49 protein-coding genes, 1 tRNA gene, 5 pseudogenes and 1 riboswitch (1 of these 56 cut by a window edge) are annotated in these 56377 nt (G+C 61.2%); of the genes and pseudogenes, 37 read left to right on the plus strand and 18 right to left on the minus strand.

Annotated features, from left to right (window positions below; translation table 11 throughout):
- Positions 1-898: IS4 family transposase (locus JKV55_RS06835; RefSeq protein WP_202083552.1), on the plus strand; the 898-nt coding region annotated here is incomplete at its 5' end.
- A 15-nt stretch (positions 899-913) separates the two neighbouring features.
- On the opposite strand, the gene JKV55_RS06840 is transcribed toward JKV55_RS06835, so the two are convergent.
- Positions 914-1063 (minus strand): DUF2496 domain-containing protein, encoded by a 150-nt coding sequence (locus JKV55_RS06840; RefSeq protein WP_202083554.1) that lies wholly within the window; start codon positions 1061-1063, stop codon positions 914-916.
- Between the two features lie 240 nt (positions 1064-1303).
- Between JKV55_RS06840 and psrA the strand changes: the two genes are divergently transcribed.
- Positions 1304-1933 carry a TetR family transcriptional repressor PsrA gene (psrA, locus tag JKV55_RS06845; RefSeq protein WP_202083556.1) on the plus strand — a complete coding sequence of 210 codons (630 nt, stop codon included), beginning with the start codon at positions 1304-1306 and terminating at the stop codon, positions 1931-1933.
- A gap of 31 nt (positions 1934-1964) precedes the next feature.
- The gene (locus JKV55_RS06850) at positions 1965-4229 is read left to right on the plus strand and encodes an acyl-CoA dehydrogenase (protein ID WP_202083558.1); all 2265 of its coding nucleotides are present in this window, start codon (positions 1965-1967) and stop codon (positions 4227-4229) included.
- Between the two features lie 73 nt (positions 4230-4302).
- Here JKV55_RS06850 and pyk read toward each other — a convergent pair whose 3' ends face one another.
- The 4 genes from pyk to sodB all read right to left on the minus strand — a co-directional run bounded on the left by pyk (position 4303) and on the right by sodB (position 9166).
- The gene (pyk, locus tag JKV55_RS06855; RefSeq protein ID WP_202083560.1) at positions 4303-5742 is read right to left on the minus strand and encodes a pyruvate kinase; all 1440 of its coding nucleotides are present in this window, start codon (positions 5740-5742) and stop codon (positions 4303-4305) included.
- A gap of 285 nt (positions 5743-6027) precedes the next feature.
- Complete coding sequence (locus JKV55_RS06860; protein ID WP_202083562.1) at positions 6028-6879, minus strand: MurR/RpiR family transcriptional regulator; 852 nt, start codon at positions 6877-6879, stop codon at positions 6028-6030.
- A gap of 257 nt (positions 6880-7136) precedes the next feature.
- On the minus strand, positions 7137-8450 hold the full coding sequence (rimO, locus tag JKV55_RS06865; protein WP_202084238.1) for a 30S ribosomal protein S12 methylthiotransferase RimO: 1314 nt from the start codon (positions 8448-8450) through the stop codon (positions 7137-7139).
- A 134-nt stretch (positions 8451-8584) separates the two neighbouring features.
- A complete protein-coding gene (gene sodB, locus JKV55_RS06870; RefSeq protein ID WP_202083563.1) occupies positions 8585-9166 on the minus strand; it encodes a superoxide dismutase [Fe] in 582 nt (193 codons plus the stop codon).
- 295 nt (positions 9167-9461) lie between these two features.
- Between sodB and JKV55_RS06875 the strand changes: the two genes are divergently transcribed.
- Positions 9462-9800 (plus strand): Grx4 family monothiol glutaredoxin, encoded by a 339-nt coding sequence (locus JKV55_RS06875; protein WP_202083565.1) that lies wholly within the window; start codon positions 9462-9464, stop codon positions 9798-9800.
- 82 nt (positions 9801-9882) lie between these two features.
- On the opposite strand, the gene JKV55_RS06880 is transcribed toward JKV55_RS06875, so the two are convergent.
- The 4 genes from JKV55_RS06880 to JKV55_RS06895 form a co-directional block, all read right to left on the minus strand.
- On the minus strand, positions 9883-11583 hold the full coding sequence (locus JKV55_RS06880) for a histidine kinase (RefSeq protein WP_202083567.1): 1701 nt from the start codon (positions 11581-11583) through the stop codon (positions 9883-9885).
- A 67-nt stretch (positions 11584-11650) separates the two neighbouring features.
- Entirely contained in the window at positions 11651-11980 is a 330-nt protein-coding gene (locus tag JKV55_RS06885) for a TusE/DsrC/DsvC family sulfur relay protein (RefSeq protein WP_202083569.1), read from the minus strand.
- Between the two features lie 26 nt (positions 11981-12006).
- Positions 12007-14154 (minus strand): YccS family putative transporter, encoded by a 2148-nt coding sequence (gene yccS / locus JKV55_RS06890; RefSeq protein ID WP_202083571.1) that lies wholly within the window; start codon positions 14152-14154, stop codon positions 12007-12009.
- Between the two features lie 120 nt (positions 14155-14274).
- Entirely contained in the window at positions 14275-14934 is a 660-nt protein-coding gene (locus tag JKV55_RS06895; RefSeq protein ID WP_202083578.1) for a Bax inhibitor-1 family protein, read from the minus strand.
- A 218-nt stretch (positions 14935-15152) separates the two neighbouring features.
- Between JKV55_RS06895 and JKV55_RS06900 the strand changes: the two genes are divergently transcribed.
- Both JKV55_RS06900 and JKV55_RS06905 read left to right on the plus strand, forming a co-directional pair.
- Positions 15153-15243, plus strand: a tRNA-Ser gene (locus JKV55_RS06900).
- A gap of 65 nt (positions 15244-15308) precedes the next feature.
- Positions 15309-15971 carry a TIGR01621 family pseudouridine synthase gene (locus JKV55_RS06905; RefSeq protein ID WP_202083580.1) on the plus strand — a complete coding sequence of 221 codons (663 nt, stop codon included), beginning with the start codon at positions 15309-15311 and terminating at the stop codon, positions 15969-15971.
- Positions 15972-16091: 120 nt separating this feature from the next.
- On the opposite strand, the gene cra is transcribed toward JKV55_RS06905, so the two are convergent.
- Positions 16092-17069 carry a catabolite repressor/activator gene (cra, locus tag JKV55_RS06910; RefSeq protein ID WP_202083582.1) on the minus strand — a complete coding sequence of 326 codons (978 nt, stop codon included), beginning with the start codon at positions 17067-17069 and terminating at the stop codon, positions 16092-16094.
- A 173-nt stretch (positions 17070-17242) separates the two neighbouring features.
- Between cra and fruB the strand changes: the two are divergent.
- The 5 genes and pseudogenes from fruB to JKV55_RS06925 all read left to right on the plus strand — a co-directional run.
- Positions 17243-18343: pseudogene (gene fruB, locus JKV55_RS20270) on the plus strand (fused PTS fructose transporter subunit IIA/HPr protein); the annotation flags it as partial.
- Positions 18344-18376: 33 nt separating this feature from the next.
- Positions 18377-18658 (plus strand): annotated as a pseudogene (locus JKV55_RS20275) (HPr family phosphocarrier protein); the annotation flags it as partial.
- A 102-nt stretch (positions 18659-18760) separates the two neighbouring features.
- Positions 18761-20407 (plus strand): annotated as a pseudogene (ptsP, locus tag JKV55_RS20280) (phosphoenolpyruvate--protein phosphotransferase); the annotation flags it as partial.
- The gene (gene pfkB / locus JKV55_RS06920; RefSeq protein ID WP_202083583.1) at positions 20404-21348 is read left to right on the plus strand and encodes a 1-phosphofructokinase; all 945 of its coding nucleotides are present in this window, start codon (positions 20404-20406) and stop codon (positions 21346-21348) included. The pseudogene ptsP and the gene pfkB, both read left to right, overlap by 4 nt.
- Positions 21349-21351: 3 nt before the next feature.
- Positions 21352-23094, plus strand: a complete 1743-nt coding sequence (locus tag JKV55_RS06925) for a PTS fructose-like transporter subunit IIB (RefSeq protein WP_202083584.1) — start codon at positions 21352-21354, stop codon at positions 23092-23094.
- Between the two features lie 76 nt (positions 23095-23170).
- On the opposite strand, the pseudogene JKV55_RS06930 reads toward JKV55_RS06925, so the two are convergent.
- Positions 23171-23490: pseudogene (locus JKV55_RS06930) on the minus strand (GTP cyclohydrolase II); the annotation flags it as partial.
- Here JKV55_RS06930 and JKV55_RS06935 point away from each other — a divergent pair.
- From JKV55_RS06935 to JKV55_RS07010, 16 genes and pseudogenes are all read left to right on the plus strand, one after another.
- Positions 23476-23756, plus strand: a pseudogene (locus JKV55_RS06935) (dicarboxylate/amino acid:cation symporter). The pseudogenes JKV55_RS06930 and JKV55_RS06935 sit on opposite strands and share 15 nt — an antisense overlap.
- Positions 23757-23850: 94 nt before the next feature.
- Positions 23851-26661, plus strand: a complete 2811-nt coding sequence (hypF, locus tag JKV55_RS06940) for a carbamoyltransferase HypF (protein ID WP_202083586.1) — start codon at positions 23851-23853, stop codon at positions 26659-26661.
- Positions 26662-26710: 49 nt separating this feature from the next.
- Positions 26711-26968 (plus strand): HypC/HybG/HupF family hydrogenase formation chaperone, encoded by a 258-nt coding sequence (locus JKV55_RS06945; protein ID WP_202083587.1) that lies wholly within the window; start codon positions 26711-26713, stop codon positions 26966-26968.
- On the plus strand, positions 26958-28097 hold the full coding sequence (gene hypD / locus JKV55_RS06950; protein WP_202083589.1) for a hydrogenase formation protein HypD: 1140 nt from the start codon (positions 26958-26960) through the stop codon (positions 28095-28097). Before JKV55_RS06945 ends, hypD begins: the two co-directional genes overlap by 11 nt.
- Positions 28090-29124, plus strand: coding sequence for a hydrogenase expression/formation protein HypE (hypE, locus tag JKV55_RS06955; protein WP_202083591.1), 1035 nt, complete (start codon positions 28090-28092; stop codon positions 29122-29124). The genes hypD and hypE overlap by 8 nt, the downstream gene beginning before the upstream one ends.
- A 2-nt stretch (positions 29125-29126) precedes the next feature.
- The gene (locus JKV55_RS06960; protein ID WP_202083593.1) at positions 29127-29453 is read left to right on the plus strand and encodes a hydrogenase maturation nickel metallochaperone HypA/HybF; all 327 of its coding nucleotides are present in this window, start codon (positions 29127-29129) and stop codon (positions 29451-29453) included.
- A complete protein-coding gene (gene hypB, locus JKV55_RS06965) occupies positions 29453-30205 on the plus strand; it encodes a hydrogenase nickel incorporation protein HypB (RefSeq protein ID WP_202083595.1) in 753 nt (250 codons plus the stop codon). The genes JKV55_RS06960 and hypB overlap by 1 nt, the downstream gene beginning before the upstream one ends.
- A complete protein-coding gene (locus JKV55_RS06970; protein ID WP_202083597.1) occupies positions 30202-31314 on the plus strand; it encodes a 4Fe-4S dicluster domain-containing protein in 1113 nt (370 codons plus the stop codon). The genes hypB and JKV55_RS06970 overlap by 4 nt, the downstream gene beginning before the upstream one ends.
- Positions 31307-32125, plus strand: a complete 819-nt coding sequence (locus tag JKV55_RS06975) for an FAD/NAD(P)-binding protein (RefSeq protein WP_202083599.1) — start codon at positions 31307-31309, stop codon at positions 32123-32125. The genes JKV55_RS06970 and JKV55_RS06975 overlap by 8 nt, the downstream gene beginning before the upstream one ends.
- Complete coding sequence (locus tag JKV55_RS06980) at positions 32122-32919, plus strand: NADH-quinone oxidoreductase subunit B family protein (RefSeq protein WP_202083601.1); 798 nt, start codon at positions 32122-32124, stop codon at positions 32917-32919. The genes JKV55_RS06975 and JKV55_RS06980 overlap by 4 nt, the downstream gene beginning before the upstream one ends.
- Positions 32916-34220 carry a Ni/Fe hydrogenase subunit alpha gene (locus JKV55_RS06985; protein WP_202083603.1) on the plus strand — a complete coding sequence of 435 codons (1305 nt, stop codon included), beginning with the start codon at positions 32916-32918 and terminating at the stop codon, positions 34218-34220. The genes JKV55_RS06980 and JKV55_RS06985 overlap by 4 nt, the downstream gene beginning before the upstream one ends.
- 99 nt (positions 34221-34319) lie before the next feature.
- A complete protein-coding gene (gene acsA / locus JKV55_RS06990; RefSeq protein ID WP_202083605.1) occupies positions 34320-36104 on the plus strand; it encodes an acetate--CoA ligase in 1785 nt (594 codons plus the stop codon).
- Positions 36082-37080, plus strand: coding sequence for a pyruvate dehydrogenase (acetyl-transferring) E1 component subunit alpha (pdhA, locus tag JKV55_RS06995; RefSeq protein WP_202083607.1), 999 nt, complete (start codon positions 36082-36084; stop codon positions 37078-37080). The genes acsA and pdhA overlap by 23 nt, the downstream gene beginning before the upstream one ends.
- On the plus strand, positions 37077-38060 hold the full coding sequence (locus tag JKV55_RS07000; protein ID WP_202083609.1) for an alpha-ketoacid dehydrogenase subunit beta: 984 nt from the start codon (positions 37077-37079) through the stop codon (positions 38058-38060). The genes pdhA and JKV55_RS07000 overlap by 4 nt, the downstream gene beginning before the upstream one ends.
- Positions 38057-39196 carry a dihydrolipoamide acetyltransferase family protein gene (locus JKV55_RS07005; protein WP_202083611.1) on the plus strand — a complete coding sequence of 380 codons (1140 nt, stop codon included), beginning with the start codon at positions 38057-38059 and terminating at the stop codon, positions 39194-39196. Before JKV55_RS07000 ends, JKV55_RS07005 begins: the two co-directional genes overlap by 4 nt.
- A complete protein-coding gene (locus JKV55_RS07010) occupies positions 39193-39477 on the plus strand; it encodes an acyl carrier protein (RefSeq protein WP_202083613.1) in 285 nt (94 codons plus the stop codon). The genes JKV55_RS07005 and JKV55_RS07010 overlap by 4 nt, the downstream gene beginning before the upstream one ends.
- 25 nt (positions 39478-39502) lie before the next feature.
- On the opposite strand, the gene ribA is transcribed toward JKV55_RS07010, so the two are convergent.
- Positions 39503-40102 (minus strand): GTP cyclohydrolase II, encoded by a 600-nt coding sequence (gene ribA / locus JKV55_RS07015; RefSeq protein ID WP_202083614.1) that lies wholly within the window; start codon positions 40100-40102, stop codon positions 39503-39505.
- A 192-nt stretch (positions 40103-40294) separates the two neighbouring features.
- On the opposite strand from ribA, the gene cmk reads away from it, so the two are divergent.
- From cmk to JKV55_RS07050, 7 genes are all read left to right on the plus strand, one after another.
- Complete coding sequence (gene cmk / locus JKV55_RS07020; RefSeq protein WP_202083615.1) at positions 40295-40975, plus strand: (d)CMP kinase; 681 nt, start codon at positions 40295-40297, stop codon at positions 40973-40975.
- Between the two features lie 109 nt (positions 40976-41084).
- Positions 41085-42755, plus strand: a complete 1671-nt coding sequence (gene rpsA / locus JKV55_RS07025; protein ID WP_202083616.1) for a 30S ribosomal protein S1 — start codon at positions 41085-41087, stop codon at positions 42753-42755.
- 10 nt (positions 42756-42765) lie between these two features.
- Positions 42766-43104, plus strand: a complete 339-nt coding sequence (gene ihfB / locus JKV55_RS07030) for an integration host factor subunit beta (protein WP_500814672.1) — start codon at positions 42766-42768, stop codon at positions 43102-43104.
- Positions 43105-43211: 107 nt separating this feature from the next.
- Positions 43212-43499, plus strand: a complete 288-nt coding sequence (locus JKV55_RS07035) for a LapA family protein (protein WP_202083618.1) — start codon at positions 43212-43214, stop codon at positions 43497-43499.
- Positions 43500-43507: 8 nt separating this feature from the next.
- A complete protein-coding gene (gene lapB / locus JKV55_RS07040; protein WP_202083620.1) occupies positions 43508-44677 on the plus strand; it encodes a lipopolysaccharide assembly protein LapB in 1170 nt (389 codons plus the stop codon).
- A 99-nt stretch (positions 44678-44776) separates the two neighbouring features.
- Positions 44777-45496 (plus strand): orotidine-5'-phosphate decarboxylase, encoded by a 720-nt coding sequence (gene pyrF, locus JKV55_RS07045; RefSeq protein WP_237332727.1) that lies wholly within the window; start codon positions 44777-44779, stop codon positions 45494-45496.
- Between the two features lie 102 nt (positions 45497-45598).
- The gene (locus JKV55_RS07050; protein ID WP_202083622.1) at positions 45599-45820 is read left to right on the plus strand and encodes a putative quorum-sensing-regulated virulence factor; all 222 of its coding nucleotides are present in this window, start codon (positions 45599-45601) and stop codon (positions 45818-45820) included.
- Positions 45821-45983: 163 nt separating this feature from the next.
- Here the strand turns inward: JKV55_RS07050 and JKV55_RS07055 are convergent, their stop codons facing one another.
- The gene (locus JKV55_RS07055; RefSeq protein WP_202083624.1) at positions 45984-46391 is read right to left on the minus strand and encodes an H-NS family histone-like protein; all 408 of its coding nucleotides are present in this window, start codon (positions 46389-46391) and stop codon (positions 45984-45986) included.
- Between the two features lie 392 nt (positions 46392-46783).
- Positions 46784-46957: riboswitch (Lysine riboswitch) on the plus strand.
- 73 nt (positions 46958-47030) lie between these two features.
- Between JKV55_RS07055 and JKV55_RS07060 the strand changes: the two genes are divergently transcribed.
- Complete coding sequence (locus JKV55_RS07060; protein ID WP_202083626.1) at positions 47031-48584, plus strand: Na+/H+ antiporter NhaC family protein; 1554 nt, start codon at positions 47031-47033, stop codon at positions 48582-48584.
- Positions 48585-48589: 5 nt separating this feature from the next.
- Complete coding sequence (locus tag JKV55_RS07065; RefSeq protein WP_202083628.1) at positions 48590-49171, plus strand: thymidine kinase; 582 nt, start codon at positions 48590-48592, stop codon at positions 49169-49171.
- An 8-nt stretch (positions 49172-49179) separates the two neighbouring features.
- Here JKV55_RS07065 and JKV55_RS07070 read toward each other — a convergent pair whose 3' ends face one another.
- The 5 genes from JKV55_RS07070 to JKV55_RS07090 form a co-directional block, all read right to left on the minus strand.
- A complete protein-coding gene (locus tag JKV55_RS07070) occupies positions 49180-50406 on the minus strand; it encodes an EAL and HDOD domain-containing protein (protein ID WP_202083630.1) in 1227 nt (408 codons plus the stop codon).
- A 119-nt stretch (positions 50407-50525) separates the two neighbouring features.
- Complete coding sequence (locus JKV55_RS07075; protein ID WP_202083632.1) at positions 50526-51851, minus strand: outer membrane protein transport protein; 1326 nt, start codon at positions 51849-51851, stop codon at positions 50526-50528.
- A gap of 170 nt (positions 51852-52021) precedes the next feature.
- Positions 52022-53485 carry a sodium/proline symporter PutP gene (gene putP / locus JKV55_RS07080; protein WP_202083633.1) on the minus strand — a complete coding sequence of 488 codons (1464 nt, stop codon included), beginning with the start codon at positions 53483-53485 and terminating at the stop codon, positions 52022-52024.
- 130 nt (positions 53486-53615) lie between these two features.
- On the minus strand, positions 53616-54344 hold the full coding sequence (locus JKV55_RS07085) for a DUF3379 family protein (protein ID WP_202083634.1): 729 nt from the start codon (positions 54342-54344) through the stop codon (positions 53616-53618).
- The gene (locus JKV55_RS07090) at positions 54337-54906 is read right to left on the minus strand and encodes a sigma-70 family RNA polymerase sigma factor (protein WP_202083635.1); all 570 of its coding nucleotides are present in this window, start codon (positions 54904-54906) and stop codon (positions 54337-54339) included. The genes JKV55_RS07085 and JKV55_RS07090 overlap by 8 nt, the downstream gene beginning before the upstream one ends.
- Positions 54907-55085: 179 nt before the next feature.
- Between JKV55_RS07090 and fadI the strand changes: the two genes are divergently transcribed.
- A protein-coding gene (fadI, locus tag JKV55_RS07095; protein ID WP_202083636.1) for an acetyl-CoA C-acyltransferase FadI crosses the window boundary here: on the plus strand, positions 55086-56377 show its 5' portion. The gene runs 22 nt beyond the window's last position; the window shows 1292 of its 1314 coding nt (coding positions 1-1292); it begins with the start codon at positions 55086-55088; the stop codon falls past the right edge of the window.

Consider the following 56377-nt stretch of genomic DNA (forward strand, 5'->3'; position numbering starts at 1 on the left):
CAAGGAAAGCTATAAATGGCAACAGGGGGTGGCAACGCTGGCCAGCCGCCTCGGTGACATGAGCAACATCATCGACGTGTGTGATCGGGAAGCTGATATCTATGAATACCTGGCCTATCAGCTACAGCATCGGCATCGCTTTGTGGTCCGCGCCTCTGATAACCGGAAGGTGACGGATGAGACGTCGACGAAGTTGTGGGAGTTGTTGGATAGCCTCGAGCCCGCCAGCCATTACCAGGTGGAGATCCGGCAAAAAGGGGGCCGCCCGGCTCGCACGGCCGATGTTGCGCTCAGCTATACCCAGGTGACGGTGAACAAGCCGCAGCGGGCTCAGGCCGAGAAAACGCTGACGCTGAACGTGGTCTACTGCCAGGAGGTGGGCAGGGCGGAAAAAGACGCCCTTCGGTGGATACTGTATACGTCAGAGCCGTTGCCGGATGCCGAGGCGGCGCGGCGTATCGTCAGATATTACGAGCTTCGTTGGCGGATAGAGGAGTTTCATCGTATCTGGAAGACGGAGGGGGCGGACGTCGAGTCCTTGCGGATGCAGCGTAGGGAAAATCTGCGCCGGGTGGCCATCATCAAGGCCTTTGTGGCGGTGCGTCTGCTGCAACTGAAGGAACTCGCCCAGAACAGGGAGGAGGCGAAGGACATCAGCTGTGAATGTGTGCTGACGCCCCTATCGTGGAAGTTACTGTGGCGCAAGACAGAGAAACAGAAGCCCTTCCCGGCACAAGCTCCGTCGCTGTACTGGGCCTATTACGCCTTGGCTCGACTGGGTCGTTGGCACGACACGGCGAGAACGGGCCGAGTAGGTACTCAGGCGCTGTGGGACGGTTGGCTCACACTGATGCATTACGTCGAGTCCTATGAGTTGCTCAAAGGACTCGACTTGTGACTAAGAGTCAGGCTTCTAGCTTCCAGCTTCCAGTTTACGTTCGAAATCCCGGGTGACGATGGCCAGGGCGGCCAACGCCAGCGCGGGGTTCACTTCATTCAGTTCCAGCAATTCGATCAGATCCACCGCCAGTTGAACTTCTGCCGGGGCTTCGGCCAGGGTCATGATAGGCTCCTCGTCTGACAATACCGGACTCATCACCGGATTTTACCCAAAAAAATGCCCAGCAGGGCTGGGCAAAGACTTAGTGCTTAATTGCAGTGGCATTACATTGGAGCGGGGATAAAGAAGAAGGTTCCCGTAAAATATGCCAAATGACGTAAAATTTTTTTGACGCGTTTTTAACTTGACAGTAACCGGCTTTGAAACGTAAATTTTAAACACTTGTTTTATTTGAGGTGGCCAGTGAGCAAAAAAGATACCAAGCAGAAGATCCTCGATGCCGCCGAGGTGTTGTTTGCCGAGCAGGGATTCAGCGAGACCTCGCTCAGGCTCATCACCAGTGCGGCCGATGTCAACCTGGCTTCGGTCAATTACCACTTCGGCTCCAAGAAGGATCTGATCAAGGCGGTGATGGACCGCTACCTGGCCATCTTTATGCCCAGTACCGATGAGGCCTTGACCCGCCTGCTGGCGGAGCCCGAGATCACCCTGCACCAGGTGTTCGACTGCTTCGTGGCACCGCTGATGACGCTGACCAGGATCAAGCGCCGCGGGCCCGAAATTTTCCTGCAGCTGCTGGGGCGGGGTTATATCGATAACCAGGGCTTCCTGCGTTGGTTTATCGTCAATCACTACGGCGAGGTGCTGGAACATTTTACCCAGGCCATCCGCAAGGCCGCGCCCGAGCTGTCCTCCGCCGATGTGTTCTGGCGGCTGCACTTCACCCTGGGCACTGTGGTGTTCACCATGGCCTCCAGCGAGGCACTGCGGGACATCGCCCGTACCGATTTCAACGAAGAAATAGATGTGGAAGGGCTGGTACGTAAGGTGATCCCTTACCTGGCCAGTGGCGTCGGCGCCAAGCCCTGTTGATTTACCATCCCGGTTACTAAGGAGAGGGATCATGAGTTTACGCAAGAAATGGATCAGTGGGCCGGCTTTCGCCACCTTCAAGAAAATACTGCCGCCGTTGTCGGCCACCGAGCGCGAAGCGATGGAAGCCGGCTCGGTGTGGTGGGACGGCGAGCTGTTCTGCGGCAAGCCGGACTGGTCCAAGCTGGCGGCCTATGGTCCTTCCTCCCTCACCGATGAAGAGCAGCATTTCCTCGATAATCAGGTGGAAACCCTGCTCGCCATGCTGGACGATCATCATATAGTCAACGATGAGCGCGAACTGCCCGAGCCGGTATGGGACTATATCAAGAAAGAAGGCTTCTTCTCGCTGATCATCCCCAAGTCCTACGGTGGCCGGGACTTTTCCGCCTATGCCAACTCCACCATAGTGGCCAAGCTCGCCAGCCGCAGTATCAGTGCCGCCGTGACGGTCATGGTACCGAACTCCCTGGGGCCCGGTGAGCTGCTGATGCACTATGGCACCCAGGCGCAGAAGGATCGCTGGCTGCCGGGGCTGGCCAAGGGAACCGAGGTGCCCTGTTTTGCCCTGACCGGGCCGGAAGCCGGCTCCGATGCCGGCGCCATTCCCGACAGCGGCGTGCTGTGCAAGGGCGAGTACAACGGCGAAGAAATGCTGGGTATCCGCCTCAACTGGGACAAGCGCTACATCACCCTGGCGCCGCGCGCCACCGTGCTGGGGCTGGCGTTCAAACTTTATGATCCCGACGGCCTGATGGGCGACAACAGGGACATTGGCATTACCTGTGCCCTGATCCCCACCAGCCACAAAGGGGTGGAAATTGGTGATCGTCACTTCCCCATGGGGCTGGCCTTCCTCAATGGCACCACCCGGGGCAAGGATGTGTTCATCCCCCTCGACTGGATCATCGGCGGACCCGATTATGCCGGCCGCGGCTGGCGCATGCTGGTGGAATGCCTGTCCGCCGGCCGGGGGATTTCGTTACCGGCCCTGGGCACCGCCAGCGGTCACCTGGCGGCCCGTACCACCAGCGCCTATGCCTATGTACGCAAGCAGTTCGGCCTGTCCATCGGTAAGTTCGAAGGCGTGCAGGAAGCCCTGGCCCGTATCGGCGGCATGACCTATCAACTGGAGGCGACGCGCCGCCTGACCACCCGGGCGCTGGATCTGAATGAAAGCCCGGCCATCGTCACCGCCATCTCCAAGTACCATATGACCGAAATGGCCCGTACCGTGATGGACGACGCCATGGACGTGCATGCGGGCAAGGCTATCCAGATGGGGCCCAAAAACTACCTGGCCCACAACTACATGGGTATTCCGGTGGCCATCACCGTGGAAGGGGCCAACATTCTCACCCGCAACCTGATGATCTTCGGCCAGGGCGCCACCCGTTGCCATCCCTTCGTGCTGAAGGAGCTGGAAGCGGCGGCCAATCCGGACGCAAAGGCCGGCCTGGACCAGTTCGACCAACTGTTGTTCAAGCACATCGGTTTCGCCGCCGGCAACGTGTTCGGCGCCTTCTGGCAGGGGCTGACCGGCGGCCGCTTCAACGGTGCGCCGGTATCCGGCGAAACCGCCGGCTACTACAAGCAACTGGCCCGTATGAGCAAGGCCCTGGCCCTGTGCGCCGACATGTCGATGCTGATCATGGGCGGGGATCTCAAGCGCAAGGAAATGATCTCCGCCCGCCTGGGCGATGTGCTGAGCCACCTCTACCTGGCTTCCGCCACCCTCAAGTTCTATGAGGACAACGGTCGCTGCGCCGATGAGCTGCCCTTCGTGCACTATGCGCTCGGCCGCAACCTGTATCTGATCGGCGAAGCCCTGGACGGCTTCTTCCAGAACTTCCCCAGCCGGCCCGTGGCGGTGGCCCTGAAGACCCTGATCTTCCCGCTGGGCAACCGCTACGGCAAGCCCCTGGACAAGCACGCCCAGGCCATCTGCAAGCTGTTGATGACGCCGGGCGGGGTGCGTGATCGCCTGACCCAGCTATGCTATGTGCCCAAGGACAGCGAGCCCGGCCTGGGCGAGGTGGAGGCGGCCTTCCTGGCCATGGTATCGGTACAGGGCATCGAGAAGAAGCTGCTGGAGGCACAGCAGGCCGGCCGGCTTGCGCGCAAACTGCCCTTCGAGCAGATGCTGGCCCAGGCCAGGGCTCAGGAGATTATCAGCGATACCGAAGCCCAGCGCCTGCTCAAGGCGGAGGAGCTGCGCCGCCGCGCCATCGCGGTGGACAGCTTCGCTCCCGGGGTGTTGAGCCGGGAGATGCCAAAAAAGTCTGACGCGGCCTGAGCCGACGACCGCCATTAACAGAAAAGGCCGGGCAAATGCCCGGCCTTTTTATACTTCTTCTAGCTCGTCCCGCTTATTCCACGGTCAGGATCTTGCAGGTATTGGTGCTGCCGACCACTTCCATCATGTCGCCGTGGGTGAGCAGGACCAGATCGCCGGAGCTGACGTAACCGGCCTGTTTCAGGGTGGCCAGGGCTTCGCGGCAGATCTCGGCATGGCTCAGGCTGTCGTCGGGCTTGAAGTGAACCGGGGTCACGCCGCGATACAGGTTGGTCCAGGCCAGGGTCTTGGCTTCACGGGACAGGGAGAAGATCGGCAGGCCGGAGCTGATGCGGGACATCAGCAGCGGGGTGGTGCCGGACTGGGTCAGGGCCACGATGGCCTTGACGCCCTGCAGGTGGTTGGCCGCATACATGGTGGACATGGCCACGGTTTCCTCCACCGAGGTGAAGGTAAAGTTCATGCGGTGGTTGGAGACGTTGACGCTGGGATGCTTCTCGGCGCCCAGGCAAACCTCGGCCATGGCCTTCACGGTTTCGATCGGGAACTGGCCGGCGGCGGTTTCGGCGGACAGCATGACCGCATCGGTGCCGTCCAGCACGGCGTTGGCCACGTCCATCACCTCGGCGCGGGTGGGCAGGGGGGCGGTGATCATCGACTCCATCATCTGGGTGGCGGTGATCACTACCCGGTTCAGGCGGCGGGAGGTGCGGATCAGCTTCTTCTGTACACCCACCAGCTCGGGATCGCCGATTTCCACGCCCAGGTCGCCCCGGGCGACCATGACCACGTCGGAAGCCAGGATCACGTCTTCCATGGCGGCGTCGGTCGCCACCGCTTCGGCACGTTCCACCTTGGCCACCAGCTTGGCATTGCTGCCGGCGGCACGGGCCAGTTCACGGGCGATGCGCATGTCTTCGCCGGTGCGGGGGAAAGACACGGCCAGGTAGTCGACGCCGATTTTGGCGGCGGTCTTGATGTCTTCCTTGTCTTTCTCGGTCAGCGCCGGGGCGGACAGGCCACCGCCTTTCTTGTTGATGCCCTTGTTGTTGGACAGGGGGCCGGCCACGGTGACTTCGGTCAGTACCTTGTTGCCTTCCACGCCCTCGACCCGCAGTTGGACCCGACCGTCGTCGAGCAGCAGGATATCGCCGTTCTTCACGTCGCGCGGCAGCTCTTTATAGTCGATGCCGACCTGCTGCTGATCGCCGGCGCCTTTCGGCAGGTCCGCATCCAGCACGAACTTGTCGCCGATGTTCAGGTGGATCTTGCCGTCCTTGAAGGTGGAGACGCGGATTTTGGGTCCCTGCAGGTCGCCCAGGATGGCCACGTGCTTGCCCAGCTTCTTGGCAATCTCACGCACCTGGTTGGCGCGGGCCATATGATCTTCGGGAGTACCGTGGGAGAAGTTCATGCGCACCACGTTGGCGCCGGCGGCGATAATACCTTCCAGGTTATTGTCGCGATCGGTAGCCGGGCCCAGGGTGGTGACAATCTTGGTACGTCTTAACATAAGAGACTCCAATTGAGATGTAGATGAAAGAAAGAGGGGATGTTCAAATTGCTTGTTAAGCCTGGCAGGCTGCGAATAGGGGACGAACAACGGATGTCTGCAGACGGGAGTCTTGGGATGGCCAATCGAGCCGCCATGGGCTCTCGGTAGGTGATGAATGGCTGGCTCACGGTCTGACGCTGCATCCTTGGTTTTGTAAATTGTTACCGATAATAACCGAAGCCCGGGTCAAAGTGTAGACGCGGTCACAAAAATGGCCGGTATTTGCCGGCCATTTGATCAAAATCAAAGGTGAGGGTTATCAAACCGTGAATTTTTTATCCCTTCTTTAACCTTCTTCAGGTTTTCCCGAAACTTGCCGCCGCGGCGCAGGATAAAACCGGTGGCGAGCACATCGATCAGCACCATCTGGGCCAGGCGGGAGGCCATCGGCAGGTAGACATCGGTGTCTTCCGGCACGTCCATCGACAGCACCATGGTGCACTCCCGGGCCAGGGGCGAGTCCTTGGCGGTGAGGCCGATGACGATGGCGTCGTTCTGGCGGGCCAACTGGGCGATTTCCACCAGCGCCTTGGTGCGGCCGGTGTGGGAAATCAGCACCACCACGTCGCCCTCGGAGCTGGCGATGCAGCTCATGCGCATCATCACCACGTCATCGAAGCACAGCACCGGCACGTTGAAGCGGAAAAATTTGTTCATGGCGTCGTGGGCCACGGCGGAAGAGGCGCCCAGGCCGAAAAACGACAGCTTCTTGGCCTGGGTCAGGATATCGACGCAGCGGTTGACCGCCTGCGGGTCCAGGCTGTGCCGGGCCGAATCCAGGCAGGCCATGCTGGACTCGAAAATCTTGGCGGTATAGGACTCGGGGCCGTCGTCTTCTTCCACATGGCGGTTTACATAGGGGGTGCCGTTGGCCAGGCTCTGGGCCAGGTGCAGCTTGAAGTCCGGAAAGCCCTTGGTGTCGAGCCGGCGACAGAAGCGGTTGACGGTCGGCTCGCTCACGTCCGCCAGCTTGGCCAGGGCGGCGATGCTGGAATGGATGGCGGTTTGCGGCGAAGCCAGGATCACTTCCGCCACTTTCCTTTCAGACTTGCTGAAACTATCTATATTTTTTGTAATTTTTTCTAATGTATTCATCTGGACAACCGGGCTCGATGGGACGGGCCAGGAACAACCCTGGGCGGCGTAACAAAAGTGGATACACTATACAGGACAATCGATTGCGTTAAGAGTACCCCCATACCAAAGTATGACTGAACTCTAAAAAAATTACTCGCAAGGCGGAAAAAAAGCCAATAATGGTGTTGCTTAATAACAAATGAAATGGATGCTCCATCCTCTGGAGATGTAAAAAAGCCCCGCGTGCGGGGCTTTTTGCCGGGAACGGCCGGTCGTTAGAGCAGCTCGCCCCAGAGATCGTATTCGTCGGAATGGGTGACGGTCACCTTCACCAACTGGCCGGGCTCGAGGCCGGTTTCGCCGTTGAGGTAGACCAGGCCGTCGATCTCCGGAGCATCGGCGCTGGAACGGCCGATGGCGCCTTCCTCGTCCACCTCGTCGATCAGCACCTCGATGACCTTGCCCACCTTCTGGGCCAGCTTGCGGGTGGAGATCTCCTGCTGCAGCGCCATAAAGCGTTCGAAGCGCTCCTGCTTGACCTCTTCCGGCACCGGGTCCGCCAGTTCGTTGGCCCGGGCGCCTTCCACCGGGCTGTAGGTGAAGCAACCGACCCGATCCAGCTCGGCCTGCGCGATAAAGTCGAGCAGCAGCTGGAAGTCTTCCTCTGTTTCGCCGGGGAAGCCGACGATAAAGGTGGAGCGGATGGTGATCTCGGGGCAGATTTCGCGCCAGCTGCGGATCCGCTCCAGGGTGCGCTCCACCGCGCCCGGGCGCTTCATCAGCTTGAGGATACGGGGGCTGGCGTGCTGCAGGGGAATGTCCAGGTAGGGCAGTATCTTGCCGTCGCGCATCAGCGGGATCAGATCGTCCACGTGCGGGTAGGGGTAGACATAGTGCAACCGTACCCAGACCCCCATCTTGCCGAGCTCTTCGCACAGGGCCTGGATATGGGTCTTGACCGGCATGCCGTCGGCGAAACCGGTTTTGTGCTTGACGTCCACCCCGTAGGCGGAGGTGTCCTGGGAGATCACCAGCAGCTCCTTCACCCCGGCGTCCACCAGGCGGCGGGCTTCGCTCAGCACCTCACCGATGGGGCGGCTGTCCAGATCGCCGCGCATGGAGGGGATGATGCAGAAGGTGCACTTGTGGTTGCAGCCTTCGGAGATCTTCAGGTAGGCGAAATGCTTGGGGGTGAGCTTGACACCCTGTTCGGGCACCAGGTTGACGAAGGGATTGTATTCCGGACGCGGCACGTATTGGTGCACGTGGTTCAGTACCTGCTCGTAGGAATGGGGGCCGGTGATCTCCAGCACCTTGGGGTGCACTTCGCGAATTTGATCTTCCTTGGCGCCCAGGCAGCCGGTGACGATGACCTTGCCATTCTCGTTCAGGGCTTCGCCCACCGCTTCCAGGGATTCCTGTACGGCGCTGTCGATAAAGCCGCAAGTATTGACGATCACCAGATCGGCATCATCGTAGGAAGGCACCACCTCGTAACCTTCGATACGCAACTGGGTCAGGATACGCTCGGAGTCGACCAGATTTTTCGGGCAACCGAGAGACACGAAGCCGATACGGGGAACAGACATACTCACTTGGCTTAACTCACTTTAAAGAGGGTGGAAACGAAAGAGGGCGCATTTTACACCCAAGTCGGCTGACTAAAAAAGAGGCAGCAACAAAAACACCCCGGAAGGCCGGGGTGTTTTCAACTGACGAAAGCTTATTTGGCGAAGTTTTCTGCCACGAAGTCCCAGTTGACCAGGGCCCAGAAGGCTTTCACATAGTCGGGACGCACGTTGCGGTAGTCGATGTAGTAGGCGTGTTCCCACACATCACAGGTCAGCAGCGGGGCAACGCCGTCGGTCAGCGGGCAGCCGGCATTGGAGGTGTTGACGATGCCCACGGAGCCGTCGGCCTTCTTCACCAGCCAGGTCCAGCCGGAGCCGAAGTTGGTCACGCAGGATTTGGTGAACTCTTCTTTAAAGGCGTCGAAGGAGCCGAAAGCGGCCTTGATGGCGTCGGCCAGGGCGCCGGTCGGCTCGCCGCCGCCGTTGGGAGCCAGGCAGTGCCAGTAGAAGGTGTGGTTCCACACCTGGGCGGCATTGTTGAAGATGCCACCGGAAGAGGTCTTGATGATGTCTTCCAGGGATTTGCCTTCGAACTCGGTACCGGGAACCAGGTTGTTCAGGTTGACCACGTAGGTGTTGTGGTGCTTGCCGTAGTGATATTCCAGGGTTTCCTGGGAGATATGGGGTTCCAGAGCATTTTTGGCGTAAGGCAGTGCGGGAAGTTCAAATGCCATTGTTATTTTCTCCATTTTGATTGTGCCAGCCGGAGCTGGCCGAGACATTGCTGCTTGCTTTCCATGGCGGGCGCGACCCATGACAGAGCATAGTCGCAAACCGCTAAATTGCTGAAAGGATTGTAACAGTTTGCCTGATAACGAAACAACAACAGCTTTTGTAGGGGGATAATGGCCCTGTGCACAGGATGGGCTTTTATTGCCTTGCAGATACCGATTTATGTGTGCTCGCTCTTGTGACCGCAGAGGGATAAAGTAGAATAGACTTTTTTAACCACATGCGTCCGAGGTGGTCATGGACACCATTGAAAAAATCAAAACCCAGATCAGCGAAAACCCGATCCTGCTGTATATGAAAGGTTCACCCAAGTTTCCCAGCTGCGGCTTTTCCGCCCAGGCGTCCCAGGCGCTGATGAACTGCGGCGAGCCCTTCGCCTATGTGGATATCCTGCAAAATCCCGACATCCGCGCCGAGCTGCCCAAGTACGCCAACTGGCCGACCTTTCCCCAGCTGTGGGTGGAAGGGGAGCTGGTCGGCGGTTGCGACATCATCATCGAGATGTTCCAGCAGGGCGAACTGCAGAGCCTGATCAAGGACACCGCCGCCAAGCATCCCAAGCCCGAGCAGGCATAAACCGTCCGCGCTCGCATAAATTCGACCCTTCGGCTTCCGCAGGGTCGATTTCAATCGACCTCACCGTTCACGCTTCCACGCCTCAGGGCCTGAAACAGACTTCAAGCAGGGTGCCGCCTTGTTCCCCGGGGCCGATACGCAGGGCGCCGCCCAGGCTGGCGGCCCTGTCCTGCATGATCTTGAGCCCGTAGTGCTGCCCCTGATCCATGCCGGTGTCGATGCCGGTGCCGTTATCCGCCACCGACAGGTGAATCGCCTCGTCCTGCTGCCAGACCCGGACCGCCACCCGGCTGGCCTGGGCGTGCTTGAACACATTGTGCAGGGCCTCGCGGGTGATCTGCACCAGGTGGATGGTCTGGTTAGGGCTCAGCCGGTGGGGTGACAGCCGGTATTCGAAATCGATGGCAAAGCCCATGCGGCGGTTGAACTCGGCCAGGGTGTCGCTCAGGGCGGCATAGAGACCGGGCTTGTCCAGCTTGAGACGGAAAGTGGTGAGCAGCTCCCGCAACTGGCGGTAGGCGTTGTTCAGCCCTTCGCGCATCTCGTCCAGTCCCGAGGCCACTTCGGGACTGGGGTCGGGCAGCTGCAGCTGCACATAGCTGACCTGCAGCTTGAGGTAGGTCAAGGCCTGGGCCAGGGAGTCGTGCAGCTCGCGGGCTATGGTCGCCCGTTCTTCCATCAGTTGCAGCTGCTGGTGCTGGTGCTGACGCCGATCCAGGGCCAGGGCGGTGGTTATCTGATCGAAGATGCTGGCCAGCAGCTGTTGCTGTTCCTCCGCCAGCGCTTGCCCCGGCGGGCAGCAGGCGAGCACCTGACCGTAATGGCCGCTGCTGTCCTGCAGGGGCCAGCGGTAGTTGGGGGCGTCGCGGGGCCCGGCACCGTCCGAGCAGGCGGTGACTTCGTCGAAGGAGCTGTCATCGTCCCCTTCATAGAGGTGAATGCAGATCTGGCGCAAGGGGGTGAGTTGCTCCAGCCGGCTCAACAGCCCGGGCAGGCGCTGATACAGCGGCTCCACGCCCTGCAGTTCCCGCTGGGTATCATAGAGGGTGGTCAGGGTCTGGTTGGAGCGTACCAGGGCCCGGGTTTGTTGCTCCACCTTTTCTTCCAGCTGGCCGTAGAGTTCGGACAGCTGCTGGTTCATGGTGTCCACGGTGGCGGCCAGCACCGCCATTTCATCGTCGCCGGCAATACCGCTGCGGCAGGCGAAATCACCCTGGCCTACGGCCCGCGCCACCAGCAACAGCCGGCGCAACGGGGTGAGCAGCCGTTGGTGCAGGTAGATCACCGCCGCCACCAGGATCAGCAGCATGGCCAGCATCACCATGAACTGCAGCCAGCTCTGCCGCTGCAGACTGGCCTCGGTATTCTGCTCGATCTGGATCACCAGGGTATCGATGGCATCGACGAAGGCGGCCACCTGGGTACTCACCGGCCCGCGGTCCGAAGCTTGCAGCAGGCTGGCCTTGAGCTGCAGCCATTGCTGTTGCAACTGCCGGTGTTCCTGGCTGAGGCCGTCGTTATCCAGCACCCGCACCAGCACCGGATCCCGCAGATCCCGTTCCAGCATCAGCAGGTCAGCGTCGTCCTGCAAGGGAACCCGGCTGAGCAGTCGATAACTTTGCATCCGCAATGAGCCGGCCTTGTTGATCACATAGGCCCGCCCCCCGCTCTTGTCGGACAGCCAGGCCGAGGCCGCCAGGCTGACCAGGGCCAGCAGCACCAGGATCAGCATCAACAGGGTGATGCGGGTCAACAGGGAACGGGATAAGGGGATCGATGACATGGCGTCCTGTCCTTGGTAGCAATAACAGTCCCGCTGGCCCCTCCGGCCGTCGGAAGAGCCACGGGATTCAGATGCATTTCACTGGCTTGGGCAGTCCGGCCAGCTTGGTGGCCTGCTTGGCCGGCCCCTTGGGAAACAATCGGTACAGGTAACGGCTGTTGCCTTTTTCTTCGCCCAACTCCTTGGCCATGGCTTTCACCAGGGCGCGAATGGCGGGGGAGCTATTGTATTTGAGATAAAATGCCCGGACGAACCGGATCACTTCCCAGTGTTCGGGGGTGAGGCTGATGCCTTCCTGTTCCGCCAGCAGGGCAACCATGGCCGGTTGCCAGTCCTGATGGTCCTTGAGATAACCCTGGGCATCGGTTGCAATGACCCGCCCTTCAAATTCGAACATAGTGACTCCTCTGTAGCGCCGCCATCTTACCCAAGTCGGTCGGCCGCTGCATCTTCTGCCGGCGTCTGCTGTTGAAAGCCTCGGGCCAGCTGGTAGAGATCGTTGACCAGCAGGGTGATATGGCCGAGCAGCTGGTGCGTCAGGATCACCCATTCGTCGTCGCTGTCCGTGCGGGTGGTCGTCAAGGGGGAATAGGCCGGCAGCTCTTCGCCGCTGCGTAAAGCCTTGGCCGAGGCCTGCAGCCTGGCCACCAGTTGTGGCACCGGGGTGCCGGTCAACACCTCCGAATGGATGCGGTGCGCGCCCAGGGTCGACAGGTAGGACAGCAGGGCATGGTTGCGGTAGGCGATGTCGAAGCAGAGGTTCAGCCAGTGCCTGGGTACCGGCTCGACCCGGATATTCTGCCAGGCCAGAGCCAGCTGGTTGTCGGCCAGGTGGGCCTGCTTGCGTGGCAGCCGGTAGTCCAGTTCGTCGTTCCGCCCCCGTTCGAACTGGCGGGCGATGGCCGCCAGGTAATTGGCATTGGCCTCCATGGCATCGGCCATCAGCCGGGGCAGGTGGCGTCGTTGCCAGTCGGGCCAGATAAACCAGACCGCGACGAAGGCCATGGCGCAGCCGGCCAGGGTGTCGAACAGGCGCGGCAGGAAGATCGGGTCCTGGCCGCTGCCCTGCAGGTTGAAGGCCAGCAGTACGAACAGGGTAACGAAACCCACCGCCCAGCTGTAGTAGATCTTCACCTGGGTGAAAAAGATAAAGTTGCACAGCAGCAGCACGACAATCTGGGCACCGACCGAAGGGAAGAGGTACAGCAACGGAATCCCCGCCAGCAGGCCGCCCAGGGTACCCAGGGTCCGCTGTACCAGGCGTTTTCGGGTGGCGCTGAAGCTGGGCTGGCACACGAAGAGGATGGTCAGCAGTATCCAGTAGCCCCGTTCCAGCTCGAGGCTGGCTATCAGGGTATAGCCGAGGGCGAAGCACAGGCCCAGGCGCACGCCGTGGCGAAAGAGGATGGAATTGGGGTGCAGCAGCGCCTTGAGCTTGGGCCAGAACGGCTGCCGGGGCGGGCGGGCCAGTTCGACCTGGCTTGCCTCGGGCGGCGTCTGCCGCCGGGTCAGATCCTGGGCACGCAGCAGGGCCTGGTGCAGGTGCTCCATATTGCGGCTGAGAAACTTCATCGGGCTCAGCAGGGAACGCGGGTAATGGCGTTTGAGGTGGCTGTAGTCGAGCTGATCCTGCAGCGCGCTCAGCTCCCAGGCGATGCGTTTGCTATGTTGGTAGGCATTGTGGGTGAGGATGGCATAGCCCAGCCGGTAGCAGGCTTCGCCCAGCTCCACCAGCAGGGTCTGGTAACCGGCCAGCACATTGACCTGGTTGAGATCCTGGTTGAGCTGCCGGTAGGAGTAGTGGCTGGAGGCGGCCCGTTCATGCATGTCCTGCACCAGCAGGTAGAGCGCCAGCAGGCGGCCCAGCTCCGCGTCCTGTTTGCCGTGGTCCTGGATGCGGCGGTTAAGCATCTGCTTGGTACTTTCCAGTGCGTTCACCAGCTGGATATTGAGCTGGGCCAGCCCATGGCGCAGGTGCTGGTGTTCCTCCTCGGGGCTGTCGAAGAAGCGCGATTTCTCCAGCAGGTAGCGGGACAGGGCGAAGTAGCACTGGGCCAGTTGTTCATGCACCTGCTTGTAGGGCCAGGCCAGCAGCACCAGCCAGGACAGCAGGCCGTACCAGGCCGCCCCCAGGGTCAGCAGCAGCGGCTGGTACCAGAAATAGGGGCTGTCCGCATGCCCCTGCATGGCATAGAGGGACACCAGCAGGGTGCCGAAGCCGAGGCTGCCGGCGGTGGGCCCCCAGGCTCCCAGCAGCACCAGGACGAAGGTGGTGAACACCAGCAGGGGACCGAACAGCCAGGGCGAGTCGATCAGCCAACTGACACCGGTGATGGCGACGAAGAAGCACAGCAGGCTCAGCAGCAGGTGGCGCAACCGGCCTTTGAGGTCCTGATCCACCTCGCTCAGGGCGCCGGCCATGGCGCCGAGCGCCAGGGTGACGGCGGCGGGCACCTGTTCCAGCCACCATCCGGGCAGCAACAGGCTGGACATGGCCAGCAATACCTTGAGGGCGAAGAAGAAATGGCTGTCGGTGAAGACGCGTCTGAGCCAGATAATTCCGGGCGACATGATCCCTGTTAGCAGTTGGCCGGTCAGAGGACGATAATACCCAAGTCGGTGCCGATGCACAGCCGCCGGGGGCAATAAAAAAGCCCCGGACGGGGCTTTTTTGAAAAAAGGAGGGGGAGATTAATCCCGGCTCAGGCCCAGCAACTGCAGCAGGCTGAGGAAAATATTGAAAATCGACACATACAGGGTCACGGTGGCGGAGATGTAGTTCTGCTCGCCGCCGTGGATGATGGCGCTGGTCTGCATCAGGATGGCACCGGACGAGAACAGGATGAACAGCGCGCTCAGGGCCAGGCTCAGGGCCGGCAGGGCCAGGAACAGGTTGGCCACGAAGCCGACCAGTATCACCACGAAACCGGCCATCATCATGCCGCCGAGGAAGGACATATCCTTCTTGGTGGTCAGCACATAGGCGGACAGGGACAGGAAGGTCAGGGCGGTGCCGCCGAGGGCCAGCATCACGGTCTCGGTACCGGAGGAGGTGCTCAGGTAGTAATTGAGGATGGGGCCTATGGTGTAGCCGGTAAAGGCGGTAAAGGCGAAGATGCACAGCAATCCCAGGCTGCTGTTCTTGTTGCGTTCGGTCAGGAACATCAGGCCGTAGAAGCCGACCAGGGTGATGATCAGGCCCGGACGGGGCAGGGCGAGCATGGCGCTCACGGCGGCGGACAGGGCGGCGACCACCAGGGTCATGCCCAGCAGCATGTAGGTATTGCGCAGGACCTTGTTGGTCTCCAGCGCGCCCGCCTGGGTGCGGGACAGGGTATTGTTGTATCGCATTGTTCAGACTCCTTTAGTGTCTAAAACAGGGATGGAACCACCGAATAATGAAGTGTATTGTGGACATAATATGACCCGGTTGTCGAGCTTTCCGTGCCCGAATTCAAGGACTTGTCTCGCAAGGGTGGGTCTTTTTGTCCATTAAATATCCATTCGCACCGGGGCCGGCATTTATCAGTTTACAAGATGATGGGGCCTGAGTACTATTGTCGCCCGTCGGAGGGGTGGCAGAGTGGTTGAATGCACCGGTCTTGAAAACCGGCGTAGGTTAATAGCCTACCGTGGGTTCAAATCCCACCTCCTCCGCCAGACCTGAAAAGCCCGCTGCGTCACCCGCAGCGGGCTTTTTGCATTGTCCCGCCCGGAGTTTGCCCATGGACATACTGCTACGCCACGACCATTTCTACGTGATCAACAAGCCCGCCGGCATCGGCATGCACCAGGAAGGGGACAGCCCGGGTCTGGTGCGGCGACTGAGCGAGGAGCTGGGTGAACCGCTCTACCCGGTGCACCGACTCGACAAGATGACCACCGGTGCCCTGCTGCTGGCCCGCACCCCTGAAGCCAACCGCGAGCTCAGCCGCCAGTTTGCCGAGCGCAGTACCTGCAAGCTGTACCTGGCGTTGTCGGATCGCAAGCCCGGCAAGAAGCAGGGGTTGGTAAAGGGCGACATGGAAAAGGCCCGGGGCGGCAGCTGGAAACTGACCCGGGGCAGCGCCAATCCGGCCATTACCCGCTTTTACAGCAGCCTGCTCGATAACGGGTTGCGGGCTTTCCTGCTGCAACCCCACACCGGCAAGACCCACCAACTGCGGGTGGCGCTGAAAAGCCTGGGTAGCCCCATACTGGGAGATGAGCGTTACGGCGGCAGCCCGGCGGACCGGGGCTATCTGCATGCCTGGCAGCTGGAGTTTGGCTATGGCGGCGAACGACTGAGCGTCCGGGCCCCGCTGACGGAGGGAACATGCTTCCTCGAGCAGGCCGAGGCGCTCGAGCGCTGGGCGTGCGGGCTGTCGGGGGCCTGCGAGGCCGGTTAGGCCCGCCAGCTGGGGCGCCGAACGGAACAACATCGATCCCGACGTGGGCTGGAGTGGCTGATGTAGGGTCCATTTCAATGGACCATGCCACCCCGATGCTTCATCTGCGGTTGCCCCGGTTCAGCGCTTGTGCAGTATCCGTGGTACCGGGTAATGGCCGCTGCGGTAGTTGCCCCGCACCGCATCCAGCGTCAGGTTCAGTACCTGCTGGGTGACGATATGGTGATCCTGGGCGATGGTGTTGATCGGGCTCGACAGAAAATCGAGCAGCCGGTGATCACCGAAGGTGCCGAGCCGCAGGCGGGAGGGCAACTGGGCTTCGTGCTGGTAGAAATAATCCAGCACCCCTTCCAGCAGCACGAAGGCGGTGGTAACGATGGCCTGGGGGCGTTGCCAGTCCACCTGCTCCAGCTCGTTCAGCAGGCGAAAGGCGGTCTGGCGCTCGAACCGTTCGCCATAGAGCACCTGGTAAGGCACCCCGGTTTTCTCCAGGGCCTTGACGAAGCCCTGCTCCCGCTCCAGGCTGATGCCCAGATCCGGGGCGGCGGCAATCAGCCAGGCTTGCTCCAGCCCGGGGTCGGCCAGGGTCTGGGTCAGGCGGAAGGAAGAGGCCTTGTTCTCGCTGCTCACATAGATCAGGGGAGCGGGCAGGGATCTGTCCACCCCGATAACCGGCAGCTCCTGGTTGACCTTCAGGTAGAAGTCGTCGTCCAGCGGCAGGCAGGACGCCACTATCAGGGCATCCACCCGCCGTCCTTTCAGCATCAGGGCCAGATCCTTTTCGGTATCCGCTTCGTCATCGGAGCAGGTCACCAGCAACTGGAAACCGGCCTTGCGGGCGTGCCATTCCAGCAGTTTGGCCATGCGGGCATAACTGGGGTTCTCCAGGTCCGGCACTATCAGGCCGAAGGTATGGGACAGGGCTCCGCGCAGGGCGGCGGCCTGGCGGTCGGGCTGGTAGTTGTGGGCCCGTACTACCGCCATCACCTTATCCTGGGTGGCCTGGCTTATCCGGTGCTGTTCCGCCTTGCCGTTGATCACGTAGCTGGCGGTAGTGCGCGATACGCCGGCCAGGCGGGCGACTTCGTCAAGTTTCATTGTTCGTTAAATCCATCAAAATGTGCACCAGATCATATCATTGCAATCTGCCGGTGCAGATAGCTTGCTTGAATTGCTGAAACGATTCAGTATGAATTCAGTTACAAAATAACCCAAGTTCTTTCCATCTTGTTCTAGGGTGTAAATATCCTTGTAAATCAGCAGGTGATGTCATGCTTTCACTGTCTACACAAGACGTAAAAATCGGTGCCGCCTTGGCCGACAAGGCTTCCGTGATCAATGCGCTGGCCCAGTGGCTGGAGCAGGACGGCAATGTGGCCGCCGGATACGAGGCCGGCATGCTGGCACGCGAAGCCCAAACCGCCACTTACCTGGGGCAGGGCATCGCCATTCCCCATGGTACCCAGGATACCCGCCATCTGGTGAAAAAAACCGGTATCAAGGCCATTCATCTGCCCGCGGGCGTGGAGTGGGGTGACGGTGAAAAAGCCTACCTGGTGCTGGGCATCGCCGCCGGCTCCGACGAACACCTGGGGCTGCTCAAGCAACTGGCCCGGGCCCTGTCCCAGGACGACCTGGCCGAGCGGGTCAAGGCCGCCAGCGAGCCGCAGGATATTCTGCAGTTATTGCAGGGCGATAGCGAGCCCGAATTGGCCCTGGGTGTGGAAAGCATCGCCGTCAAGGCCAAGGCCAGCTCCCTGGGCCAGCTGGCCGAACAGGCCGCGGTGCTGATGCAGGCCAACGCCAGCGAGCAGTCCGCCCTGATCAAGGGCGAGGCCAGCCACCTGGGGCAAGGCTGGTGGCTGAGCCAGACCCCGACCAGCGGCCCTTCCCGGGCGGCGCTGGTGACAGTGGACTCCTTCGAGCACCGGCAGCAGCCGGTTTCGGCCCTGCTGGCGCTGGCGGTGAAGGGCGCGGCCCACAAGGGCCTGCTGACCCAGTTGGCCGACTGGCTGGCCGCCGGTAAGGGCAATGAGCTGGCCGGCCAGGCTTCCGCCGAGGCCCTGCTGGCTGCCCTGAGCCAGGGGCCGGCTGCCGTGGCCGTCGGCGAGGTGACGGTGGAAGTGCGCAACCCCCATGGCCTGCACGCCCGCCCCGGCGCCATGCTGGTACAGGCCGCCAAGCAGTTCCAGGCCGATATCAAGGTGCGTAACCTGAACTGCGACGGCAAGGCGGTGTCCGCCAAGAGCCTGATGAAGATCATGACCCTGGGTGTCAAACTCGGCCATACCCTGGCCTTCACCGCCGACGGCGAAGATGCCGATGCCGCCCTCAAGGGCATGGTGGAGGCGGTGCGCGCCGGCCTGGGTGAGGAAGTGGTACCGGCACCGCTCGAGAGCGAGGCGCCAGCCCTGGCCGCCAACGAACGGCTGGTGGTGGTGCGCAACCCCCATGGCCTGCATGCCCGCCCCGGCGCCATGCTGGTGCAGGCCGCCAAGAAATTCGAGGCCGATATCCAGGTGCGCAACCTGGACGGCGACGGCCACAGCGTGTCCGCCAAGAGCCTGATGAAGGTCATCAGCCTGGGCGTCAAGGCCGGACACCAGCTGGTGTTCAAGGCCGAAGGCAGCGACGCCGAGGCCGCCCTGGCCGGCCTGGTGGAGGCGGTGAACAGCGGCCTGGGTGAAGAACTCGTCCCGCTCGCCGCCGCCCCGGTGGCCGAGGCCGAGCAGCCCGAGATCCATCAGGTGCACGACATCGCCCCCAATACCGAAGTACAGGGTGTGGCCGCCTCGCCGGGCACCGCCATCGGGCCGGTGTTCGTGGAAGCCCCCATCCAGTTCGACTATCCGGAAAAGGCCGCCGATGCCGCCGCCGAACAGGGCAAGCTGAGCGCCGCCATCAAGCAGGCCCACAGCGACCTGGCCGACAGCGTGGTCAAGGCGACCCAGCCCCAGGCCCGCGAGATCATGGCCATGCACCAGGAGCTGCTGGACGATCCTTCCCTGGCCGAAGGCGCCGCCGAGCGCATGAGCAAGGGGCTGTCCGCCGCCGCGGCCTGGTGGAGCGAGATCGACTCCGCCGCCACCCTGCAGGCCGCCAGCCCCGATGCCCTGCTCGCCGAGCGGGCCGCCGACATCCGCGATATCGGCCGCCGGGTGATGGCCATTTTGTGCAACACCAGCCTGCCGCAAAAACCGGATACCCCCTACATCTGGGTGGCGGAAGACATAGGTCCTTCCGACGTGGTCAACATGGATCCGGCCAAGGTGCTGGGCATGGTTACCGCCGGCGGCGGCGCCTCTTCCCACAGCGCCATCCTGGCCCGCTCGCTGGGCATTCCGGCCCTGGTGGCCATGGGCGGCGCCGTCATGACCCTGAAGCAGGGCACCGAAGTAATACTGAACGGCGAGGCCGGCACCCTTTGGGTGGCGCCCGAGGCCGAGCAGCTGGCGCAGGCCAAGGTCCGCCAGCAGCAAGAGAAGGCGCTGGCGGAGAAAGCCTGGGCCAGCCGCGATCAGCATGCGACCACCCGCGACGGCCATCGCATGGAAATCTGTGCCAACCTGGGTGAGACCGCCAAGGCGGTGGAGGCGGTGGAGGCCGGTGCCGAGGGCGTGGGCCTGCTGCGTACCGAGTTCGTGTTCATGGCCCAGAGCAGTGCCCCCGGCCTGGAGGCCCAGATTGCCGAGTACAAGAAGGCCATCGACGCCCTCGACGGCCGTCCCCTGGTGGCCCGGACCCTGGACGTGGGCGGTGACAAGCCGCTGCCTTACTGGCCGGTGCCTAAAGAGGAAAACCCCTTCCTCGGGGTGCGCGGTATCCGCCTGTGCATGCAGAAGCCCGAACTGCTGGAAACCCAGTTGCGCGCCCTGCTGACCGCCGCCGGCGACCAGCCGATCCGCATCATGTTCCCCATGGTGGCGGACTGGTCCGAATGGCGCTGGGCCAAGGACATGTTCGACAAGGTCCAGGCCGAGGTGCAGGCCAAGGACGTGCAGGTGGGCATCATGGTGGAAGTGCCTTCCGCCGCCCTCAACGCCCAGGTGTTCGCCGAGGAGGCCGACTTCTTCAGCATCGGCACCAACGACCTGACCCAGTACACCCTGGCGGTGGACCGCGGCAACGGCGAGCTGGCCAGCCTGTCCGACGGCCTCAACCCGGCGGTGCTGCGCCTGATCAAGATGACCGTCGACGCCGCCCATGCCAAGGGCAAGTGGGTCGGGGTGTGCGGCGAGCTGGGCTCGGATCCCAAGGCGCTGCCGCTGCTGGTGGGCCTGGGGGTGGATGAGCTCTCGGTCAGCCTTAAACGGGTACCCATGGTCAAGGCCCAGGTCCGTGACTGGAGCCTGAGTGCCTGTCAACAACTGGCCGAACAGGCACTGCTGGCCTCCGATGCCAATGCGGTGCGCGCCCTGGTAGGAGAAGCCAAATGAGTATACTGACCCTGACCCTGAATCCGGCCCTGGACCTGACGGTCTCCCTGGATTCCCTCAAGCCCGGCGAGGTGAACCTCGCCAAATCCGGCCACCTGGGCGCGGCCGGCAAGGGCATCAACGTGGCACGGGTGCTGGCCGATCTGGGCCATACCCCCCGGGCCTGCGGCTTTCTCGGCCTGAACAACGATTCTTCGTTCCGGGCCCTGTTCAGCCAGCACGGCATCGAAGATGACTTCGTGCGCCTGGCAGGCGATACCCGGGTCAACGTCAAAGTCAGTGAGGGGGACGGCCGGGTCACAGACATCAACCTGCCCGGCCTCAAGGTGACCGACGTGGACTGGAACCGGCTGCTGGCGCGGCTGGAATCCCTGGCCAACAACTTCGACACCCTGGTGGTGGCGGGCAGCCTGCCGCCCGGGGTCCATCCCCAGCAGCTCGAAGGCATGATCGAGATGTGGCGCGAGCGGGGCAAGGCGGTGTTGCTGGATGCCAGCGGCGAGGCGCTGCGGGCCGGCATCAAGGGCCTGCCGGCGCTGATCAAGCCCAACATCGACGAGCTGGCCGGCCTGGTCGGCCGCCCCATCCAGGATGACGCGGACCTGGCCGCCTGTGCCCGCGAACTGCAGGCCCAGGGCATCGAGCACGTAGTGGTGTCGGCCGGCGCCGATGGTGTGCACTGGTTCAGCCCCAGGGGCTACTGGCGGGCCCAGGTGCCCCAGGTCAAGGTGGTCAGCACCGTCGGGGCAGGGGACAGCCTGGTGGCCGGCCTGTGTGCCGGCTTTGTGGAAGGACTGGAAGAAGCAGAGACCCTGCGCCGGGCCGTGGCACTGTCGTTGATGGCGGTGACCCAGATCGGGGTGGGAATTCGTAATCAAAAGGAAGTCAGTGACTATCAGAACGCGATCCTGATCACTCAGGTCGAGGCCAAGGAGATATAAATAATGAAGACATTGATCGTTACCGCCTGCCCCAGTGGCATGGCGAGCAGCTACATGGCCGCCCGCCTGTTGCGCCAGGCGGCGGAGGAGCTGGGTTGGCAGGCCACGGTGGAGTGCCACAGCCAGCTCGAGCCGGTGATCCCTTTCACCCAGGCCCAGCTGGACGAAGCCGAGCTGGTGGTGGTGGCCGCCGGCACCGAGCTGGACTTGTCCCGCTTTGCCGGCAAGCCGCTGTACAAGAGTGATATCCAGCAGGCCCTCAACAATCCCAAGGCCTGGCTGCAGCAGGCCGCCGGCCAGGCGGTCAAGCAACAGGGGAGCGCGCCAGCCGCCGCTGCCGGCGTCCGGCTGGTGGCCATTACCGCCTGCCCGACCGGGGTAGCCCACACTTTCATGTCCGCCGAGGCTTTGAATGAGACCGCCAAGGCCATGGGCCACCAGATCAAGGTGGAAACCCAGGGCTCGGTGGGCGCCCAGAACGCCCTCACCGCCGAGGACATCGCCGCCGCCGACTGCGTCATCGTGGCCGCCGACATCGAGGTCAACCTGAGCCGCTTCGACGGCAAGCGGGTCTACCGCACCAGCACCGGCCAGGCGCTGAAAAAGCCGAAGATCACCATCGAGACCGCCCTGGCCGAGGCCAAGATGTACCAGCATCAGGGGCAGAGCAGCGCCGCCCAGGACGGCCAGGACGACAAGAAACAGGCCGGGCCCTACCAGCACCTGCTGACCGGGGTGTCCTTTATGCTGCCCATGGTGGTGGCGGGCGGCCTTATCATCGCCTTGTCGTTCGTGTTCGGCATCGAGGCCTTCAAAGAAGAAGGCAGCCTGGCCGCCGCCCTGATGCAGATCGGCGGTGCCTCGGCCTTCGCCCTGATGATTCCGGTGCTGTCCGGCTATATCGCCTACTCCATCGCCGATCGTCCCGGCATCGCGCCCGGCATGATCGGCGGCATGCTGGCCAGCTCCCTGGGAGCCGGTTTCCTCGGCGGTATCATCAGCGGCTTCCTGGCCGGCTACGCGGCGCGTTACCTGGCGCGTAACATCCCCATGCCGAAAAGCCTGGAGTCGCTCAAGCCGATCCTGATCATCCCGCTGTTTGCCAGCCTCTTTACCGGCCTGGTGATGATCTACATCGTCGGCGGTCCGGTTGCGGGCATCATGAACACCATGACCGACTTCCTCAACAACATGGGCTCGGCCAACGCGGTGCTGCTCGGCATCATTATCGGGGCCATGATGTGCTTCGACATGGGCGGTCCGGTCAACAAGGCGGCCTACGCCTTCTCGGTCGGCCTGCTGGCGTCCGAGACCTACGGCCCCATGGCGGCGGCCATGGCGGCGGGCATGGTACCGGCGCTCGGCATGGGCATCGCCACCTTCCTGGCCCGGCGCAAGTTCAATACCAACGAGCAGGAAGCGGGCAAGGCCTCCTTCGTACTGGGGCTGTGCTTTATCTCCGAAGGGGCCATTCCCTTCGCCGCCCGGGATCCGCTGCGGGTGATCCCGAGCTGCATGATCGGCGGAGCCCTGGCCGGCGCCCTGTCCATGCTGTTCGGCGCCAAGCTGCTGGCACCCCACGGCGGTATCTTCGTGCTGTTCATCCCCAATGCCATCCAGCAGCTGCTGTGGTACGTGCTGGCCATCGCCGTCGGTTCCCTCGTTACCGGCGTGCTCTACTCGGTATTGAAGCGCAGCGACGCGGAAATGCTGGCCGCCGGTCAGCAGGCCGCCGCCAAGGCTTAAACTGCGAGTCGTGGATAATAAAGCCCCGGGCAGGTCCCGGGGTTTTTTTGATCGCGAGGACAGCCGGGGAGAGCGGCTATTCTTTCAGCATATGGCCGAGCTTGCCGGCCTTGGTGTCCAGATAATGCTCGTTGAAGGGGTTGCGGCCGGCACCCGCTCTACCACCTCGATGCCGAAATTTTCCATCGCCTTGACCTTGCGCGGGTTGTTGGTCATCAGCCTGAGCTGTTTGACACCCAGGCTGCGCAGCATATCGGCACAGATGGTGTAGTCGCGCATGTCGGCGTCAAACCCGAGTTCGACGTTGGCTTCCACCGTGTCCTTGCCCTGATCCTGCAGGTGGTAGGCGTGGATCTTGTTGTCGACCTTAATGAAGTGATCATGACCGCGACCCTGGCCTCCGTCGGCACCGCCGGGGTGCCCGGCGTGGGCCTGGTGATGCTGGCCATGGTGCTGAACCAGGTTGGTCTGCCGGTGGAAGGATTGCGTTGATCATCGGTGTGGATCGCCTGCTCGACATGATCCGCACCGCCGTCAACATTACCGGTGACGCCGTGCTCAGCTGCATTGTGGGCAAGAGCGAGGGGGCCATGAACCTGGTGCGTTTTCACGATCCCCACGCCGGCGAAAAGGAAGAAGACGTGCACTTTGGCAAGGAATGACGAATGCACCTTCTTCACTAAAAACGGGCGTTGCGGCGCCCGTTTTTAGTGGGTGAGCCATAGTTGAAAGACCAGGCATCGAAGAAGGACGGCAATGAAGGCGACGGCCGGGGTACGGATTGTGTTTCTGGGGAATCCTCTGCGGGGCGACGATGCCGCCGGTTTGCGCGCGCTGGCACTGTGCCGGCGCTTTTCCTGGCCCGACGGGGTCGAGCTGGTGGACGGGGGCACGGGGGGAGTGAGTCTGCTGCCGCTGTTTCGCCACTGCCGGCGCGTGATACTGGTGGACACTTTTTTGGCCGCCGGACGTGCGGGCGGAATTTGCTTGTTGCGCAATGTGACGGCGGACGCGCTGGCGGGCAGTGATGGGCCTGAACATGGCGGCGGCATCAAGGGGCTGCTGGCGCTGGTGCCGCAACTGGTATCACCGGCCCCGGTTGTCGATCTGATGGTGATTGGCGGGCACTGTTTTACGCCCTGTACCCTCGAGCTCAGCCATGAGCTGGCTTGTGCCCTGCCGGCATTGTGCCGGCGCCTGCATGGCTATGTAACGGAAGAGCTGATGCCGCCCGGCCTGGTGAGCGAAGCGCTGGCGGGTTATCGCCTGCACATTACCGGGTGTGTGCAGGGGGTGGGCTTTCGCCCCTTTGTTTACCGTCTGGCCACCGGGCTCGGTCTAGTGGGGGATGTCGGCAATATCGGCGCCGGAGTACAAATCCGGCTGGCCGCCGATGAGCCCAGGGTAGCGGCGTTTTGCCGGCGGTTGCGGGCCGAGTGCCCGCCTCATGCCCGCATTGAGCGTATCGATACCGAGCCCTTTGACTGGGTGTCCGTGCCCCGTGAGTTTGGGGTGGTGAACAGCCAGACAAAGGGACAGGGCGCCCGGATCCCGCCGGATCTGGCGCCTTGTCCGGTGTGTCTGGCGGAGCTGAACGACGCCACTGACCGGCGCCATGGTTACCCCTTTATCAACTGCACGAATTGTGGCCCCCGCTATTCCATTGTGCGGGTCCTGCCCTGGGACAGGGCCCATACCGCCATGGCGGATTTTGCCCTGTGCACTGCCTGTGATGAAGAGTATGGCGATCCCGGCAACCGGCGCTTTCATGCCGAGCCCGTGGCCTGTGCCGTTTGCGGTCCGCATTTGTGGCTGCAAGGTGCCGAAGGGCAGCATATCCGGGGGGCCGCGGCGAGCCTGCTGGCGCAATGTGCCACCTGGCTGAAGCAAGGTCGAGTGCTGGCGCTTAAGGGCATTGGCGGGTTTCAGCTGGCCTGCGATGCCGGCTCGGCAACGGCCATTGGGTTATTGCGCGAGCGCAAGCACAGACCCGCCAAGCCCTTTGCGGTCATGATGCGGGATCTGGCGCAAGTGGACGCCTGGTTTGAACTGAATGACGCTGAGCAGGCGCAACTGAGCAGCCCGGCGGCGCCCATTGTGCTGTTGCCCAGGGCGCGGCTGCGACAGCGGCTGGCGGGCATGGCGGCCGAAGCGCTGGCGCCGGGGCTGGCGCACCTCGGTGTGATGGTGGCGAGCTCGCCGCTGCACTGGCTGTTGCTGAACGAGCTGGACGGTCCGCTGGTGATGACCTCGGGCAATGCCGGGGGCGAGCCCATCTGTACCGGTAACCGGCAGGCCCTGTCGGCGCTGGCCCCACTGGCCGATGCTTTTCTGCTGCATAACCGACCCATAGTGAACCGCTGCGATGATTCGGTGCTGGCCGTGGTGGCTGGCCGGCCCAGGCTGATTCGCCGGGCCCGGGGTTTTGTCCCGGATCCCATCCCCCTGCCTGCCGGGCTGAACGGCACCGTGCTGGCGCTGGGCGCGGATTTGAAAAACAGTTGCTGCCTGGCAGGTTCAGGCCGGGCGGTGCTGTCTTCACACATGGGCGATCTGGCCAGTCCGGCCTGTCTGGATGCGTTAGGACAGGAGGTGGAGCGTCTGCCGGCGCTGCTGGGCCTCAAGCCCCGGGCCATTGCCGTCGATTTGCATGCCGACTATGCCGCCACCCGGCTGGGCGGGCGCTTGGCAAGGGAGCGCGGACTGCCGTTGTACCGGGTGCAGCATCATCATGCCCATCTGGTGTCCTGCCTGGTGGAAAACAGCCATGGGCCAAATGAGCCGGTGCTGGGCGTGGTGCTCGACGGCCTGGGCCTTGGCGATGACGGCAGCCTGTGGGGCGGGGAGTTCATGCTGGCCGATTATGCCGCTTACCACCGGCTGGGGCGGCTGCGGCCTTTCCCTTTACTGGGGGGCGATCAGGCCAGCCGCCAGCCCTGGCGCAACCTGCTGGCCCAGCGGGTATCGTTTTCTTTATGGCCGGAGCTGCAATCCCGCTGTCCGTTACTGTTCAGGGATGAGGCCGAGACGTTGCTGGCCATGGCGCCGCGCTTTCCGCTGACCTCATCGGCGGGGCGGTTGTTCGATGCGGTGGCGGCACTGCTGGGCGTGGCGCCTGCCGAGCAGAGTTTTGAAGGGGAAGCGGCCATGAAGCTTGAAAACCTGGCCGGCAGGGCGCAGGCCCGCGCCTGTTATGACTTTCGGGTAAGCCGCGAAGGCGGACTCTGGCAACTGGATCCGGCCCCGATGTGGCCCCTGATGATCAATGCCCTGCTGGCGGGAGCAAGCGAAGCGGTGCTGGCGGCCAATTTTCACCTAAGTTTAGTGAGTGGGCTGTGCCGAATGGTGCAGCAGTTGCAACGCCAAGCGCGCTTTGACGTCGTGGCCCTGAGCGGTGGTGTGATGCAAAACCGCCTGCTGCTGGCGGCCCTGATTGAGGCGCTGGAAGCCATGGGGCTGACGGTGCTGACCCAAAGCCAGGCGCCATGCAACGACGGGGGCATTGCCCTGGGTCAGGCCGCCATCGCCCTTGCCCGGGGCAGGCGCAGGGGGAAGGCGCCGCGTTAGCCGGCGCGAGCAGGTTGTTTCGACCTGCGCCGAGGGGAAGGGGGTGTTTATGTGCCTGGGAATACCGGCCCGAATCGTGAGCATTGTGGATGCCGACGCCGGCCTGGCGCTGGCAGAGACCGCCGGGGTACGCCGGCAAATCAATATCGCGCTGCTGGCTGCCGATGGGCGAGCACTCTCGACGCTGGTGGGGAAGTGGGTGTTGCTGCATGTGGGTTTTGCCATGGCGCTGATTGACCAGCAGGAAGCCGACCGCACCCTGGCCTTGCTGGCGCAAATGGAGCAGAGGGAATGTGATGAGCCTTAACACAGACTTTCGTGATGCCGACCGGGTACGGGCCCTGCTGGCCGCCATGACCCCGGTGGCCGGGCGGGTGGCGGCGCGCCTTGGCCGGCCGTTGCAGATCATGGAAGTGTGTGGCGGCCATACCCATGCCATTTTTCGTTTCGGGCTGCACCAGCTCATCCCTGACGCCATCGAGTTTATTCACGGCCCCGGCTGCCCGGTATGCGTGCTGCCGGTGGCGGCGGTGGATCAGGCGGTCGCTCTGGCCCGGCAGCCCAATGTGATCCTGGCAAGCTTTGGTGATCCGCTGCGGGTGCCGGGCAGCCGGGGCAGTTTGCTGCAGGCCAAAGCCGAGGGCGCCGGGGTGAGGGTGCTTTATTCCCCCTATGACGCCCTGGCGCTGGCAAAGGCACATCCCCGCAAACAGGTGGTGTTTTTTGCCATCGGTTTCGATACCACCATGCCGGGCACCGCCCATTCGATTCTGGCCGCCGACCGTGCCGGCATCGGTAACCTGCGTTTTCTCTGTCACCACATTCGGCTGATGCCGACCCTGACCGGCCTGCTTGAGGCGGGCGAGGTAAAGCTGGATGGCTTTGTGGGGCCGGGGCATGTCAGCATGGTGATCGGCAGCCGGGTGTATGCCCCCATTGCTCAGCAGTACCACAAGCCGCTGGTGATTGCCGGCTTTGAGCCGGTGGACTTTCTGCAGGCCCTGTATCAACTGGTGTTGCAGCTGGATCAGGGGCGTTGTGACATCGAAAACGCCTATGCCCGGGTGGTGGCGGAGACAGGCAATCCGGCCGCCCTGCAAGCAATCGATCAGGCGTTTGAATCGGGCGTTGACGGCCACTGGCGCGGCCTTGGCCGGGTGCCGGGCTCGGGGGTGCGGATACGCGCACCATACCGGCATCTGGATGCGACCGGGCTGCTGGCCGTGGCAGTGCCGGTCAAGGCCGCCGATGATCCCGCCTGGTGCCATGGCGTGCTCACCGGCCGGATCAAGCCGGATCAGTGCCCGCTGTTTCGCCGCGGGTGCACCCCCGAGCACCCGGAGGGAGCCCTGATGGTATCGAGCGAGGGCGCCTGTGCCGCCTACTACCAATACCGGCCCGAGCAAGACCACCCCGAGGAGGCCCGCCGTGACTAGCGCCGAAAAGACCATCACCCTGGCTCACGGGGCCGGGGGTGGGGCCATGCATGGGTTGATCGACGGCCTGTTTTTGTCCGCCTTTGGCGATATGCCCTTGCTGCAAAAGGAGGATCAGGCCCGCTTGCCATTGGCCGGCCTGCAGGCCCGGGGGGACCGGTTGGCGCTGACCACCGACAGCTTTGTGGTCAGCCCGCTGGAATTTCCCGGGGGCGACATCGGCAAGCTGGCGGTGTGTGGCACCTTGAACGATCTGGCCGTGGGCGGGGCCGTGCCGCTTTATCTGAGTGCCGCCTTTATCATCGAGGAAGGACTGCCGCTGGCGCTGCTTGAACGCCTGGTCGGCTCCATGGCCGAGGCTGCCCGCCAGGCCGGGGTTACCATCGTCACCGGGGATACCAAGGTGGTGGAACGGGGCATGGCCGACAAACTCTTTATCAACACCACCGGCGTGGGAGTGATCCCGGCGGGGTTGAGCCTGTCCGTTGCCGCGGCCCGGCCCGGTGACAGAGTGCTGATCAACGGTCATGTAGGCGATCACGGCGCCGCCGTCATGCTGGCCCGGGAAGAGCTGGGACTGGAGGGGAAGCTTGCCAGCGACTGTGCCGCCCTGCACACGCTTATTCAGCCGGTGCTGGCGCAATGCGCAGGCGTGCGCTGCCTGCGCGACGCCACCCGCGGCGGCCTGGGAGGGGTGCTGAACGAAATGGCCGAGGCGTCGTCGGTGGAGATTCGGCTGAACGAACAGGATCTGCCCATTCGCCCGCAGACCCAGGCGTTGTGCGAACTGCTGGGGCTGGAGCCGCTGCTGCTTGCCAATGAAGGGCTGGCCGCCATGGTGATCGCCCCCGAGCAGGCCGAGCAGGCCCTGGCGTTGTGGCATGCTCACCCCCTGGGCCGCCATGCCCGCATTATCGGCGAGGTACGGGCGCCGGCTTCGCCGGGACGGCTCAGCCTGCTCGGTCCCTACGGTGGCGCGCGGCTGCTGGAGGTGCCTCATGGCCTGCAATTGCCACGGATCTGCTGAGCATGCATGAGCTCTCGGTGGTGCGGGCCCTGCTGACCCAGCTCAAGCCTTATCAACACCGGGAGATCCGCCGCATTACCGTCGAGGTGGGCGCCATGAGCTGCGTGGATGGTGAGCGGCTGCAGTTCTGTTTTGACATGGTCAAGGAAGAGGCCGGGTTAAGCGGTGCCGAGCTGGTCATCCAGATGGTGCCGGCCCGGGCCGAATGCCGGCACTGCGGCCGGCATTTCACCCCGGACAAGCCGGGGGACGCCTGTCCCTGCAGCAGCCACGACTATACTTTGATGTCAGGAAGGCAACTGCTGTTAACGGAAATAGGATTCGGCTGATGTGTGGTCACTGCGGATGTTCTGGCGACAAGGCCCGGTTGTCGACACCGGGCAGCGAAATCCATCGTCACCTTCGCCATGAAGGTGACAGCCTGCAACTGCAGCAGGCGCTGCTGGCCGGCAACGACGAACTGGCCCGGCAAAACCGCGACTGGTTGACCGCCCATGGTATTACCTGCATCAACCTGATGGGCACCCCGGGCGCCGGCAAGACCCGGCTGCTGGAAGCCACGTTTACCCATGTCAATGCCTCCAGACAGACCGGCGCCGGCTGGCCGCCGATGGCGGTGCTGGAAGGGGATCAGCACACCCAGAACGATGCGCGGCGCATTCAGGCCTGTGGCGGCCGGGTGGTGCAGATCAACACCGGCACCGGCTGTCATCTGGACGCGCACATGATACAGGCGGGGCTGGCCACCCTGGCGGCGCCGGACGGCGCGCTGGTGCTGGTCGAAAACGTCGGCAACCTGGTGTGTCCGGCGCTGTTCGATCTGGGCGAGCAGCACCGCGTCGCCATGATGGCGGTGACCGACGGCGACGACAAACCGGAAAAATATCCTCATCTGTTTGCCGGCTGCGGGCTGGCCATTATCAACAAGGCCGATCTGCTGCCTTATCTGGAGGTTGATCTCGACAGCATAAAAAGCGCCCTGCGCCGGCTTAATCCTCATGTTCAGATCCTGGTGCTGTCGGCCCAGAGCGGCGAGGGGCTGAATGCCTGGTACGACTGGCTGTTGAGCACGCGGCCATGAGCCGGCGTTTTCTGCCGCGAAAGCACCTGCACCGGCTGCATCACGCGCTGGTGCAGGCCGGTTATGAGGTGATTGGCCCGCAAGTGAAAGACGACGCCATTGTGTTCGCGCCGCTGGCACATGTCGATCAACTTCCCTGGGGCTGGCAGGAGCAGGCCGACGCGGGCAGCTACCGCCTGCAGCGCACCGCCGGCGAGCGCGCCTTTGCCTGGAACACCGGCCCGCAGGGCCTCAAACCCTGGCTGTTTTTACCTGAGCAACCCCTTTGGCGGGCCGAGCACACCGGCGATGGCCTGCGTTTTCGCGCCGTGGAGCCGAAGCCCAGGCTGCTCGCGTTTATCGGCCTGCGGGGTTGCGATCTGGCGGCACTGCGCATTCAGGATCAGCATTTTATCAAAGGGCCTTATGCCGATGCCTTTTACCGGGCTCAGCGCGAGCACCTCTTTATCGTGGCGGTGAACTGCGGCCGCAGCGCCGACACCTGCTTTTGTGTGTCGACCGGCGACGGCCCCGAGGCCCGTTTCGGTTTTGATATTCTGCTCGACGAGCTGGCCGAGGGCTACCTGTTGCAGACCGGCAGCGACAAGGGCGAAACCATTGCGGCTCAATTGCCGCTGAACAAGGCGACGAATAAGCAACTGAGCGAGGCGAAAACCGCGCTGGCGGCAGCCCGCCGGCAACAGCGAGTCATGCCCGGTGAAGCCGAACTGGCGCAGCTGGTGGACCGGCTCGACCACCCGCGCTGGCAGCAGGTGGCCGAACGCTGCCTGGCCTGCGGCAACTGCACCTCGGTCTGCCCTACCTGTTTTTGCTCGAAACAGGACACCGAAGGCGACATTCGCCATCGGCAGGCCGAGCAGGTGCAGCGCTGGGACTCCTGTTTCAGCGAGCAGCACAGTTACATCACCGGCAAGGTGATCCGCCATGAACTCCGCCACCGCTACCGGCAATGGCTGGTGCACAAGCTGGCCACCTGGCAGCAGCAATTCGGCCGCAGTGGCTGTGTCGGCTGCGGTCGGTGCATTGCCTGGTGTCCGGTGGCCATCGATCTGGTGGAAGAGAGCCAGGCCCTGCTGGAGGAGCCATCACAGAAGGGCAAACATGGCTGACGGGGTGCCCATGGTCGCCACCCTGGCGGCCAAAACCATGGAGATGCCGGGAGTACATACCCTGAGTCTGGCGCTGGACACGCACTCACCGTTCGACTTCGATTACGGCCAGTTCAACATGCTTTACCTGTTTGGCGCCGGTGAGGTGGCCATTTCCATCATGGGCTGGCATCAGGGGCTGTTGCAGCACACCATTCGCGCCGTGGGCCGGGTCACGCGGCCGCTGGTGGCGCTGGAGGTCGGCCAGCAGCTGGGCCTGCGCGGCCCCTTTGGCCGGGGCTGGCCACTGGCGCAGCTGCGGGGGCGGGACCTGGTGTTTATTACCGCCGGGCTGGGCTGTGCCCCGGTGGTGGCGGCCATTCACCATGCGGTGGCCAACCGGGATCAATACGGTCGCATCGTGATCCTGCAAGGGGTCAAGCACCATGCCGATCTGCTGTGGCAGACGCAGTACCGGCGCTGGCAAACCCTGGGCGAATGCCAGGTATTGCTGGCCGCCAGCGAGGAACACCGGCACCGGCATCACTGGCGGCTGGGGCTGGTGACCGAATTGCTGGCGCTGGCGGAGTTTGCTGCTGATCACTGTGCGGTCATGATGTGCGGGCCTGAGATCATGATGCTGGCGGCCCTTAAACAGCTGGCGCGCTTAAAAGTGGCGGACGAGGCGGTTTACATGAGCCTGGAACGCAATTTTCAGTGCGGCCGGGGCCTATGTGGTCATTGTCAGCTGGGTCCGTATTTTGTCTGCAAGGATGGCCCGGTATTTCATTATCCGCAGGTCAAGCCCTGGCTGGGCAGGGAGGGCGTATGACGGCAAAGCTGACCCTGGCGGTGCACAAGCTGACCTCCTGCTCCGGCTGCCAGCTGGCCTTGCTCAATCAGGGGCCGGCGCTGCTGGATTTATTGGAGGAAGTGGAGTTTGTGCATTTCATCGAGGCGGGCATAACCGGGCCGGAAAAAACCGTGGATGTGGCCTTTGTCGAGGGCAGTGTGTCCACGCCGGACGATCTCGAACGCGCCCGGCGCCTTCGCCGCAACAGCAAGCTGGTGGTGACCATGGGTGCCTGTGCCACCAGCGGCGGCATTCAGGCCCTGCGCAATCTGGCGGATGGCCCGGGCTGGAAAGCGGCCGTTTATGCCCGGCCTGACTTTATCGCCACCCTGGCCACGTCCACCGGGGTAGCCGAGCACATTCAGGTGGACTTTGAACTCTGGGGCTGCCCCATTACCGTGGAGCAGATGCGCCATTTTCTGCGTCAGTTGCGCCTAGGCGTGTGGCCCCGGCCCGAGACTGAAAAGCTGTGCATGGAGTGCAAGCGCCGCCAGCAGGTGTGCGTCATGGTCACCAGGGGCGCCCCCTGTCTGGGGCCGGTGGTGCGCACCGGCTGCGGTGCCCTCTGTCCCGCCTTTGGCCGGGCCTGCTATGGCTGTTTTGGTCCGTCCGAGCAGCCCAACGGCGACAGCCTGGCCAACCGCTTTGCCGGCCTGGGGCTGCTGCCCGACGACATTGCCCGGCGGTTTGCCGCCATTCACAGCCACAGTCCGCCGTTTCGCGAGCAGTACCGGCGCTGGCAGCGCATCGATGTGCGGGAGGTCGACGAATGAAGAAAAAGGCCAGGCGTCGCATCGCTCTCAAGGTGCCTTTCGTGACCCGGCTGGAAGGGGAAGGCAGCCTGGAGCTGAACGCCAGAGGCGACCGCATCGACAGGTTGCATCTGGCCATTTTCGAGCCGCCCCGGTTGTTTGAGAAGTTTCTGGAAGGGCGGGGCTATCAGGAGGTGCCGGATCTCAACGCCCGCATCTGCGGCATCTGCCCCATGGCCTACCAGCTCACTTCCATTCAGGCGATGGAGCGGTTGTTCGGCATAGAGCTGCCCCCGTCGCTGGTGCAACTGAGACTGCTGATGAATCTGGGAGAGTGGGTGCAAAGCCATGCCCTGCATATTCACTTTCTGGCGGCACCCGACTTTCTCGGGTTTGATCATGCTCTCGACATGGCCAAGGTGTTCCCCGAGGTGCTGAAACGGGGCATGTTGCTGCAGGAAGCCGGAAATGCCCTGATGGCGCTGCTGGGCGGTCGCTCCGTACACCCGGTGGGGTTGCAGGTGGGGGGCTTTGGCCGTCTGCCCGATCACGAACGCTGGCATGAAGTGCGTGGGCTGGTGAAGCAGGCGCTGCCCGCCGCCGAGGCACTGGTGCGCTGGACCGCGGAGCTGACGTTGCCCGATTACAGCCACGACTTTATCTGGGTCAGCCTCACCGAGCCCGACGGTTATGCCATCAATGGTGGCTGTATCACCAGCAGCCATGGACTGAGCCTGGATTATTCCGACTACCCCCGACATTTTGCCGAGCATCAGGAGCCTCATTCCACCGCGCTCTATTCCCTGCTCGATGGCCAGGATTACCTGGTCGGCCCGCTGGCGCGGATGAACAACAGTTTTGAGCGGCTGCCTGCCGAGGTGCGCGCCCTGGCCCGGGAATGCGGCTTTGCGTTTCCCAGTCGCAACATGTTTACCAGCATTCGAGCCCGGGCACTGGAAATATACTGGGCTCTGTTCGAGGCCAATCGGTTGCTGGCGCAGCCATGCCCCAACGGCGAGGCCAGCCTGCCGGTCACTCCTACCGCGGGAGAATGCTGTTTCTGTACCGAGGCGCCGAGGGGCATGATTTATCATTATTACCGGCTGGATGAGCAGGGCCGGGTGCTGTCCTGCTCCATCATTCCGCCCACCAGTCAGAATCAGGCCCGTATCGAGCAGGATCTCAGGGCTTCGGTCACCCGCTTTGGCCTGCACCACAGCGATCAGGAGCTCAAACTGTTCTGCGAGCGGCTGATCCGCAACTACGACCCCTGCATTTCCTGCTCCACCCATTTTCTGCGGTTCAGGCTGCGGCGCGAATAGCCGGTTTATGGCTAAACTTGCCTCAAGAGCGTCAAAGGGCGGCATCATTCGGTCACCCGCTCTGCCACCCGTAAAGCCACCGGCAAGCAGGAGGCTCGCATGGGCTTTGAAATCATCACCAAGACACCGGGGCCGTCCGGCGTCAGACCCAATCTGCCGGACTACCGGCAAGGCTGTCGTCAGTTTCACTGGCAGCAGGCCCAAGCCAGGATCAAGGGCCATGAGGGGGGCATCAACATCGCCTTTGAGGCGCTGGATCGCCATGTGCTGGAGGGGCAGGGCGAGCAGACGTCGCTTGTCTGGCTGAGCAAACAGGGGGAGCGGCGCACCTTCAGTTACCGTGAATTGCAGGGGCTCAGCAACCGCTTTGCCAGCCTGCTGGCCAGCCTGGGAGTCGTCAAGGGAGAAACCGTGTTCAGCCTGTGCGGGCGCACGCCCCAGCTGTATGCCGCCTTGCTGGGCAGCCTGAAAGCCGGCGCTGTGTTTTGCCCGCTGTTTTCCGCCTTTGGCCCCGAGCCCATTCGTTCCCGTATGGAGATTGGCAATGCCAGGGTATTGATCAGCAGCGCCCGTCTCTACCTGAAAAAAGTCGCGCCCTGGCGCAGCGAGCTGCCCCAGCTTGGGCAGGTGTTGCTCTACGACTGCCACGGCGACTGCCCCGCCGGCTGCCTGGATCTGGACTCCGCTCTGGCGGGGGCCGCCGAAACCTTTCACATCTGCCCGACTCAGCCTGAAGACCCGGCCCTGCTGCATTTTACCAGCGGCACCACCGGCCTGCCCAAGGGCGCCCTGCATGTGCATGAGGCGGTGGTGTATCACAGTTATTCCGCCTGGTGCGCGCTGGATCTGCATCCCGGCGACATTTACTGGTGCACGGCGGATCCGGGCTGGGTTACCGGCACCAGTTATGGCGTCATTGCCCCCTTGTGCAACCGGGTCACCCTGGTCGTGGACGAGGCGGAGTTCGATCCCGAGCGCTGGTACCGGATCCTGGCCGACGAAAAGGTCAATGTCTGGTATACCGCACCCACCGCCATTCGCATGCTGATGAAAGCCGGTGACGAGCTGGTGGCCCGTTATGATCTGGGGGCACTGCGTTTTCTGGCCAGCGTCGGCGAGCCGCTCAATCCCGAGGCGGTGGTCTGGGGGACGCGGCTGTTTGGCATGCCCTTTCACGACAACTGGTGGCAGACCGAAACCGGCGGCATCATGCTGGCCAATTTTGCATCCGAGCCGGTGAAGCCGGGCTCCATGGGGCAGCCGCTGCCGGGCATCACGGCGGGCATAGTCCGGGTGGATGACCAAGGGCGGCTCACCGAGCTGAGCGCTCCCGGCCAGGTGGGCGAGCTGGCGCTGAGGCCGGGCTGGCCGTCCATGTTCAGGGGCTATCTGCATGATGAGCAACGTTACCGCAACTGCTTCAGGGACAACTGGTATCTGAGCGGCGATCTGGCCTGGCGGGATGAGGACGGTTATTACTGGTTTGTGGGGCGCAGCAAGGAGCTGATCAAGTCTTCCGGCCATCTGATCGGTCCCTTTGAGGTGGAAAGCGTGCTGCTCGAGCACCCGGCGGTGGCAGAAGCCGGGGTCATTGGTATTCCCGATGTGGTCGCCGGGGAAGTGGTGAAGGCCTTTGTGGCGCTCAAACCCGGTTATGAGGCCGGTGAGGACTTGCTGAAAAGCCTGATGGCTCATGCCAGAAAGCGCCTGGGCCCGGCGGTGGCGCCCCGGGAGATCGCCATCAAGGACAATCTGCCCAAGACCCGCAGCGGAAAGATCATGCGCCGCCTGCTGCGGGCCCGCGAGCTGGGCTTGCCACCGGGCGATATTTCCACCCTGGAAAGCGATGAGGGCAATGGTCATGAACACTCCCCCCGAAGCTGACGGCAGCGGGCCGGACAGCCGTCACTTGCTGCAGTTGCTGCAGGCGATGTTGCGCATTCGCCGTTTTGAAGAGCGCTGCGCCGAGCTGTATATGGAAGAAAAAATCCGCGGTTTTCTGCATCTTTATATTGGTGAAGAAGCAGTGGCGGTGGGCGTGATGCAGGCGCTGACGGCGGAAGATGCGGTGATCGCCACCTACCGGGAGCACGGCCATGCGCTGGCCCGGGGGCTGGACATGAAAGCGGTGATGGCCGAGATGTTCGGCAAAGTCGGGGGCAGCAGCCGGGGGCGGGGCGGCTCCATGCATATTTTCGACAAGAACAAACGTTTCTATGGTGGCAATGCCATTGTCGCCGGCGCCCTGCCGATGGCGGTGGGACTGGCATTGGCCGACAAGCTGCAGAACCGCCGCCGGGTAACCTGCTGCTTCTTCGGTGAAGGGGCGGCGGCGGAAGGCGAATTTCACGAAAGCCTCAATTTGGCCCAGCTGTGGCAACTGCCGGTGCTGTTCGTGTGTGAGAACAACCGCTACGCCATGGGCACGGCCCTGGCCATCTCCGAGTCGGAGCAGCACATTTACAGAAAGGCCGCCAGCTATGGCCTGGACGCCCGCGAGGTGGACGGCATGCAGGTGGCGGCGGTGGAAGCGGCAGCCAGGGAGTCTTGTGACGCCATTCGTCAGGGGGGCGGGCCCCGCTTTCTGGAATGCCTGACCTACCGTTTTCGCGGTCACTCCATGTTTGATACCCAGCTTTACCGTACCCCGGATGAAGTGGAGCAATGGCAGCAAAAGGGCCCCATTGTGCAGCTCAGGAAACTTCTTGAACAGCGCGGTGAGCTGGATGACGCCCGGTGGCAGCAACTGGAGCAGGCGGTCAGATTGGAGTTGAATGAGGCTGTTTCCTTTGCCGAGCAGTCGGTGTTTGAGCCCGAGTCGGAGCTGTGCCGTGGCGTCTATCAGGAGCCGGAAGCATGAATATGCCAGACATCAGCTACCGTGAGGCGGTGCGGGAAGCCATACGGGAAGCCATTCGGCAGGATCCCCGGGTATTCCTGATGGGCGAGGATGTGGGCCATTATGGCGGCTGCTATGCGGTAACCAAGGGGCTGCTGCAGGAATTTGGCGAGCAGCGGGTGCGGGATACGCCCTTGTCCGAGTCCGGGTTTGTCGGGGCGGGGATAGGCGCGGCGCTGGGTGGCATGCGGCCCATTGTGGAGGTGATGACGGTCAATTTCAGCCTGCTGGCGCTGGATCAGATCGTCAACAATGCCGCCACCCTGCGCCATATGTCCGGTGGCCAGCTGGGGGTGCCGTTGGTGATCCGCATGGCCTGCGGCGCCGGCCGGCAGCTGGCGGCCCAGCATTCCCACAGTCTGGAAAACTGGTATGCCCATGTGCCCGGTCTCAAGGTGCTGGCGCCGGCCACCCTGGCCGATGCTCGCTACATGCTGGCCATGGCCCTGGCGGATCCCGATCCTGTGCTGCTGTTTGAACATGTGTTGCTCTACAACATGACGGGGCCGTTGCCCACACCAGAGCAGTGCCCCGACATGCACCGGGCGCTGGTGCGCCGGCAAGGGACAGATCTCAGCCTGGTCAGTTACGGTGGCTCCATGCCTAAGGTACTGGACGCCGCCGAGTTGTTGCAAAGCCGGGACATCAGCGCCGAGGTGATCGATCTGCGCTGCCTGCGCCCACTGGATTTCGACACCCTGTTTGCCTCGGTCAACAAGACCCGGCGCCTGCTGGTAGTGGACGAAGGCTGGCGCACCGGCAGCCTGGCCGGCGAGATTTGCGCCCAGGTGGCGGAGCATTGCTTCTGGTCGCTGGATGCACCGCCCCAGCGGGTGTGTAGCAGAGAGGTACCGATTCCTTATCCTCGGCATCTGGAGCTGGCGGCCACCCCCCAGGTCGAGGGCATAATGGCTGCCGCCATCAGGGTGGTGGGAAAATGATCAAAATCATCAGGATGCCCTCTTTCGGATCCGACATGGCCAAGGGCACGGTGGCGGAATGGCGGGTGAAACCCGGGGATGCGGTGCACCGGGGCGATGTGATCGCCACCATCGACACCATGAAGGGGCTGATTGATCTGGAAGTCTTTGACGAAGGCGTAGTTGAGACACTATTGGTACCGATAGGTGAGCCGTTGCAGGTGGGTGAGCCCATCGCTCACTTGCGCCTGAGTGGTGATGCCGAACAGGAGGAAACGGTCAGAGAACCCCGGGTACCGAATATGCCTGCGCCGGAACCGACCAGGCCAGCGGCTGTCGGGAGATCCGTTCGCATTTCGCCGGCGGCCCGCCAGCGGGCCGGCCAGCTGGGCATCGACTGGCGTGGTCTGGGACCCGGCAGCGGACCCGATGGCGCCCTGGTGCTGGCGGATATCGAGGCGTTGGCGTCATCTTCAAAGCCGCAGGAAGCGGAGCCGCGGATGCGCCAGGCCATTGCCGCCGTGGTGAGTCGCTCCAAGCGGGAGATCCCCCATTACTATCTGGAGCAGGATATTGCCCTGGCGCGGGCCCAGGCCTGGTGCACGGCCTTTAATCATGGCAAGCCCGCCGAACAACTGGTGCTGGTCAATGCCCTTGTCTACTGTGCCCTGGCTCGAGCACTGGCCGAGTTTCCCCGCTTCAACGGTTTTTACCGGGACGGTCACTATTACAGCGAACCCCGGGTGCACCTGGGCAACGTCATCCACCTGCGCCGGGGCGGGCTGGTGGTGCCGGCCATCCATGACGCGCACCTACTGGGAGCGGCACAAATGATGGCGGCCCTTCGGGATCAGGTGATCCGGGCCCGGGAAGGGGGGCTGCGCAGCACTGAACTGCAGGAGGCGACGGTGACCGTGTCCAGTTTGGGGGAGCGGGGAGTGGATCGCATTCAGGGGGTTATCTTTCCGCCGCAAGTGGCCCTGCTGGGTATTGGTCGGGTACGTCTGGCTCCCTGGGTACAGCAGCAGAACATAGTGCCCATGCTCCAGGCCAGCTTCAGCCTGGCCGCCGACCACAGGGTGAGTGACGGTCACGAGGGCGCCCGTTTGCTTAACCGGATAGACAACTTATTGCAACAACCGGAGCAACTGGAATGAAAGACAAGCAAGCGCTGACCGAGCTGGTCTGTCGCCACATTCGGGATATAGCACCGGATGCCGATACCGCACAGCTGGATCCGGGAGAAGACATGAGAGACGCACTCGATCTGGACTCGATGGATTTTCTGCGGCTGGTTGAGGCGCTGGGCCGGGAGCTGGGGATACATATTCCGGAAGCCGACTTTGCCAGCATCACTCAGCTGTCGCAGATGGTGGATTACCTGAGCCGGCACGCCGGCGAGTCCGAGCAAGAAAATACCGGCCAGGGGCCGGTATGACTCATGGGGTGGGGGAGAGGAACCTTCAGTCCTGCTCTTTCAGCATATGGCCGAGCTTGCCGGCCTTGGTGTCCAGATAATGCTCGTTGAAGGGGTTGCGGCCTTCCTGCAACGGCACCCGCTCTACCACCTCGATGCCGAAATTTTCCATCGCCTTGACCTTGCGCGGGTTGTTGGTCATCAGCCTGAGCTGTTTGACACCCAGGCTGCGCAGCATGTCGGCACAGATGGTGTAGTCGCGCATGTCGGCGGCAAACCCGAGTTCGACGTTGGCTTCCACCGTGTCCTTGCCCTGATCCTGCAGGTGGTAGGCGTGGATCTTGTTGAGCAGGCCGATGCCGCGCCCTTCCTGGCGCACATAAAGCAGTATCCCGCGGCCCTCTTTGGCGATCCTTTCCATGGCGGCCTGCAATTGAAAGCCGCAGTCGCAGCGCAGGCTGAACAGGGCATCGCCGGTCAGGCATTCGGAATGAATGCGACCCAGTACCGGCAGGCCATCGTCGACATGGCCCATCACCAGGGCCGCATGATCCTTGCCCGTGCCTTTTTCTTCAAACCCGACCAGGGTAAAGGTGCCCCAGGGTGTCGGCAGTTTTGAGTTTGCCATCCGGGTAACACTGCTCATGGCGTTCCTCTTCGATTATCAAGCAACAAAAAATAGCGGCCATTGTAAAGCGGATGGGCGTACAGGTATAGGCGCATATCGGGTCATTCGGTGTTAATTAATTGTAAATTATGCCTTTGTTCGCCAACTCGGGTATAATGCCGGCCGCGCGGCACCCGAGGTGCCCAGACCCATGATTTTCTGGAGGATGCAATGTCTGAACTAGCTCCCGTCATCACCGTCGATGGCCCGGGCGGAGCCGGCAAAGGAACGCTTTGTCAGTTGCTGGCCGAAAAACTGGAATGGCATTTGCTGGACTCCGGCGCTATCTATCGCGTGCTGGCCCTGGCGGCACTGCATCACAATGTGGCGCTGGATGATGAGGCCGGGTTGATGCCGCTGGCAGCTCATCTGGATGTGCAGTTTCCGGTGGTGGAAGGCCAGATTAAAACCATCCTGGAAGGCGAAGACGTGTCCCGCTCCATTCGTACCGAACAGGTCGGCGAAGCCGCCAGTAAAGTGGCCGCTTTTCCGCGGGTGCGCGAAGCCTTGCTGCGACGCCAGCGGGCCTTTAGGAGCAAGCCCGGGCTGATTGCCGACGGCCGGGACATGGGCACCGTGGTGTTCCCCGACGCACAGGTAAAAATTTTCCTCGATGCCAGTGCCGAGGAAAGGGCGCAACGCCGGCTTAAACAGTTGCAAGATAAGGGTTTTGATGTTAGCTTTGACCGCCTTTTAAGCGAAATTCAGGCGCGTGACGAGCGGGATCGTAATCGCAGCGTGGCGCCCCTTAAAGCGGCCGATGACGCCCTTATTATCGACTCCACGTCGTTGTCCATCGCCGAGGTGCTGGACAAAGTGCTGAGTCATACTAAGGTTATGCTTGGTCGCTGATGCGTTTTGGCAATGCCCGCCTTATGGAAGAGGCAGGTCAGTGATAATCACCCCACCGGTGCCGGATTGCCCTGTGGATGTTCAACCTTAAACAGTGTATTCATTAAACATGATTGAATCTTTTGCTCAACTCTTTGAAGAGTCTCTGAAAGAACTCGAAACCCGCCCGGGCTCCATCGTTAAAGGTACTGTCGTTGCCATCGAGAACGGTATCGTTCTGGTTGACGCAGGTCTGAAGTCTGAATCCGCTATTCCCGCCGAGCAGTTCAAAAATGCCCAGGGCGAGCTGGAAATCAGCGTTGGCGATACCGTGGACGTCGCGCTGGACGCAGTAGAAGATGGTTTCGGTGAGACTCTGCTTTCCCGCGAAAAAGCCAAGCGTCACGAAGCCTGGCTGCAACTGGAAAAAGCCTACGAAGATCAGGAAACCGTTGTTGGTATTATCAACGGCAAGGTCAAAGGCGGCTTCACCGTAGAAGTGAACAGCATCCGTGCCTTCCTGCCCGGTTCTCTGGTTGACGTGCGCCCGGTACGCGACACCCTGCATCTGGAAGGCAAAGAGCTTGAGTTCAAAGTCATCAAGCTGGACCAGAAGCGCAATAACGTAGTGGTTTCACGCCGTGCCGTGATCGAAACCGAGAACAGCGTTGAGCGCGAGCAGCTGCTCGAAAACCTGCAGGAAGGCCAGGAAGTCAAGGGTATCGTCAAGAACCTGACCGACTACGGTGCCTTCGTCGATCTGGGTGGCGTAGACGGCCTGCTGCACATCACCGACATGGCCTGGAAGCGCGTCAAGCATCCGAGCGAAATCGTGAACGTGGGCGACGAAATCAACGTTAAAGTGCTGAAGTTCGACCGTGAGCGCACCCGTGTGTCTCTGGGCCTGAAGCAGCTGGGCGAAGATCCCTGGGTCGATATCGCCAACCGTTATCCGGAAGGCACCCGCCTGTCCGGCCGCGTGACCAACCTGACCGACTACGGCTGCTTCGTTGAAATCGAAGAAGGCGTTGAAGGCCTGGTACACGTGTCCGAAATGGACTGGACCAACAAAAACATCCACCCGTCCAAAGTGGTTTCCGTTGGCGACAGCGTAGACGTGATGGTACTGGATATCGACGAAGAGCGCCGTCGTATCTCCCTGGGCCTGAAACAGTGCAAGTCCAACCCTTGGCAGCTGTTTGCAGAAACCCACAACAAGGGCGACCGTGTTTCCGGCAAGATCAAGTCCATCACCGACTTCGGCATCTTCATCGGCCTGGACGGCGGTATCGATGGTCTGGTGCACCTGTCCGACATCTCCTGGAACGCCAATGGTGACGACGCCGTTCGCGAATTCAAGAAAGGTGACGAAATCGACGCCGTGGTACTGCAGGTCGATCCGGAGCGTGAGCGCATCAGCCTGGGCGTGAAGCAAATCGACGAAGATCCTTTCAATAAGTATCTGTCTGACAACAAGAAAGGTGCTATCGTTAAGGGTACCATCACCGCCGTTGACGCCAAGGGTGCCGTGGTTGAGCTGGAAGAAGGCGTGGAAGGTTACATCCGCGTTGCCGACATCTCCCGCGATCGCATCGAAGACGCTTCCACCGTACTGAATGTGGGTGAAGAAGTCGAAGCGCGTTACATGGGTGTTGATCGGAAGAACCGCACCGTCAGCCTGTCTATCCGCGCGAAAGACGAAGCTGAAGAGAAAGCCGTTATGGATAACCTGAACCAGCAGCAAGAAGAAGTTGGTTTGAGTGCCATGGCCGAAGCTTTCAAGGCGGCAAAAGGCGAATAAGCCTGTCCGAATTCAAAAGGGGGCCTTCGCGCCCCCTTTTTGTTTGGTGATCAGGAGAAGACACATCATGACCAAATCCGATTTGATTGAGCGCCTGGCTGAACAATACGGTCATCTTTCCGCCAAGGACGTTGAAAACGCCATCAAGGAAATTCTCGAACAGATGGCGTCTACCCTGCAGACCGGGGATCGTATCGAGATCCGTGGTTTCGGCAGTTTCTCTCTGCATTATCGCGCCCCGCGGCAGGGTCGCAATCCCAAAACCGGTGAGAAAGTGGAATTAACCGGTAAATATGTACCACATTTCAAACCCGGTAAAGAGTTGCGTGAGCGGGTGAATCCTGCCTGATCGCAGGCAAGCCGCCCGATATCACTTTTCATGATTACCCGGCTGGCGACGACGGTGCTTTTACGGGATAATGCCAACACTCAAAATCAGGAAGTTGAGAGGGTAAGGTGAAAATTATTTTTGGCCTGGTATTCCTGGCAATTCTGTTCGCGGTCGGTTTGACCCTGGGTTCGCAAAACGATCAGCTGGTGCATGTGAATTACCTGCTGGCACAGGGTGACTACCGCCTTTCCACATTGCTGGCCGTGGTGTTTGTTTCCGGCTTTGTTATCGGTTGGCTGGTATTTGGCCTGGTGATGTTACGTCTTAGGATGAACAACAGTGGCCTGCGCAAGAAGGTCGAGCGTCAACATAAGGAATTGGAAGAGCTCAGGGCCTTGCCTCTTAAGGATTGACGAGCCCCATGCTGGAATTGCTGTTTTTGCTGCTTCCGGTAGCGGCGGCCTATGGCTGGTATATGGGACGCAGGGGAGTCCGGCAGGATGCTCAGAAACAATCCAATCACTTCTCCCGGCAATACGTTGCCGGGCTGAATTTTCTGTTATCGGATGAACCTGACAAAGCGGTCGATCTTTTTATCCAGTTGCTGCAGGTCGACAGCGAAACCATTGAAACCCATCTGGCGCTCGGCAATCTGTTCCGCTCCCGGGGCGAAGTCGACCGGGCCATTCGTATCCATCAGAACCTGATAGCCCGCCCCAACCTGTTATTGGAACAGCGGCACCTGGCCATGCTTGAGCTGGCCCGGGATTTTCTGGCGGCCGGTCTGCTGGATCGGGCCGAGCATATCCTGGTCGAGCTGAAAGAAGATCCGGATTACGAAGAAGAGGCTCTGGGTCAACTGATGCTGATCTATCAGCAATTGCGTGATTGGGAAAAGGCGATTGTGGTTGCCGAGCGCCTCAAGAAACGTCAGGGCGGTAAAGCCATGACGCCGGTGGGGCACTTTTATTGTGAGCTGGCCGAGCAGAACTGGCGCCAGCAGGAGAGCAAGGCCGCGATCCAGCATTTCAAGAAAGCACTGAAAGTCGACCCCGGTTGTGTTCGGGCGAATATGCGCCTGGCGGCCATCTATATAGCTCAAGCCGAGTGGCACCAGGCCGTTACTTGCCTGAGGCAGGTCACCGAGCAGGATCCGGACTTTATCAGTGAGGTGCTGGACGATCTGCGGCATTGTTATCTTGAGCTGGGTAAAGAGCCGGACTTTGTCCGCCTGCTGGAACAGTGGGTTGCCAAAGACAGTGGTGCCAGTACAGTGCTGATGCTGGCCGACAAGGTCGGCGAACAGCAAGGGTTGCTCAGTGCCGAACAGCTGGTATTGTCGCAATTACAACGTCATCCGACCATGAAGGGTTTTTATCGGCTGATGTCCTACCATGCGGCCAATGCCGAGCAGGGGCGGGCGAGGGAGAGTCTGGAGATGCTCAAGTCGCTGGTGGCCGAGCAGATTAGAATCAAGCCCAGCCATCGTTGCGGCCAATGCGGCTTTTCCTCGCAGACTTTATTCTGGCAGTGCCCCTCTTGCAAGCAGTGGGGCAGCATAAAACCGGTACGTGGTCTCGATGGCGAATAAAGGGTGAGGCGTGAGGCGTGAGGTGTGAGGTGTGACGAGTGAAGGACGCCTTACTGCTCACCCCCCACTCCTTACGACCCGTGATAAAAAAGGTAACTCATGCAAGATTCAAACATTCATGATCCCAAGATCCTCATCGCGCTCGACTTCGCCGATCGGCAGGAGGCTCTGGCGCTGGTGGCCAGGCTGGATCCGGCCAGCTGCCGACTGAAGGTCGGCAAGGAAATGTTTACCCTGTTTGGCCCGGAATTCGTTCGTTCGTTGGTGAGTGCCGGATTCGACGTTTTCCTCGACCTGAAGTTTCATGATATTCCCAATACCGTGGCCAAGGCGGTGGCGGCGGCGGCCGAACTCGGGGTGTGGATGGTCAATGTGCATGCCAGTGGTGGCCCACGCATGATGGCGGCGGCCAAGGAAGCCCTGCAGCCTTATGGTGACAAGGCACCCTTGCTGATTGCCGTCACGGTACTGACCAGCATGACCGGGGATGAACTGCACCAGGTGGGGGTGCTGCGCTCTCCCGCGGAGCAGGTGCTGGCCCTGGCCCGCCTGACTCGCGATGCAGGCCTGGACGGCGTGGTCTGCTCGGCACAGGAGGCCAGCTTGCTGAAAGCCGAACTGGGACCGGATTTCAAGCTGGTGACACCGGGGATCCGTCCGTCCGGCAGCGATGCCGGGGACCAGCGCCGGATCATGACGCCGGAGCAGGCCATCGCCGCCGGCAGTGATTATCTGGTGGTGGGGCGACCCATTACCCAGGCCGCCGATCCGGCCGCCGTATTGGCACAAATAAACTTCAATCTGGCGGCCTTGTCTTAACACCGCTGTCCTCAACAGGGGGACGGGTGGGGCACGGGTTGTTATATCCCGGGGCTGAGTTATTCGGCCCTGGGTTTTTTACTGTATTCGCGGGGGTTAACGATGCCAATTCAGGCCGCGGAGCTGTTTACCATTATCAGCAAGCCCATGCCGTTCGGAAAGTATAAAGGGCTGCCGTTGCTTCGGCTGCCCATGGCCTATCTGTGCTGGCTTGAACGCAAAGCATGGCCAGCCGGCCAACTCGGTGCCGAGCTCGCCCTGGTATATGAACTTAAGTTAAACGGCGTGGATCAGGAACTTTACTCATTGCTGGACCGGCGTTAACGGCTATCCACCCGACAGGGCAACAGGGCCGACAGCTTGGGATACGCGAGCCAAGCTCGAGGGTGGCGGAGGGGCGGCAGGCGCCGCCCTCAGCGTCGTTTGGCCCGGCTGTCTTAATTGACAGGCATAGGGCCATCAGACCTGGTTTTTATCGGTTAAGGCTTTACTTGATCAGGAAATCTTCCAGAGTTTTCTCACCGCTCTCCAAGGCTTTCTGAATCGCAGCGGGCTTACGGCCCTGGCCGGTCCAGGTTCTGAGTTCACCGCTTTCGTCCTGGTATTCATATTTGGCCGGACGCTTGCTACGGGCAGCAGTGGCTTTTTTGCTGGGCTCAGCCAGCTCAACGAGTTCGCTGATATCGATACCGTCGGCAGCCATCATGCTTACATATTCTTTCAGCTTGCGCTCACGTTCTTCGGTCGCAGCCCGCTCGGCAGCTTTGCTTTCGCGTTGTTCTTCAACAACGGAAGTTAATTTGGCCAGGCCTTCTTCCATCTGCTCCAGCGTCAGCTCTCGGGTTGCGGCACGCAGGCTGCGAATATTGAGCAGTGTCTTCAAAAATTCAGTCATTGGATCCACCTATGGTGTTCTATTGGTTTTGTAATAAATTAAATTTACAACTTCATTTTAAATGAAGCAAGTTAATTAATACAAACTGCAGGAGATGACGACTTATCAGACATTACTCAGGCGTATATTGATGGAGATGGCCTTGCATTTTGCAAAAGCATTCGCTAATTAATATTTTTGATGGCTCTGTTATCTCAAGCAGCAATAGCATTCAGTGGCTGCTGTTGCTATCGGTAATTCCATATTTCACAACAAGCTGTGAACCAGACAGCATTTTTTCACCACCTCAGTGGAGGGAGGTATGTTATATGGGATAGGTAGCTCAAAGAATGAGCACTGTTTTTGGTTAAATATATTGATCTTTGTCTTTTTGACAGTAAAATCCACCGACTTACCTGCGTAGAGGTGCGTGTCTTATCAGTAAATCAGGTCAGGGTGATGCCGTTTATCCTGGTTGAAAGGAAGATGCGCCGAAGTCATGCTGTTCATCAGATAGCCTGGCTGGGATTGGTGCCGAAAGGGCCGATACTGTCATGAAATTTGTTTCATGATGCGCTACTGCTGGGAAAGAGAGGACGACATTGATATCGGTTTCCTGCTCCTGGTGGTTATGTTGACAACTCAGATTCAGGTGTCGTCATGGAATCTCATCCTTTTGTTCAGACCTTTTGGTCCCTGCTGCCGCCATTATTGGCGATCATATTGGCCATTTTTACCCGTCGGGTCTTGTTATCCCTGGGGTTTGGCATTGCCCTGGGTGCCTTGTTATTACAGCAGTTCAACCCTTTTGCTGCATTGACCCATTTGGCTACAGGCGTGATGGCGCTATTCTGGTCAGATCATGCCGTGAACGAATGGAATGTGAATATACTGCTGTTTTTACTGTTGTTGGGGTGCATGATCAGCATGCTCAGCCGCACCGGCGCTACCCTGGCTTTCGCCGAATGGGCACAGGCGCGTATCAAAACGCGCCGTCAGGCTAAAGTCATGACCGGCCTGCTGGTATTTATCTTCTTTATTGACGATTATTTTCATAGCCTTTCTGTGGGCACGATTTGCCGGCCGGTAACCGACCGTTTCCGTATTTCCCGCGCCAAACTCGCCTATCTGCTGGACTCAACCGCAGCGCCGGTTTGCGTATTGATGCCGGTGTCTTCCTGGGGCGCTTATATTATCGCGTTGGTCGGCGGTATCCTGGCCAGTTATGGCCTGACCGGACAGAGCGCGCTGGGCGCTTTTCTGACGATGGGAGCCATGAACTTTTATGCGCTCTTTACTCTGGTGATGGTGCTGCTGGTGATCCGGGGAGGATGGGATCTGGGGGCCATGGCGCATCATGAACGGCAGGCGCTGAACGGTATCTTGTTTGATAAAGCCAAAGGCACTCCTCCGGGGGTGGCCGATACCGCCACGGGTGTCGGCCGTGTCGCGGACTTGTTGAGTGCGATTGGTGCGCTGACCCTGGTGACGGTGACGGCTTTGCTGGTGACCGGCGCGCAGGCATTGGCCGAGAATGGCATGGCGTTTTCGGTGCTGTCAGCCCTTGAAAATACCAATGTCGGGCGTTCCCTGGTCCTGGGCGGCGTGGCCGGGGTTCTGGTGTGCGTGCTGGCCATGTTCAGACACAAGGCCTCGTCGGCCGAATGGAGGCATACGCTGAAAGTCGGGGCGAAGGGGATGTTGCCGGCGATTTATATTTTGCTGTTTGCCTGGGCCATTGCCGGGCTGATCGGCGAGCTGGAAACCGGTAAGTACCTTGCCTCCCTGGTGCAACAGAGCATGCCGCTGTTTGTGCTGCCGGCCGTCCTGTTCCTGTTGGCCGGGGTGATGGCCTTCGCCACCGGGACCAGTTGGGGTACCTTCGGAGTGATGCTGCCCATCGCGGCCGATATGACCATGGCCATAGATGCCCAATTGCTGTTGCCGGGGATGTCGGCGGTGATGGCGGGAGCCGTGTTTGGGGATCATTGTTCACCCATTTCGGACACCACTATTCTGTCTTCCACCGGGGCTTCCTGCCATCATATCGATCATGTCATCACCCAGCTGCCCTATGCGCTTTCCATCGCCATGGTCAGTGTGATCGGCTACCTGACATTGGGCTACAGCGCCTCCCTGCTGATGGGCTTTGCGGCGGCATCGACAGGCTTCCTGCTGATGCTGGCATTCTGGGCCTGGAAACAAAGGGGATAATCGCCATGGCCTCTCTGCACTACAAATATGCGGCCATGAATTCGGGCAAGTCGACCCAGCTGATACAGGCTCATTTCAACTACCTGGAAAGGGGGCTCAGCCCCTATGCCATGACACCCCGGCTGGATACCCGGGCCGGCGCCGGCATCATCCGGGCTCGGGTAGGCCTGAGCCTGCCGGTCGATACCTTTGGCCGTGACTGCGATCTGTTTGAACTGATAAAACAGCGTTGCGAAGGGCATCCCACCGATGTTTTTATCCTGGATGAAGCCCAATTCCTGACGCGGGCCCAGGTTTATCAGCTGGCTCGCATCGTGGATGAGCTGGGCATCCCGGTGATGGCCTACGGATTAAAAACCGACTTCCGGGGGGAATTGTTCGAAGGGGCCCACTACCTGTTTTGCCTTGCCGACAAGCTGGAAGAATTAAAGACCATCTGCTGGTGTGGCAACAAGGCGCATATGAACGCCCGGCTGGATGCAGGAGGGCGAGTGGTGCGCGAAGGCTGCCAGATAGAGATTGGCGGCAATGAGCGCTACGTTGCCCTGTGTCGTCGCCATTATATGCAGGGCAAGACCAGGGAATAAGAGGGCAATCAGTTCAAGCGGTGCTGATTGCCGAGCCGGTTACTCCACTGTACCGCCTGTTCATAGCTCTGGCTGCTGGCCGTTTCGCTGAGTCCAATAAAGGCGAGGCGTTGCTGCAACTGCGGCCAGTTGGCCTGTTCATGATCATGCACCAGCCCCATAAAAAAACCCAACTGGCCCTTGTCTTCGAGTAGCGCCTGGGACACGTTCTCCGCAACCGACAAGTGCGGTAATATTTCGGCCATGGGGCGCTCGAGCAGTACATCCAGCAATGAGAACAGCCCGCAGATAAAGGCGTCATCTTTTAGGCCCGAACTGACCTGTTCGGCCAGCAACTCGCACCATTTGGCGCGGATAATGGATAACCGGTAAAGCTCGATATTTTTGTTCTTGCTGACATAGGCGGTCATGACCAGGGCGGTGAAGCGCTTGAGCTGCTGATGGCCCAGATAAACGATGGCACTGCGCAGGTTTTCGATATTCTGGTGGCGATATCCCATATGCAGGTTATTGACATAACGGAGCAGGTTATAGGAGAGCGAGAGGTCGCGGCTGAACAGCTCGGTCAGCCTGTTGTAGTCGATATCGTTGTCACTGACCGCCGCCAGCAATTCAAAGGCGGTGAGCTCGTCGGTGGTGAGAATACGCCGGCGGATGACCTGGGGTTGCTGAAAGTAATAGCCCTGGAAAAATTCAAAACCCGCGAGCTCTGCGGCGGCAAATTCTTCGCGGGTTTCCACCTTTTCGGCAATAAAACGCAGCTGCGGGTAGCGGCGGCATGCCTGGATAAAACGTGCGCAGTCGGCAAGGGAAGTCTGGCGTAAGTCCAGCTTGATAAAATCCATAAAGGGCAGAAAGGCGTCCCAGGCACTGCCCGGCAAATGGTCGTCGAGTGCCAGCTTCAGACCCAGACCTTTCAGTCGTTTGACCGCTTCCAGCAAGGCCGGATCCGGGGTGGCGTCTTCCAGTATTTCAATCACCAGCCGGTGCTGGTGAAAGGCATCGGCCATGCCCTCACGCAGCAGGGCATCGGGAAAGTTGACAAAGCACAGGGCTTCACCGACCAGATCTTCGATTTTCTGGCTTAAAAATTGTTCAGCCATTAAACGGCGGGTAGCCAGCTCGGCTTCGATATCGGGAAAGCGATTATCGAGACCAAGGCGGAATAACAGCTCATATCCGAAGGGATTACCCTGTTTGTCGAGAATGGCTTGTCTGGCTACAAAGCAGTTCATGGGGACCTGGCGTGTCAAAAACAGGTTGTGGAATATACAGGATAATCACCGGGTTGACAAAGCAGACGCCAATAAAAAGCGCCTCGGGAGGCGCTTTCGGACTGGTCCATCGGATGGGCTTAGAAGCGGTAGTTCATCTGCAGCCCAAAGAGGTAGGCATCGCCGCCGGAGATAAATTCGAAGCCGTCTTCAACCACATCCACTTTTTTGCCGTCCAGGAAGGCAAAGGCGGCATCAACGCTCAGATTCTGGTTATAGGCGTAGGTGGCGCCCAGGGTATACCAGGTCCGGTTGCTGTCCGGAATGGAAATAGAGCGATATGGCTCCTGTACGGGTGACATGTCATAAGCAAGGCCGCCACGCAGGGTCCACTGCTCATTCAGATAGTGAGTGGCCCCGGCACTGATACGCCAGCTGTTTTTGAACTGCTCGGGTTTCTCCAGACATACACCGTCATTACACTGGCTGCTGGTGGCCTTCAGCTCGTCAAAGTGGCGCCACTCCGTCCACATCAGCCCATAGTGTACCGCCCAGTCCGGCGAAACTTTATTGAAGCCGGATAACTCGGCGATGGCCGGCAGGGTCAGGTTCAACTGCCCGGGAACGGTTTGAAAACCCGAGCTTACACCGCTGTACTGGCCATCAAAGGTCAGGTCGACCTTGGAACGGTAGGTCAGGGCCCAACGATTGTTTTCGTCGGCCTGAAACAGTATGCCGGTGTTCCAGCCGTAGCCCCAGTCGTCTCCGGTTAGGCGGGCAACTTCGGTGCCACGCCCTTCAAGACCCTGTTGGGCCAGCCCCTGAGCGGCAAGCTGGGAGGCTTGCTCTGCGGAAAGTCCGGGATTGGTTGCCAGGATCCCCTGGGTTGTTTGGCCAAGCAGTTGATCGTAGTGAGCCCCGGCGTGACGAATTAACTCGGCATCGGCGTAGACGGCGTTGAAGCCCAGGCCTAAAGAGAGTTGGTTGTTCACTTTAAAGGCGAGATTGGGATTGAGGTTCAGGGTTTTGAGCGAGGTCTTACCGGCAACCGGGCCGGCATAATAGTCATTGGGATAGTTGGTTGCCAGGCCATAGTTGGTAAAAGCGCCAAAACCGGCCACCCATTGCTCATTAATAGGATGTACGTAATAGAAAAAGGGCACCACGGCGTCATTGGCAATGTCATCGGCAGTTTGCGCAAGAGAGCTGCCTTTCCCCTCCACATCCACTTCCGGATTGATATAAACGGCGCCGGTAGACAGCGCGGGGCTTTCGAACAGGGTCATGGCGGCGGGATTGCGGCCCAATACGGAGGCGTTGTCGGCAACGGCACCTTCGCCGGAGTAGGCGCGGCCGAGACCTGTCGTGCTTTGCTCGGCCAGCTGGAAAGCGGCGGAATGGGCCGGCCCTGCTACCACAGCAATGGCAGCGGCGAGCACGGACAGTTTCAACGTCTTTTGGCTCATAGAAGACTCTCTTGTCGTTGTTATGTGAATCGGGCGCGACAGCTTTTTGCGCAACTGGCAGGAGGTGTGAACTCTTACCAGTTGGGAGCATAAAAAAATGTAATCAAAAAGTAAAACACTTGTTTATAAAAAAAGGGCCTGCCGGCCCTTTTTGTGATAGTAATCAAGGATTAAAGGTCAGATTCCATCCGCCGGAAACCGAGCATTACCGCCTTTGACGGCGCCTTGTCCATCTGGCTGACGAGGATACAGGCCAGGCCACAGATAAGGAAACCGGGGATGATTTCATAAAGATTGAACAGTCCGCCGCTCAGCTGTTTCCAGCCGATCACGGTCAAGGCGCCCAGGATGATGCCCGCCAGGGCGCCGTTGCGGGTCAGCCGCGGCCAGAACACCGAAAGGATAATCACGGGGCCGAAGGCGGCGCCGAAACCGGCCCAGGCATAGCTGACCAGGCCCAGCACCGTGGTTTGCGGATCCAGGGCAATCAGCATGGCAGACAGGGCGACCCCCAGCACCGCAAAGCGCCCCACCCACACCAGTTCGGCATCCTGTGCCGAGGGGCGCAACCAGCGTTTGTAGAAGTCTTCGGTAATGGCGGAAGAGCACACCAACAGCTGGGAATCGATGGTGCTCATGATGGCGGACATGATGGCCGCAATCAGCAGGCCGGCCACCCAGGGGTTGAATACCGCGTTGGCCAGGGCCAGGAACACGGTTTCCGGGTTGTCGAGCGGGGTGCCACTGAAGTAGAGGGTGCCGGCCAGGCCGACGCCCAGGGCGCCGATCAGCGACAGTATCATCCAGCTCATGGCGATACGGCGGGACAGGGGCACAGAACGCGGCGAGTCGATGGCCATGAAGCGGGCCAGGATATGGGGTTGCCCAAAGTAACCCAGTCCCCAGGCCAGCAGGCTGAGCCCACTCAGCCAGGAGAAATCATGGAACAGGTTGAGCTTGCTGCTGTCCATCTGTTCCAGATCGGCAAAGGTCTGCGCCATGCCACCCAGTTCGTTCATCACCACCCAGGGCAGTACGATCAATGCCAGCAACATCAGTATGCCCTGGAAGAAATCCGTCCAGGATACGGCCAGGAACCCCCCCATAAAGGTATAGGCGACGATAACGCCGCCGCCGATGACGAGCGCGGTCAGGTAGGGCAGGCCAAAGACTTTTTCGAACAGGATGGCGCCGCCCACCAGGCCGGAGGCGGTGTAAAAGACAAAGAACACCAGTATGGTCAGGGCCGAGATCACCCGGATCAGGCCGCTGCGGTCGGCCAGGCGATTTTCCAGGAAGTCGGGCAGGGTGAGGGAATCGTTGGCCTGCTCGGTGTAGACCCGCAGTCGCCTGGCGACGAACAGCCAGTTGAGCCAGGCCCCGATCACCAGACCGATACCGATCCAGGCCTGGTTGATGCCATACAGATAAACCGCACCGGGCAGGCCGAGCAGCAACCAGCCGCTCATGTCCGAGGCGCCGACACTCAGGGCCGCCACACCGGGGCCGAGGCGACGACCGCCGAGAATATAATCGCTCAGCGAGCGCGTGGCTTTATAGGCCACCAGGCCGATCAGCATGGTCAGCAGCAGGTAGCCGACAAAGGTGAGCAGGATAGGGAGTTCTATGGTCATGGGCGCATTCCTGTTGTTCCGAACAGCGTTTTCGCTTCCGTGTGAGCGGGGAGGCCGAATGTTACACCATTAAGCCATTGAACTCCCAGCGGTTGAGCCTAAATTTCTCGGGTTGGAAGCGCCCATCAGGTTATAGTGCCCTTTCCAGCGATGCCTGGACTTTCTGGGCCATGGAATGCACATTCTCCAGTTTGTCGCCGACCACGACCAGGCGGTTGTAGGTCATGGGTATCACCTCGCCGTGCAGGTTGGCGTCGGAAAACTCGCGGACGATCTGCAAGGCGCGTTCCATGGGGATCAGGAAGACGTGGACACGCTCGTGTTCGCCCTGGATCACCAGGTGTGCCGCCGGGCCACCGGCAAAGATGCAGTGATTGGCGTAGTAGATCTTGCCGATAGCGGCGATGTCCTTCAGCTTGGCGCCGTAGGGGCGCAGCTTGGCGTTGACCGTGGCCAGGGTCAGCTCTTCATCGACATAGCGGGTAAAAGGCATTTCCATCTGCACATGATGCATGGCCACCTTGGCCACCGAGGGGGGCAGGTTGCCGGATTCCGCGGACAGGTGCATAAAGCGGGTGGAAAATCCCAGGGCAAAGGCGACGGACGCGGCCACCGCCAGGTGACGCCAGCCCAGTCCTTCCTTGTTGTCCTGTTGACGCAGCAGGTGCGAGAGCATCAGTTTGTCGGGCAGTGCCGGAGGAACCGGTTCGTTCAATGCCCGCTCCAGCTTGCGGTTGAACTCTTTCAATTCATCCATGAATTGGCGGTTGCCGGCGTTGGCGGTAGAAGCGGATACAAATTCCGGGCTCTTGTCACAGGGATCGGCATAAGCCCGGCGGCGAAATTCCAGATCATCCATTGCATCGGCCTCGCGAACTCTTGTCCTGCTCCAATGCCTCTTTCAGCTGGTTGCGGGCGCGAAAGAGGCGGGTCATTACGGTATTCTTGTTCAAGTCCAGTATCTCGGCGATTTCTTCGCCACTGAAGCCGCCGATCACCTGCAGCAGCAGTGGTTCCCGGTATTCCTCGGCCAGTTCGGCGATATGCCGGCGCAGCCATTCGTTTTCCATGTCCTGTTCCAGTCCCAGGCTCTGCTTGTCGGCCACGGGAACGCTGTCCAGATCCACCAGCTCAAACTGCTTGCGTTCGAACCGGCGGGCGTTTTCCCGCCGCAGTATGGTAATCAGCCAGGCCTTGGCGGCTTTTTCGTCTTTCAGACTGTCGAGCGCCTTCCAGGCGCGCAGAAAGGTTTCCTGCACTAAATCTTCAGCCACTTGCCGATCATGGCATAGCCAGTAAGCATAGCGAAACAAATCGCCGTGCAAGGCATATACCAGCGCCTCATAACGCTTTTGTTTTATCATCATGCTGTTAGAGACCGCATCTGGCTTGGTCTTCTTTCGCCTGAACAGGGAAATCATCGTTCACCGTTAAGTCAAGGGTGGCTTCTATCAGTCTACTCACTCTTGGCAGCGCACGCGATAGGCGTTTGGTTCGACTCCCCATGGCGGTGCAGAAAATTTCAATCACCTGTTTAAAACTTGTAGGGGCATTGTTAAGATGGCGTGGAGGTCAGACCTCTTGCCAACAAGGAGCAGACATGACGCTGACTAACCCTTTAACCACCAGAACCGGCGATCGCATCGCCATCGTCTCCGGGCTGAGAACCCCCTTCGCCCGCCAGTCCACCGCCTATCGCGGCATACCGGCCCTGGATCTGGGCAGGATGGTGGTGGCCGAACTGCTGGCGCGCACGCCGATGGACGCCAGCGAAGTGCAGCAACTGGTGTTCGGCCAGGTGGTGCAGATGCCCAAGGCCCCCAATATCGCCAGGGAAATCGTGCTCGGCACCGAGTTGCCGGCCAGCACCGATGCCTACAGCGTGACCCGGGCCTGCGCCACCAGTTTCCAGGCGGTGTCCAATATCGCCGAGGCGATGATGGCGGGCCATATCCAGGTGGGCATCGCCGGTGGCGCCGATTCTTCCTCGGTGCTGCCGATAGGGGTATCCAGCCGGCTGGCCGATGCGCTGCTCGATCTGAGCAAGGCCAGGTCGTTTGGTGCCAAGCTCGCCATATTGCGCCGGCTGAGGATCAAGGATCTGGCGCCGGTGCCGCCGGCGGTGGCGGAATATTCCACCGGGCTGTCCATGGGGCAGACCGCCGAGCAGATGGCCAAGAGCCACGGCATCGACCGGTTGGCCCAGGACGAGCTGGCCCACCGCTCGCATCAGCTGGCGGCCCGGGCCTGGCAGCAGGGGCTGCTGGCCGACGAGGTGATGGCCGCCTATGTGCCGCCGTTCAAGGCGCCCTTCGAGCAGGACAACAACATCCGCACCGAGTCCAGCCTGGCCGATTATGCCAGGCTCAGGCCCGCCTTCGACAAGCGCCACGGCAGCGTGACCGCCGCCAACAGCACCCCGCTCACCGACGGTGCCGCCTGTGTGCTGATGATGACCGAAAGCCGGGCCCGGGAGCTGGGGTTGAAGCCGCTGGGTTACCTGCGCAGCTACGCCTACGCCGCTATCGACGTCCGGCAGGACATGCTGCTGGGGCCGAGCTACGCCACGCCCCTGGCGCTGGAAAGGGCCGGCTGTACCCTGGCGGACATGGAGCTTGTCGAGATGCACGAGGCCTTCGCCGCCCAGACTCTGGCCAACCTCAAGATGTTCGAGAGCAAGACTTTCGCCGAACGGCAGCTCAACCGCGGCCAGGCCATAGGCCAAGTGGATATGGCCAAATTCAACGTGCTCGGCGGCTCCCTGGCCTACGGCCATCCCTTCGCCGCCACCGGCGCGCGCATGATCACCCAAACCCTGAGAGAGCTTAACCGCCGCGGCGGCGGCCTGGCGCTGACCACCGCCTGCGCCGCCGGCGGCCTGGGCGCGGCCAT

It is taken from the genome of Zobellella iuensis (genome assembly GCF_016746085.1).
GTDB lineage: Bacteria > Pseudomonadota > Gammaproteobacteria > Enterobacterales > Aeromonadaceae > Oceanimonas > Oceanimonas iuensis.

What these genes read in the sequence shown, in the direction of transcription:
- rimO (WP_202084238.1), bottom strand. Translation starts at nt 8,450, where the DNA reads ATGTCTGTTCCCCGTATCGGCTTCGTGTCTCTCGGTTGCCCGAAAAAT.
- pyk (WP_202083560.1), bottom strand. Translation starts at nt 5,742, where the DNA reads ATGTTAAGACGTACCAAGATTGTCACCACCCTGGGCCCGGCTACCGAT.
- JKV55_RS07070 (WP_202083630.1), bottom strand. Translation starts at nt 50,406, where the DNA reads ATGAACTGCTTTGTAGCCAGACAAGCCATTCTCGACAAACAGGGTAAT.
- JKV55_RS06840 (WP_202083554.1), bottom strand. Translation starts at nt 1,063, where the DNA reads ATGACCCTGGCCGAAGCCCCGGCAGAAGTTCAACTGGCGGTGGATCTG.
- pdhA (WP_202083607.1), top strand. Translation starts at nt 36,082, where the DNA reads ATGAACACTCCCCCCGAAGCTGACGGCAGCGGGCCGGACAGCCGTCAC.
- JKV55_RS06880 (WP_202083567.1), bottom strand. Translation starts at nt 11,583, where the DNA reads ATGTCATCGATCCCCTTATCCCGTTCCCTGTTGACCCGCATCACCCTG.
- ribA (WP_202083614.1), bottom strand. Translation starts at nt 40,102, where the DNA reads ATGAGCAGTGTTACCCGGATGGCAAACTCAAAACTGCCGACACCCTGG.
- JKV55_RS07085 (WP_202083634.1), bottom strand. Translation starts at nt 54,344, where the DNA reads ATGGATGATCTGGAATTTCGCCGCCGGGCTTATGCCGATCCCTGTGAC.
- sodB (WP_202083563.1), bottom strand. Translation starts at nt 9,166, where the DNA reads ATGGCATTTGAACTTCCCGCACTGCCTTACGCCAAAAATGCTCTGGAA.
- pyrF (WP_237332727.1), top strand. Translation starts at nt 44,777, where the DNA reads ATGCAAGATTCAAACATTCATGATCCCAAGATCCTCATCGCGCTCGAC.
- JKV55_RS06905 (WP_202083580.1), top strand. Translation starts at nt 15,309, where the DNA reads ATGGACATACTGCTACGCCACGACCATTTCTACGTGATCAACAAGCCC.
- JKV55_RS06980 (WP_202083601.1), top strand. Translation starts at nt 32,122, where the DNA reads ATGACGGCAAAGCTGACCCTGGCGGTGCACAAGCTGACCTCCTGCTCC.
- JKV55_RS06985 (WP_202083603.1), top strand. Translation starts at nt 32,916, where the DNA reads ATGAAGAAAAAGGCCAGGCGTCGCATCGCTCTCAAGGTGCCTTTCGTG.
- pfkB (WP_202083583.1), top strand. Translation starts at nt 20,404, where the DNA reads ATGAGTATACTGACCCTGACCCTGAATCCGGCCCTGGACCTGACGGTC.
- cra (WP_202083582.1), bottom strand. Translation starts at nt 17,069, where the DNA reads ATGAAACTTGACGAAGTCGCCCGCCTGGCCGGCGTATCGCGCACTACC.
- putP (WP_202083633.1), bottom strand. Translation starts at nt 53,485, where the DNA reads ATGACCATAGAACTCCCTATCCTGCTCACCTTTGTCGGCTACCTGCTG.
- hypB (WP_202083595.1), top strand. Translation starts at nt 29,453, where the DNA reads ATGTGTGGTCACTGCGGATGTTCTGGCGACAAGGCCCGGTTGTCGACA.
- JKV55_RS07005 (WP_202083611.1), top strand. Translation starts at nt 38,057, where the DNA reads ATGATCAAAATCATCAGGATGCCCTCTTTCGGATCCGACATGGCCAAG.
- cmk (WP_202083615.1), top strand. Translation starts at nt 40,295, where the DNA reads ATGTCTGAACTAGCTCCCGTCATCACCGTCGATGGCCCGGGCGGAGCC.
- JKV55_RS06850 (WP_202083558.1), top strand. Translation starts at nt 1,965, where the DNA reads ATGAGTTTACGCAAGAAATGGATCAGTGGGCCGGCTTTCGCCACCTTC.
- JKV55_RS07065 (WP_202083628.1), top strand. Translation starts at nt 48,590, where the DNA reads ATGGCCTCTCTGCACTACAAATATGCGGCCATGAATTCGGGCAAGTCG.
- JKV55_RS06970 (WP_202083597.1), top strand. Translation starts at nt 30,202, where the DNA reads ATGAGCCGGCGTTTTCTGCCGCGAAAGCACCTGCACCGGCTGCATCAC.
- JKV55_RS06945 (WP_202083587.1), top strand. Translation starts at nt 26,711, where the DNA reads ATGTGCCTGGGAATACCGGCCCGAATCGTGAGCATTGTGGATGCCGAC.
- JKV55_RS06925 (WP_202083584.1), top strand. Translation starts at nt 21,352, where the DNA reads ATGAAGACATTGATCGTTACCGCCTGCCCCAGTGGCATGGCGAGCAGC.
- JKV55_RS07060 (WP_202083626.1), top strand. Translation starts at nt 47,031, where the DNA reads ATGGAATCTCATCCTTTTGTTCAGACCTTTTGGTCCCTGCTGCCGCCA.
- JKV55_RS07075 (WP_202083632.1), bottom strand. Translation starts at nt 51,851, where the DNA reads ATGAGCCAAAAGACGTTGAAACTGTCCGTGCTCGCCGCTGCCATTGCT.
- JKV55_RS06960 (WP_202083593.1), top strand. Translation starts at nt 29,127, where the DNA reads ATGCATGAGCTCTCGGTGGTGCGGGCCCTGCTGACCCAGCTCAAGCCT.
- yccS (WP_202083571.1), bottom strand. Translation starts at nt 14,154, where the DNA reads ATGTCGCCCGGAATTATCTGGCTCAGACGCGTCTTCACCGACAGCCAT.
- JKV55_RS07050 (WP_202083622.1), top strand. Translation starts at nt 45,599, where the DNA reads ATGCCAATTCAGGCCGCGGAGCTGTTTACCATTATCAGCAAGCCCATG.
- hypF (WP_202083586.1), top strand. Translation starts at nt 23,851, where the DNA reads ATGAAGGCGACGGCCGGGGTACGGATTGTGTTTCTGGGGAATCCTCTG.
- hypD (WP_202083589.1), top strand. Translation starts at nt 26,958, where the DNA reads ATGAGCCTTAACACAGACTTTCGTGATGCCGACCGGGTACGGGCCCTG.
- JKV55_RS07090 (WP_202083635.1), bottom strand. Translation starts at nt 54,906, where the DNA reads ATGATTTCCCTGTTCAGGCGAAAGAAGACCAAGCCAGATGCGGTCTCT.
- rpsA (WP_202083616.1), top strand. Translation starts at nt 41,085, where the DNA reads ATGATTGAATCTTTTGCTCAACTCTTTGAAGAGTCTCTGAAAGAACTC.
- acsA (WP_202083605.1), top strand. Translation starts at nt 34,320, where the DNA reads ATGGGCTTTGAAATCATCACCAAGACACCGGGGCCGTCCGGCGTCAGA.
- JKV55_RS07055 (WP_202083624.1), bottom strand. Translation starts at nt 46,391, where the DNA reads ATGACTGAATTTTTGAAGACACTGCTCAATATTCGCAGCCTGCGTGCC.
- JKV55_RS06875 (WP_202083565.1), top strand. Translation starts at nt 9,462, where the DNA reads ATGGACACCATTGAAAAAATCAAAACCCAGATCAGCGAAAACCCGATC.
- JKV55_RS06860 (WP_202083562.1), bottom strand. Translation starts at nt 6,879, where the DNA reads ATGAATACATTAGAAAAAATTACAAAAAATATAGATAGTTTCAGCAAG.
- JKV55_RS06885 (WP_202083569.1), bottom strand. Translation starts at nt 11,980, where the DNA reads ATGTTCGAATTTGAAGGGCGGGTCATTGCAACCGATGCCCAGGGTTAT.
- JKV55_RS06895 (WP_202083578.1), bottom strand. Translation starts at nt 14,934, where the DNA reads ATGCGATACAACAATACCCTGTCCCGCACCCAGGCGGGCGCGCTGGAG.
- JKV55_RS07000 (WP_202083609.1), top strand. Translation starts at nt 37,077, where the DNA reads ATGAATATGCCAGACATCAGCTACCGTGAGGCGGTGCGGGAAGCCATA.
- JKV55_RS06975 (WP_202083599.1), top strand. Translation starts at nt 31,307, where the DNA reads ATGGCTGACGGGGTGCCCATGGTCGCCACCCTGGCGGCCAAAACCATG.
- lapB (WP_202083620.1), top strand. Translation starts at nt 43,508, where the DNA reads ATGCTGGAATTGCTGTTTTTGCTGCTTCCGGTAGCGGCGGCCTATGGC.
- JKV55_RS07010 (WP_202083613.1), top strand. Translation starts at nt 39,193, where the DNA reads ATGAAAGACAAGCAAGCGCTGACCGAGCTGGTCTGTCGCCACATTCGG.